Annotated in this window: 35 protein-coding genes, 1 other RNA gene and 1 other annotated feature; of the genes, 17 read left to right on the top strand and 19 right to left on the bottom strand. The window is 54.5% G+C overall.

Annotated features, from left to right (window positions below; translation table 11 throughout):
• The 3 genes from GTGU_RS12185 to GTGU_RS12175 form a co-directional block, all read left to right on the top strand.
• The coding region (locus GTGU_RS12185) for a gluconate:H+ symporter (RefSeq protein ID WP_038157344.1) at nt 1-1,261 on the top strand (1,261 nt) is incomplete at its 5' end.
• A gap of 79 nt (nt 1,262-1,340) precedes the next feature.
• Nucleotides 1,341-2,339 (top strand): DNA-binding transcriptional regulator IdnR, encoded by a 999-nt coding sequence (gene idnR / locus GTGU_RS12180; RefSeq protein ID WP_038157342.1) that lies wholly within the window; start codon nt 1,341-1,343, stop codon nt 2,337-2,339.
• Nucleotides 2,340-2,763: 424 nt separating this feature from the next.
• Nucleotides 2,764-4,389 (top strand): GMC family oxidoreductase, encoded by a 1,626-nt coding sequence (locus GTGU_RS12175; RefSeq protein ID WP_084222783.1) that lies wholly within the window; start codon nt 2,764-2,766, stop codon nt 4,387-4,389.
• Nucleotides 4,390-4,561: 172 nt separating this feature from the next.
• Here GTGU_RS12175 and GTGU_RS12170 read toward each other — a convergent pair whose 3' ends face one another.
• The gene (locus GTGU_RS12170) at nt 4,562-5,305 is read right to left on the bottom strand and encodes a GntR family transcriptional regulator (protein ID WP_038157339.1); all 744 of its coding nucleotides are present in this window, start codon (nt 5,303-5,305) and stop codon (nt 4,562-4,564) included.
• 268 nt (nt 5,306-5,573) lie between these two features.
• On the opposite strand from GTGU_RS12170, the gene GTGU_RS12165 reads away from it, so the two are divergent.
• Complete coding sequence (locus tag GTGU_RS12165) at nt 5,574-6,503, top strand: DUF7916 family protein (protein WP_038157336.1); 930 nt, start codon at nt 5,574-5,576, stop codon at nt 6,501-6,503.
• 408 nt (nt 6,504-6,911) lie between these two features.
• On the opposite strand, the gene ssrA is transcribed toward GTGU_RS12165, so the two are convergent.
• From ssrA to smpB, 6 genes are all read right to left on the bottom strand, one after another.
• Nucleotides 6,912-7,275: a transfer-messenger RNA gene (gene ssrA / locus GTGU_RS24630) on the bottom strand.
• A 60-nt stretch (nt 7,276-7,335) separates the two neighbouring features.
• Entirely contained in the window at nt 7,336-8,499 is a 1,164-nt protein-coding gene (locus GTGU_RS12160; RefSeq protein WP_156964136.1) for an HlyD family type I secretion periplasmic adaptor subunit, read from the bottom strand.
• A gap of 7 nt (nt 8,500-8,506) precedes the next feature.
• Nucleotides 8,507-10,693 carry a type I secretion system permease/ATPase gene (locus tag GTGU_RS12155; RefSeq protein ID WP_038157332.1) on the bottom strand — a complete coding sequence of 729 codons (2,187 nt, stop codon included), beginning with the start codon at nt 10,691-10,693 and terminating at the stop codon, nt 8,507-8,509.
• Nucleotides 10,690-12,090, bottom strand: a complete 1,401-nt coding sequence (locus GTGU_RS12150) for a TolC family outer membrane protein (RefSeq protein ID WP_038157330.1) — start codon at nt 12,088-12,090, stop codon at nt 10,690-10,692. Before GTGU_RS12150 ends, GTGU_RS12155 begins: the two co-directional genes overlap by 4 nt.
• Before the next feature lie 78 nt (nt 12,091-12,168).
• Nucleotides 12,169-21,624, bottom strand: coding sequence for a BapA/Bap/LapF family large adhesin (locus GTGU_RS12145; RefSeq protein WP_038157328.1), 9,456 nt, complete (start codon nt 21,622-21,624; stop codon nt 12,169-12,171).
• A gap of 709 nt (nt 21,625-22,333) precedes the next feature.
• The gene (gene smpB / locus GTGU_RS12140; protein ID WP_038157326.1) at nt 22,334-22,816 is read right to left on the bottom strand and encodes an SsrA-binding protein SmpB; all 483 of its coding nucleotides are present in this window, start codon (nt 22,814-22,816) and stop codon (nt 22,334-22,336) included.
• Nucleotides 22,817-22,968: 152 nt separating this feature from the next.
• On the opposite strand from smpB, the gene GTGU_RS12135 reads away from it, so the two are divergent.
• Together GTGU_RS12135 and GTGU_RS12130 are read left to right on the top strand one after the other, a co-directional pair.
• A complete protein-coding gene (locus GTGU_RS12135; RefSeq protein WP_200906033.1) occupies nt 22,969-23,406 on the top strand; it encodes a type II toxin-antitoxin system RatA family toxin in 438 nt (145 codons plus the stop codon).
• Nucleotides 23,396-23,683, top strand: coding sequence for an RnfH family protein (locus GTGU_RS12130; RefSeq protein ID WP_038157324.1), 288 nt, complete (start codon nt 23,396-23,398; stop codon nt 23,681-23,683). The genes GTGU_RS12135 and GTGU_RS12130 overlap by 11 nt, the downstream gene beginning before the upstream one ends.
• A gap of 62 nt (nt 23,684-23,745) precedes the next feature.
• Here GTGU_RS12130 and bamE read toward each other — a convergent pair whose 3' ends face one another.
• The 3 genes from bamE to nadK form a co-directional block, all read right to left on the bottom strand.
• Complete coding sequence (gene bamE, locus GTGU_RS12125; RefSeq protein WP_038157321.1) at nt 23,746-24,087, bottom strand: outer membrane protein assembly factor BamE; 342 nt, start codon at nt 24,085-24,087, stop codon at nt 23,746-23,748.
• Between the two features lie 148 nt (nt 24,088-24,235).
• Complete coding sequence (recN, locus tag GTGU_RS12120; protein ID WP_038157318.1) at nt 24,236-25,897, bottom strand: DNA repair protein RecN; 1,662 nt, start codon at nt 25,895-25,897, stop codon at nt 24,236-24,238.
• An 85-nt stretch (nt 25,898-25,982) separates the two neighbouring features.
• Nucleotides 25,983-26,861, bottom strand: a complete 879-nt coding sequence (gene nadK, locus GTGU_RS12115) for an NAD(+) kinase (RefSeq protein WP_038157349.1) — start codon at nt 26,859-26,861, stop codon at nt 25,983-25,985.
• A gap of 121 nt (nt 26,862-26,982) precedes the next feature.
• On the opposite strand from nadK, the gene grpE reads away from it, so the two are divergent.
• Nucleotides 26,983-27,576 (top strand): nucleotide exchange factor GrpE, encoded by a 594-nt coding sequence (grpE, locus tag GTGU_RS12110; protein ID WP_038157315.1) that lies wholly within the window; start codon nt 26,983-26,985, stop codon nt 27,574-27,576.
• A 61-nt stretch (nt 27,577-27,637) separates the two neighbouring features.
• Here the strand turns inward: grpE and GTGU_RS12105 are convergent, their stop codons facing one another.
• Entirely contained in the window at nt 27,638-28,924 is a 1,287-nt protein-coding gene (locus GTGU_RS12105; RefSeq protein ID WP_038157313.1) for an HlyC/CorC family transporter, read from the bottom strand.
• 19 nt (nt 28,925-28,943) lie between these two features.
• Nucleotides 28,944-29,735: a cytochrome C assembly family protein gene (locus tag GTGU_RS12100; RefSeq protein ID WP_038157347.1), complete on the bottom strand. Its 792-nt coding sequence runs from the start codon at nt 29,733-29,735 to the stop codon at nt 28,944-28,946.
• Between the two features lie 166 nt (nt 29,736-29,901).
• Between GTGU_RS12100 and ffh the strand changes: the two genes are divergently transcribed.
• From ffh to rplS, 5 genes are all read left to right on the top strand, one after another.
• On the top strand, nt 29,902-31,263 hold the full coding sequence (gene ffh, locus GTGU_RS12095) for a signal recognition particle protein (RefSeq protein WP_038157311.1): 1,362 nt from the start codon (nt 29,902-29,904) through the stop codon (nt 31,261-31,263).
• 153 nt (nt 31,264-31,416) lie between these two features.
• Nucleotides 31,417-31,665, top strand: a complete 249-nt coding sequence (gene rpsP, locus GTGU_RS12090; protein WP_038157309.1) for a 30S ribosomal protein S16 — start codon at nt 31,417-31,419, stop codon at nt 31,663-31,665.
• Between the two features lie 18 nt (nt 31,666-31,683).
• Entirely contained in the window at nt 31,684-32,232 is a 549-nt protein-coding gene (gene rimM, locus GTGU_RS12085; protein WP_038157307.1) for a ribosome maturation factor RimM, read from the top strand.
• A gap of 30 nt (nt 32,233-32,262) precedes the next feature.
• Nucleotides 32,263-33,030 carry a tRNA (guanosine(37)-N1)-methyltransferase TrmD gene (gene trmD / locus GTGU_RS12080; RefSeq protein ID WP_038157306.1) on the top strand — a complete coding sequence of 256 codons (768 nt, stop codon included), beginning with the start codon at nt 32,263-32,265 and terminating at the stop codon, nt 33,028-33,030.
• A 41-nt stretch (nt 33,031-33,071) separates the two neighbouring features.
• Entirely contained in the window at nt 33,072-33,419 is a 348-nt protein-coding gene (gene rplS, locus GTGU_RS12075) for a 50S ribosomal protein L19 (protein WP_002437770.1), read from the top strand.
• 65 nt (nt 33,420-33,484) lie between these two features.
• Here rplS and GTGU_RS12070 read toward each other — a convergent pair whose 3' ends face one another.
• Genes GTGU_RS12070 through yfiR form a run of 3 tightly spaced genes read right to left on the bottom strand, consistent with a single transcriptional unit; the run spans nt 33,485 to nt 35,809 of the window.
• Nucleotides 33,485-33,967, bottom strand: coding sequence for an OmpA family protein (locus tag GTGU_RS12070; protein ID WP_038157302.1), 483 nt, complete (start codon nt 33,965-33,967; stop codon nt 33,485-33,487).
• A 17-nt stretch (nt 33,968-33,984) separates the two neighbouring features.
• A complete protein-coding gene (gene dgcN / locus GTGU_RS12065; RefSeq protein ID WP_038157301.1) occupies nt 33,985-35,205 on the bottom strand; it encodes a diguanylate cyclase DgcN/YfiN in 1,221 nt (406 codons plus the stop codon).
• The gene (yfiR, locus tag GTGU_RS12060; RefSeq protein WP_038157298.1) at nt 35,198-35,809 is read right to left on the bottom strand and encodes a regulatory sequestration protein YfiR; all 612 of its coding nucleotides are present in this window, start codon (nt 35,807-35,809) and stop codon (nt 35,198-35,200) included. The genes dgcN and yfiR overlap by 8 nt, the downstream gene beginning before the upstream one ends.
• A 292-nt stretch (nt 35,810-36,101) precedes the next feature.
• Between yfiR and aroF the strand changes: the two genes are divergently transcribed.
• Together aroF and tyrA are read left to right on the top strand one after the other, a co-directional pair.
• The gene (gene aroF, locus GTGU_RS12055; protein ID WP_038157296.1) at nt 36,102-37,172 is read left to right on the top strand and encodes a 3-deoxy-7-phosphoheptulonate synthase AroF; all 1,071 of its coding nucleotides are present in this window, start codon (nt 36,102-36,104) and stop codon (nt 37,170-37,172) included.
• Nucleotides 37,173-37,182: 10 nt separating this feature from the next.
• Nucleotides 37,183-38,304, top strand: coding sequence for a bifunctional chorismate mutase/prephenate dehydrogenase (tyrA, locus tag GTGU_RS12050; RefSeq protein ID WP_038157294.1), 1,122 nt, complete (start codon nt 37,183-37,185; stop codon nt 38,302-38,304).
• A gap of 55 nt (nt 38,305-38,359) precedes the next feature.
• On the opposite strand, the gene pheA is transcribed toward tyrA, so the two are convergent.
• The 4 genes from pheA to bamD form a co-directional block, all read right to left on the bottom strand.
• A complete protein-coding gene (pheA, locus tag GTGU_RS12045; protein WP_038157292.1) occupies nt 38,360-39,520 on the bottom strand; it encodes a bifunctional chorismate mutase/prephenate dehydratase in 1,161 nt (386 codons plus the stop codon).
• A 22-nt stretch (nt 39,521-39,542) separates the two neighbouring features.
• Nucleotides 39,543-39,669: a sequence feature (Phe leader region), on the bottom strand.
• On the bottom strand, nt 39,597-39,668 hold the full coding sequence (gene pheL / locus GTGU_RS26360) for a pheA operon leader peptide PheL (protein ID WP_211252867.1): 72 nt from the start codon (nt 39,666-39,668) through the stop codon (nt 39,597-39,599). It overlaps the preceding feature by 72 nt.
• 106 nt (nt 39,670-39,775) lie before the next feature.
• Nucleotides 39,776-40,108 carry a ribosome-associated translation inhibitor RaiA gene (gene raiA, locus GTGU_RS12040; RefSeq protein WP_038157291.1) on the bottom strand — a complete coding sequence of 111 codons (333 nt, stop codon included), beginning with the start codon at nt 40,106-40,108 and terminating at the stop codon, nt 39,776-39,778.
• 270 nt (nt 40,109-40,378) lie between these two features.
• Nucleotides 40,379-41,116: an outer membrane protein assembly factor BamD gene (gene bamD, locus GTGU_RS12035; protein WP_038157288.1), complete on the bottom strand. Its 738-nt coding sequence runs from the start codon at nt 41,114-41,116 to the stop codon at nt 40,379-40,381.
• A gap of 132 nt (nt 41,117-41,248) precedes the next feature.
• Here bamD and rluD point away from each other — a divergent pair, with 132 nt between their 5' ends.
• The 3 genes from rluD to clpB all read left to right on the top strand — a co-directional run bounded on the left by rluD (nt 41,249) and on the right by clpB (nt 45,659).
• A complete protein-coding gene (gene rluD / locus GTGU_RS12030; RefSeq protein ID WP_038157285.1) occupies nt 41,249-42,229 on the top strand; it encodes a 23S rRNA pseudouridine(1911/1915/1917) synthase RluD in 981 nt (326 codons plus the stop codon).
• A complete protein-coding gene (yfiH, locus tag GTGU_RS12025) occupies nt 42,226-42,957 on the top strand; it encodes a purine nucleoside phosphorylase YfiH (RefSeq protein WP_038157282.1) in 732 nt (243 codons plus the stop codon). The genes rluD and yfiH overlap by 4 nt, the downstream gene beginning before the upstream one ends.
• A gap of 128 nt (nt 42,958-43,085) precedes the next feature.
• On the top strand, nt 43,086-45,659 hold the full coding sequence (clpB, locus tag GTGU_RS12020; RefSeq protein WP_038157278.1) for an ATP-dependent chaperone ClpB: 2,574 nt from the start codon (nt 43,086-43,088) through the stop codon (nt 45,657-45,659).
• Nucleotides 45,660-45,727 lie beyond the last annotated feature (68 nt).

Below are 45,727 nucleotides of genomic sequence, written 5' to 3'. Positions count from 1 at the left end.
TAAGGTCAACGGCTTTATCGCCCTTGTCCTGGTTGCCGCCGTAGTGGGCTTTGCGGAAGGGATGGATGCACAGGCAGTTCTGCATTCCATTCAGGGAGGGATCGGCGGAACGCTGGGCGGGCTGGCGATGATCCTCGGTTTTGGCGCGATGCTCGGGCGGATGATCTCCGACACCGGCGCTGCGCAGCGTATCGCCACCACGCTGATTGCTACGTTCGGTAAAAAACGTGTGCAGTGGGCGCTGATGATCACCGGTCTGGTGGTTGGTCTGGCAATGTTCTTTGAAGTCGGTTTCGTTCTGCTGTTACCGCTGGTATTCACTGTGGTGGCGTCAGCCGGGCTGCCGATGCTGTATGTTGGTGTGCCGATGGTGGCCGCGCTGTCAGTGACTCACTGTTTTCTGCCGCCGCACCCCGGCCCGACCGCGATCGCTACGATTTTTGAAGCCAACCTCGGCACCACGTTGCTGTATGGCCTGATCATCACCATTCCGACGGTGATCGTCGCCGGTCCACTGTTTTCCAAACTGCTGACCCGCTTTGAAAGAACGCCGCCGGAAGGCTTGTTTAACCCGCGGATCTTCAGTGAAGAGGAGATGCCGGGTTTCTGGAACAGTATTTTTGCCGCTGTGATGCCGGTGATCCTGATGGCTATCGCGGCGGTGTGTGAAATCACGATGCCGAAAGGCGACAGCGTCCGCGTGTTCTTTGAGTTCATCGGTAACCCGGCAGTGGCGCTGTTTATTGCTATCGTGATCGCGATTTTCACCCTTGGGCTGCGCAACGGGCGTACCCTTGAAAAAGTGATGGATATGGCGGCGGATTCGATTGGCGCTATCGCGATGATCGTTTTTATCATCGCTGGCGGCGGCGCGTTCAAGCAGGTGCTGGTGGACAGCGGTGTCGGGCAGTATATTTCGCAACTGATGACCGGCACGTCGTTGTCGCCATTGCTGATGTGCTGGACCGTGGCTGCGGTGCTGCGTATCGCGCTGGGTTCAGCGACCGTGGCGGCGATCACTACCGCTGGCGTGGTGTTACCGATCATCAACGTCACCCATGCCGATCCGGCGCTGATGGTGCTGGCGACCGGGGCAGGGAGCGTGATTGCTTCACACGTCAACGATCCGGGATTCTGGCTGTTTAAGGGTTATTTTAACCTCAGCGTGGGCGAAACGCTGCGCACATGGACGGTGATGGAAACGCTGATTTCATTCATGGGCTTAATCGGTGTTCTGACCCTGAACGCTGTTTTGCATTAACCATTTGGTGTACAACTGAGGGAAAGGGCGCCGCTTTCCCTCAGCGCCAGCCGGGACAGGCGTCGAGTCCGGAGAGATGATGAGAAACCACAGGATATCATTACAGGATATCGCCACCCTGGCGGGCGTCACCAAAATGACCGTCAGCCGCTATCTCCGTTCCCCGAAAAAGGTATCGAAAGAGACCAGGGAGCGTATCGCCAGAATCATGGAGGAGATCAACTACGTCCCCAACCGCGCGCCGGGTATTTTGCTGAACGCGCAAAGCTATACCATTGGCGTATTAATCCCTTCTTTTCAGAATCAGCTGTTCGCCGACATTCTGGCTGGCATCGAGTCTGTGACGTCCGGGCATAACTATCAGACCCTGATCGCCAACTATAACTATGACCGTGAATCGGAAGAGGAATCGGTCATTAATCTGCTCTCTTATAATATTGACGGGATTATTCTGTCGGAGAAATTCCATACGCTGCGGACGGTAAAATTCCTGCGTTCCGCCAAAATTCCCATTGTTGAACTGATGGATTTACAGGGCGAACGGCTCGACATGGAAGTGGGGTTCGACAACCGCCAGGCGGCGTTCGACATGGTGACCACCATGCTTGATAAGCGCCAGCGTCGCAAAATTATCTATCTGGGTTCGAAGGACGATATTCGCGATGAACTGCGTTTTCGCGGCTATTGCGACGCGATGACCGGGCGCGGCCTGGAGGCGCATCGCATCAACCCTCGCGCCAGCTCGTCGATTAACCTCGGCATGCAACTGATGAATGAAGCCTTAACCCGTTTCCCTGATACTGACGGTGTGTTTTGTACTAACGACGATATTGCCATGGGTGCGCTGTTATTGTGTTTCGAGCGGGGAATGGCGATCCCGGAACAGATCTCCATCGCCGGGTTCCACGGTCTGGAGATGGGCAAGCAGATGATCCCAAGCCTGGCGAGCGTTATCACCCCCCGCTTTGACATTGGCCGGATGGCCGCGCAGATGCTGCTCGATAAACTCAAAAATGACGATTTTAACCATGACACGGTGGATCTCGGCTACCAGATCTATCACGGTAATACGTTGTAATTCCCTTTCCGCGCCGCACGCCTCTAAGAATTATCCTGCTTTTTATTTCGCTTCCTGCCTTTACCCCACGTCCTGTGGGCTTATAAGAAAACGATCTGAATTGTTCATAATAGCGACTATTTACTTTGTTTATTATCGCGGCATATTACTTGTCACAAGTTTTTAACAAGTTTGTCTTAGGGTGAAACATTGTTCTGCTTTCGCTGGGGGGTATTTCTGGAGACCCCTTAAAACCTGGCGAGAGCGTGGAGAATTGCTTTTCATGCTTCCCTAATACTGCCGCGTTTGCTGGCACGGACCGGGTAGTTAACAGAGGTACGATCCTTCTCAGCACAGGTATGCAGTTAAGAGATGTTCAGGGAGCACGATCGCAATAGCTGTGGTTGTAAAGAACTCTTACTGTGAATATCTATGAGGATTTAAAATGAGCGTTGATTCTATCAGCAAGATCGGTGCTGCGGACGAGCACGGTTCGCTTACCTTTGGGCTTAAGTCGAACTATGACTTTATTGTTTGTGGTGCTGGTTCAGCCGGGTGTGTCGTTGCCGCACGTTTATCCGAGCTGCCGGGAGTACAAGTCTTGCTACTTGAAGCGGGCGATGATGATGTCAGCCCAACCATTTCCGACCCTGGCAGTTGGCCGTTGAACCTGGGTTCTAAATACGACTGGAATTTCGTTGGCGAACCTAATCCGCATCTGAATGGTCGGCGGCTGCCCTTAAATATGGGAAAGGGGCTGGGTGGTGGTTCAAGCATTAATGTCATGGTCTGGTCGCGCGGCCATAAAACCGACTGGGATTTCTTTGCGTCGGAGTCGGGTGATTCCGGCTGGGAATATGAGTCCATCCTCGGCTATTACCGACGAATTGAAAACTGGCAGGGTGCGCCTGATCAACGACGTCGCGGTAGTGGCGGACCAGTCTATGTTGCCCCGGCAACTGAACCGCAGCCGCTGGTGCATGCCACGTTACAGGCCGCCAGTGCCTTCGGTATTCCGCGTTTTGACAGCCCGAACGGTGAGATGATGGAAGGTCCGGGCGGGGTGGCGATTGCCGATTTACGTATTCGCGATGGCCGACGTCAGTCGCTCTACCGTTCTTATGTTTACCCGCGTATGTATCAGCCCAACCTGACGGTGGTGACCCATGCACTGGTGACGCGTCTGCTGTTTGAAGGCAAACAGGTGATTGGCGTGGAGGCAGTGATCAACGGCAAGCTCTGCCGTATTGGCGCGCTGTGTGAAGTGATCCTGTCAATGGGGGCTATCCAGACTCCGAAAGTGCTGATGCAGTCGGGGATTGGCCCCCAGCACGAGCTTCGCAGGCACGGTATCGACGTGGTCGAGCATCATCCTGGTGTGGGGCAAAACCATCAGGATCATATTGCTTTCGGCTGCACGTGGGAGTATCGCACGCCCCAGCCGATCAACGCGGGCGGTTGTGAGTCGACGCTGTACTGGAAGAGCGATTCGCGGCTTAATGCGCCGGATCTCCTGCAGTGTCAGCTTGAATTCGCCGTACCGTCGCCGCCGGAAGTGGGGATCGATCCCCCCGAGCATGGCTGGACCATGTTTGCCGGGCTGGCGCGTCCGAAAAGCCGTGGTAGCGTGAGTCTGACCGGCCCGAATCCTGACGATCCGCTGTTGATTGATCCTAACGTGCTCAGTGAGCCGGAGGATTTGGAAGCGGCTTTCGCTACCGTGGAACTGTGCCGGGCGATTGGCAACCATCCCCGATTTGATAACCTCATCAAACGCGAAGTGACGCCGCTGTACCGCGAGCGCCGCGAGATGGAGCAGTTCCTGCGCAACTCAGCGGTGACCTTCTGGCATCAGTGCGGTACGGCAAAAATGGGGCGCGATGCGATGTCGGTGGTCGACGGGCAACTGCGGGTGTACGGCATTAAGAATCTACGCGTCGCCGATGCGTCAGTGATGCCGAGGATCCCCGTTGGCAACATCATGGCACCTTGTGTGGTGATCGGTGAACGTGCCGCTGATCTCATCAAAGCAGCGCATGGGTTGCAGACGATGGGATCGCATTATTTCTGAGAGGTAGTGGTGATCAGAGCGCTCATAGAGGTGTGTGAGCGCTCTTTTTGTTTGGTTTATATGGTCTTTTTCTTGAGACTTGTTTAATTTCAGCGCCAGATTGGGCAATGACAATGAATTTCGCACAGTAGTGTTGGCCTTGATGTTGATCCGGGAGCAATCCAGTCTGGGACTACTTGCGATGCAGTTCGATCGTGAAATCGTAATACTCATTAATACACCATGTGCGCGTATGTTCGACGGGACGATCGTTATGAGTAAAGCCGGTGCGGGTGACCAGCAATACCGGCTCATTCCTGCCGATGCTGAGACGCTTAACAAGCTCTTCATCTGCAATCGCCGCGCTGAAATGCTGGACGGCTCGTATCACGGGAGCGCCCTTTTTCTCGAGGTACACATAAAGTGATTCTTCGACTTCTCCGATCGTTTCCAGTAGATCAGCAGGAATAACCGCCGTCTGAAGGGAAACGGCAATACCGTTGATTTTTCGTAGCCGGGTCAGTTCGACCACCTCTGTACGGGGATCAATCAGATGAAGAATATGTTGCTCATCATGCGTAGCCGAACGGCGTACAAATGCCACCAGTTCACTTGTCGCTTTGCCCCCTGTGGCCTCAGCCATTTCACTGAAACTTTCAAGAAAAGGTAACGACTGGCGCACGTGGGGAGCAACAAACGTGCCCGACCCCTGATTACGCACGAGGATGCCTTCCTCTAAAAGATACTGCAGTGCTTTCCTGGCGGTTCCACGCGCAATCCCAAGCTGTTCCACTAAAATGCGCTCTGACGGGAGTATATCTCCCGGCTGCAGGCGACCATCGTTAACGGCCGACTTAATGGCACCCGTCAGCTGAAGATAAATCGGCATTGTGCTGGTTTCATCGATTTTTATATTAAGCTGTTGGGCGGCTTTCATATTTCCCCTGACACGCACTGTTGTAGCTGATTCCACTGACATCACATTCCCTTTCAGAAAACATCGGGCACCGAACCTTATACGCCTTCAAATTAAAGACATGGCGATCACAAAACAAGCGTAAAGAGATTCAAAAAGGATAAACGGTTCTATATGGTACACTAGTGGTACATAAGTGGTTCATTTTGGTTTAAGGCGATAACGGCTTTCAGATCATTTTCAGCCTGCAGACCGAATCAAACAGTTTTTAAACAAAGAAGGAGTGAACATGACAAATAAGCGATTACTCGACTGCTGCAACTCTGATTTTCAGACGATGGACAGGGCTGCTCTTTTATATGCAGTTCGTGCAAGCGAAGGACGGGTAATGGTGAGCGAATCAATTGCCATTACGCAGCCGCTGCTTAACAGCGTGACCAATGCAGAGTTAGCAGCCTCCCAGGGAGCAGATATCATCCTGGTAAACATGTTCGATAGCGAAAATCCGTGCATCATGGGTATGCCAGCAGGCACGCCTCCGGAACAGACACTGCATGAACTCCAGCGCCTGACCGGCAGGATCATCGGCGTTAATCTTGAAGCCGTTGATCCGAATTTTGCGACTGAACATGACGACCTGTGGAAAATGAAATCGGGCCGGGCCGCCACGCCTGAAAATGCCCGTCGGCTTATCAACATGGGAGCGAAAATACTTGTCCTTACAGGAAACCCCAATAACGGTGTCAGCAACCAGGCATTAGGTGAGGCCGTTAAATCAATCAGAGAGGCAACAGGAGAAAGCGCTGTTATTATCAGCGGTAAGATGCATGGCGCAGGTATTGTCAGCGAAAGCGGTAGCAGTATCATCAGCGAAGAGGATGTAAGATGGTTTGCGACGCAGGGAGCGGATGTCATTTTGCTCCCGGCGCCAGGTACCGTACCCGGAATGAGTCTGGAACGTGTATCGCGTCTGGTTGATACCGCACATCGTCATGGCGCGCTGGCGATGACGGCAATTGGGACCTCTCAGGAAGGCGCTGATATCAGCACGATCCGCCAGATAGCGCTCTGGAGTAAAATGGCGGGGGCAGATTTACATCATATAGGTGATACCGGATATATGGGTATGGCGCTTCCTGAAAATATCCTGGCATACAGTATAGCTATACGTGGTGTCAGACATACATATAACCGCATTGCCCGCTCTGTTAACCGCTGAAGATAGCGGCAACGCTATCCTTATTTCACGCAGGCTTTTATCGCGTTTGCGTGGGCATCGCATTACTCCAGCCAGATCATGCTTCTCAGCACGGTATGCCAGTGGCTGCGAGACCAGTTCCTCAGGTCGGCAAACTGATCTCATGTTCGGTGAATCGGTCTTTCCCCATGACGATCGCCTCCGGGGACATGATCAGTATGTCGGAATATCTCTAAAAGTGAATGGTTCGATTTACAGGGATGCTTACATTATGAGGTGCCTAATAAGGTGCCTAAAAGGTTCGGTTTTAATTAGTTGGCATCAGACTTCGCTGGACAAATTGAGGGCACAAAAAAGCCCGCAGGGATTGCGCCGTGCGGGCTCTTAGGACTTCATCGGATGACTCTGGTAATCACCGATGGAGAATTTTGGTGGAGCTGGCGGGAGTTGAACCCGCGTCCGAAATTCCTACATCCTCGGTACTACATGCTTAGTCCAGTCTTTACATTCGCTTGCCAGCTGCGAACGGACACGCCACTAACAAACTAGCCTGATTAGTTTTAACGCTTCAACCCCAGGCAGGGCATCCACGCGATCTCTTTTAGGTTTGACCTCTCTTGATCCCCGTCCTAAGAGCGGAGGCTAGGGAGAGAGGGCTCTGAGCAGGTTATTAAGCTGCTAAAGCGTAGTTTTCGTCGTTTGCGACTATTTTTTTGCGGCTTTTTACGAGGCCAACCGCCCCTCGGCATGCACCTTGGGTTTCGCGAATCCCGTCGAATCCAGAATCAGCCCCAATGTGTTCTGTCGATTATAACAGATTTGTGAAGCCCTTTGCCAGCCAGGTTCTGCTCACTTATCGCTCACGTAGCGCTTCTTTTGCGCGATTGAACGGTTTGATCAGGTAATCGATGATCGATTTTTCACCGGTTTTGATATCCACGCTGGCAATCATCCCCGGCACGATGGAGAAGTGGCGTCCCGCTTTGTTGACCAGATAATCCTGATGCGTACGGATAAACACCCGGTAATAGACGATCTCCGGTTTCACTTTATCCTGAATGGTGTCCGGCGAAATAGTTTCAACTTCACCTTCCAGCCCGCCGTAGATGGCGTAATCGTAAGCGGTGATTTTCACCAGCGCACGCTGACCGGGGTGGATGAAGGCGATATCGCGCGGGGAAAGCCGCGCTTCAATCAGCAAACGATCATCAACCGGGACGATTTCCATCATCTCGCCGTTAGGCGGGATCACACCGCCGATGGTGGTGACCTGGATGTTTTTCACAATCCCGCGGACAGGCGAACGGATGGTCAGCCGCGTCACTGAATCCTCACGCCCTTTAATGATGGCGGAGAGCATATCCACTTCGGCATTGGCTTTTGACAGTGCCTCCCGCGCCTGCACGTAATACTGCGAACGCAGATCGGTAATTTTCAGGCCTAAATCGCTCTTTTGCCGTTGCAGCCGCAGCACTTCCACATGACTGGCGGCACCGCTTTTTTCCAGCCGTTCGGTGATCGCCAGTTCTTTATTGACCGAGACCAGTGCGGTGCGCAGTTCCGTCTCCGAGTCTTTCAGTTGCGCGCGGCGGGAGTTGAACAGCCGCGTCTCGGAGGCGATCAATTCCGGCCAGGCATTGAGCGATGCCGGGAAGGTGAGGGGAAGATCATTCACCTCCGCATACAGGCGCGCACTGGAGGCTAATGACGCGCGATAGCGTGCGGCGCTTTCGCCAACGTTAGACTCAGAACGGGTCGGATCGAGCCGAGCGACGATCTCTCCCGCCTGTACCTGATCCCCTTCGCGCACGGTCAGTTCGGCGAGTATCCCGCCGTCGAGTGACTGCAAAATCTGCTCGCGGGAGCTGGGCACCACTTTGCCGGTACCGGTTGAGACCTCATCCAGAATGCCGAACCATGCCCAGACGCCCGCCACCACAAACAGCAGTGTGCTGAGCAGAATAATACGACTCGATCCGGCGTGCTCGTGGTGATGGCGCACGTCGGGGGTGTCCATCGCAGCGTCATGCAGACTGGTTTTCATTTTTCCACTCCCGTGCACTGGACTGCGCCGCCATCCGGCTGTTGCTCATCGCCTGCGCTTTTGGCGCATCCATCACCACCTGGCCTTCGTTCAGCACCACCACACGTTCGACCAGGTCTAATATCGGCACACGATGGGTGGCGACAATCAGCGTACGATTGCCCAGCCACGGGGTGATGCGCTGGATAAATTCCCGTTCGGTGTGGTCGTCGAGTGACGCCGTAGGTTCATCAAGCAGAACAATATTTGGCGAGCGCAACAGCATGCGGGCGAGCAGAATCGACTGCCGTTGCCCGCCGGATAATCCCGCGCCGCCCTCCATAATCGGGTGGTCGAGTCCTTTCTCCAGGCGTTTGACAAAGTTGTCGGCACCGCTGATTTCCAGCACCTCAAAAATCGCCTCATCGCTGGCGTGCGGCGCGCCGAGTGTCAGGTTCTCGCGTAGCGTGCCGTAAAACAGCCGCGCGTTCTGGCTGAGCAGGCCGATGTTACGCCGCAGATCGGCGGTGTCGATGTGCCCCATGCTGAGGTTATCCAGCCGCACGTCGCCGCTGACGATCTCCATGCCGCCCGCCAGCGCCTGCAACAGCGTTGATTTTCCTGCGCCGTTGCGCCCGAGTAGCGCAATGCGTTCGCCGGGGAGGATCTCAAGGCGCGAAATCCGCAGCGGAATGCGCTGCTCTTCGCTGTGATAGCGAAACTGCGCGTTTTCAAACTGGTAATGGCCGTGAAAAATCGCCTGATGGACGAGATTTTCATCACGTCCGGTCTCTGTCGGAAGTTGCATGATGCTGTCCAGCCCCTGTTTGGCCGCTTTCACCTGTTGCCAGCGGGCCAGCACACCGCAGAGGTTGGCCATCGGCGCGATCATGCGTGACGCCAGCATCGAGGCGGCCACTACTGAACCGGTAGTGAGATCGCCGTCGATCACCATTGGCGCGCCGAAGAGGATCACCGCGGTATAAACCAGACTCTGAATGGTCATCCCCCAACTGATCAGCCCCTGCGTCAGCTCGCGGGTGCGCAGACCGGATTCCGCAGTGATGCGAATGTAGCTGTTCCACTGTTGCAGAAAGCGGTTTTCCGCCTGCATCAGTTTGATGTCTTCCAGTCCCTGCACGCTCTCCACCAGCACGGCATTGCGCAGCGACGCTTCGTGGGCAGACTGGTTCGCCAGCAGCGCCAGCCGTTTTTGCAACAGCAGGCCGGGAAGCACCATCAGGATCGCCGCAACAGGGGCAATCCATGCCAGCGGCGGCGCGATGATCGCCAGCACGACGATAAACAGAAAAAAGAAGGGCAGATCGACAAGCGTCGACAGGGTCGAGGAGGTGATCATTTCGCGGATCTGCTCCAGATCGCGTAGCTGCGAAATAAAGCTGCCGGTCGATCGCGGAATGGCACTGTTGCGCAGCCGCAGCGCATGGCCGAATACGCGATCAGAAATCCGCATGTCCGCCTGTTTGCCGATCACATCCATAATGTGGCTGCGCGCCACTTTCAGCAGAAAACCAAAAATCACCGCCACCAGCACGCCCGTCGCCAGCACATACAGCGTGGGGTACGACTGTGCCGGGATCACCCGGTCATAGACCTGCATCGAAAACAGGATCCCGGAGAGCGACAGCACGTTTACCAGAAACGCCGCCAGCATCACCGGACCGTACGGGCGCCAGTCGGCCAGCACCAGGGTTTTCAACCAGTCAGGGCTGAAGCGGGTCACGTAGGTGTCCACGCGACTGTCCCGTAAAGCCGAGAGCGGGCGCAATACGGCGATAAAGCGAATCTCCGCCAGCAGCGTGTTGAGCGGCAGACGGTTAGTGCGCCGTTCATGGTCGATGAGGCAGATATCCACGGTCTCCTGGCCGTCAAAATGCTCAATGACCACCAGTTGCCCGTCATTCAGTGAAGCCACTACCGGCAGCCGCCAGTGGGAAATCGCTTCAGCTGACGGCGTTAACTGGTGGAACGACAGACCCGCCTGGCGCGACAGTTGCGTCAGTGCGGAATACATGCCTTTATCTTTAAACCACGGCGCATTGGCCTGTAATGTGCCGGGCGAACAGGCCACGCGGTAATGGGCGGCGACATGACTTATCGCCAGCGCCCAGTGGCTGAGTGCACGCTCGGTCAGCAATTCTTCAACGGGAGGGGAGGTGTGGGTCATGGCTGGATCTCCACAGACTGAATGCTGCGGTTCTCTAAACCGAAGGCACTGCGCAACTTGCCGCTGTTGTAGAGGCAGTTAAGCTGCAACTGATGGAGCTGGCTGAGCGTCTGCTGCTGCGCGAAACGCGCCTGAAAAACTTCCTGTTCAGCGTTGAGCACGTCGAGCAGCGGGCGTGAGCCGAGGTCGAGATACTGCTGTTGATACAGTTCGCGGGTGCGCTCGCTGAGCCTCTCCTGGCGCTGCAACACCTGCAACGCGCCAAGCAAATTCAGTGCTTCGCTGCGGGATTCCATCAGCTTTTGCCGTACGTCGAGGCGAGTGCGCTTGATGCCGGACTGCGCTGCTTCCAGTGCGTGGGTGGCGGCGTTGCGCCGTGCCGTGAGACCGCCGCCCTGGTAAATGGGCATTTCGACTTTAACCCAGGTGGAATACTGAGTGCGATCGAGCGCGTCGTGGCTGGGGTATTTATCGTTGAGGTAATGCTGTACCTGCGGCTCCAGCGAAATGGTGGGGGTCATTTGCGCTGTGGCGTAATCGAGATTGGCTTTTGCGACGTTGGCCTGCGCCCAGGCGGCAAGCACCGAGGGTACTAAGCGGTCGTCCGGCTGGGAGATATCGCAGCTTTTGCCGAGTTTTTGCGGAAATTCGTCGCTGATGGCGTTGAGATTATCCCAACCGAGCCAGCTCATGAGTGTCGCCTGTGTGCTCTCCAGACTGGCCTGATATTGAATCAACTGAGAACGGGCCGACGCGATGCGGGCATCGGTTTGCACGACGTCCGAGAGCGAGGTGGCGCCTTCGTCATTGCGCTGCTGTGTCAGTTTGCCGATGGCATTCAGTGCTGCCAGTTGTTCTTCAGCGATAGCCACCATCTGCTGCCAGGTCTGCACCTGCACCATCGCGACAGCAGTGTCGTGGCCGACGCTGTCAATGCTGACCAGCACGTTGGCTTGCTGCTGTGCAACGCCAGCGCTCTCCGCACGGACCTGGCTGTCGACCTTGCCGAAGTCGTAAAGCATCTGGGACAGTGACAATACCAGCGACGGGCTGAAGCCATGATCGAGATAGGTGTTGGAGTAGCCGTTATTCATCCCGGCGCTGATCTGCGGGTAGTATTTCGCTTTCGCGACATTCACTTGTTCCGTCTGCGCCCACAGTTTACCAATCGCTTCGTTGATTGACGGGTGCCAGTTAACCGCACGGTTTACCGCCTCATTGAGCGTGAGTGTTCCCGGCGGCGCGGCATCCAGCTTTAGCGTGGAGGAGCCATCCAGCGCGGGGAGTTCTTGCCCGGCCAGCCCTTGCGTCGTAATACGCTGCGGTTCGTCATCGGCAAAGGCTGCCACGCACAGACAGCTCGCCAGCCAGCAGGTTGCAGGCAGTATTTTTCCCATACATTATCCCTAAGAAAGCGAAAGACATTATTTTCTGCGCCCCGGACGTACATGCGTCCGGGGCTGCTGTCGGTCTTATCAGGTCACAATATGGTTCTGTTGGATCAGCTCATCGAGCGTGGTGTGAACATTCTCCAGCGTCACGAGGTTAGTGGAGTGGTACGTCGAGCCGGTACCGTCGCGGTCGATGGATATCACCGTGTTGTTGCCGCTGGCGGAGACCGTCAGGTAGTTGCCGAGTGAGGCGTTCTGCCCGTTCCAGCCTACCAACAGGTCGCCAATGTCTACCTTGTCGCCCTGCGCCAGCGAGAAATTGCTCCAGCTGTCGGTGGTGCCATTACCGCCAGTGGCGTCGTTGCTGCTGAGCAGGTGATAAATCAGCGTGTCGCCGTAGATACTCCCGACGACTCTGTCGGCCTGGGCAGTGCTTACCGTCTGCGGGTTCATGTCGATGGTCAGCGTGGCGCTGTCGGTATGACCATTTTGATCGTTGAGCGTATAGGTGAATGTCTCCTTCTGGGTGATGGTCGAAATGGCAACGCCGTTGTTGAGCGTATAGGTGTAATGGCCGTCAACGCCGACGGTCAGCCTGCCGTAGAGGCCATTAATGGTGGCTTCTGCATTGCTGTTGGTCAGCGGATCGAGCGTAGCGGTGCTGCCGCCTGCGCCGTTGACCGTCAGCAGGGTATGAACGCTGGCGAGCTGATCAGCCGCACCTGTCGAACCGCTGCCATCAAAGATGTTGCCGGTAACGGCACTGGTACCCGAACTCTCGAAGTTATCGAGATCGATGGTGGTGCCTCTGACGTCCGGGGTGATAGTGATATTGCCGATGGACAGCGCGCCGACGTTGCCGGTATAGGTCAGCGTGTAGCTGCCAGAGTGCAATTCCAGACCTGGCACCGCGACATCAATCGCGCCGCCCAACAACGAACCACCGCTGAAGTTGCCGCTGGCGACGATGGTACTGCCGTCTTTGATTGTCCAGTTGACCGTCAGCCCGCCGAGCGCCAGTGTTGAGGCAATCTGGAAATGCAGGATCACATCTTTCACCGCAGATCCGGCGGCAATATCAATAGTACCGTTGCCAGTGGCGGTGGTGGGGTTAAACAGTGATGAGGTCCATGTTACCGTTCCGACGCTACTGTCGGTAAACGGCTGAGATGTGTCCTGCAATGTGGTGACTGTCATCAGGCTACTGGTGTCGTTGACTGCATCCACACCGTGCGGCGTCGGGGTGATATTCAGCGTCGCGGTGCTGGTATCGCCGTTGGCGCCGGTGATCTTGTAGACAAAGCTGTCCGGCGTTTTGATACTGTCGGCACCGACGCCGCTTTTCAGCGTGTAAGTGTAGTTGCCTGCGGCATCGATCGTCAGCGTACCGTACAGCCCGTCGATAGTCGTGGTGCCAGTGGCGGAGACAAGATGCCCGTTCACCTCGGTGACTGTGACGGCACCGCTATGGGCGTCGTTGGTCAGCACGTTCCCCGACGTCGTCGCACTGACACTGTCGACGTTGTAGGTGTGGTCCGCAAGTACATCCAGCGTGTAGCCTGTCAGCACCGAAATACCGCTGGCCGTATCGAGCAGGAACAGGTACTTCCCGCCCGGCAGCGTGAGCGTGAGTGGATCGGACTGACCGCCAAGCAGCGGCGCGTTCAGCCAGTTATCCACTACCCGGTACTGTTCATACTGCTGTGTGGCGTCGTTGAAGCGATAGATCAGCAGATCCCACGACGAAGCGATCGCCACGCCGCCGACACTGGACTGTAGCGTCATGGTGCGGGTGGAACCTTCTTCAACGTCGAAGATGATCGGGTTACTGAGATCGTCCAGCACGTTAGCACTCAGTACGTTGCCCAGGTTGACGCCGACGACGGTAAAGCCGTCCTGTGACGAAGCGCCGTTATTTACCGCTGACACGTCGGTATCAAAGACCAACGATGTGTTGTCATCTGCCGCCGTCACGCTGCTGGCCGTCGCGCCCGCGCCGAGAGTCACAATGAGGTTTGCCGACGCACTGCTGCCGTTCTGGGTAATGGTGTAAGTGAAACTCTCCGTTCTGCCGAGCACCGTCGCCGAGGTGTCGGTCAGGGTGTAGGTGTAACTGCCATCCTGATTGATATGCAGCGTCCCGTAGTTCCCCTGCACATCAATGCCGCCTGACGGCACCGTGATCGTGGCGCCACTGGCATCGGTGATGGAGGTCACCACCGTCCCGGTCGGGGCGTTATCCTGCCCGCTGTTCGGATCGATATCGGTGATTACATTGCCGGTTTCGCTGGTGCCGCCAGTGATCGTTCCGGCACTGGTCTGGTTCACTGTAACGTCGAGGCTGGTGTAAGAGCCGGTGGCCAGCAGATCCGTGTTATAGCTCAGCACGCGATAGCTACCGCCAGGCAAGCCTTCGAGATTCAGCGTGACGCCAGAGGCACCAAGCGTCAGCAGATTGAGGAAGCGTGGATCGGTGGAGTCGGCGTAGGTGGTCCACATTTGCAGGTTAGTGTCGTACACCTGCACCAGGATCTCCATGGAGCTTAACAATGACAGCACCACGCCAGTGCCTGCGGCGTTGATAGTGACATTGCCGCTACCACCGTCAGCGATGGTGAATTCCACATGTGCCGTGTCATTCCCTAGTACCGAAGCCACGTTGCCCAGCGCGCCGACCAGCAGGACACCGTAATCATCGTAATGCTGCGTGGTGACTTCGGCCTCGGTGACCAGCGGCAGGTTGACGACATTGTCATTTGCCGCCAGCGGCAGGTCGGGCGCGGTAGCCGTGTACGGCGGCGAGACGTTACCTGCACCATCGGTTGCTGTAACAGTGATATTTTCCCCGTCAATCTGACGGGTCGGTAACGTCGCTGTCCAGTTGCCGTTACTGTCGGTAGTTGCGGTGATAGTGGCGCCGCCAGGCAGGGTCACCGTCACCGTACTGTTGGCTTCCGCGGTACCACTGATTGAACTGCCGTCCGCGCTGACCGTCGCAGCTGGCGCGTCGGGAGCGACGGTATCCACGTTGATACCAAACGTCTGAGAGGGCGCGCTGGTACCGTTCACGTTAGTAGCAGTGACAGTGAAACTGTGCACGCCGTTATCCAGCGCGGTTGACGGCGTAAAGCTCCAGTTGCCTTGTGCATCAGCAGTAGTACTGCCGAGCAACGCTCCGTTGTCATACAGAGTGACGATAACCCCTGGCTGCGCGGTTCCGTGGAGTTCAGGCAGGGTATCGTTGGTGCTCTGGCCTCGTGCCACACTGCCTGCTTCTGGCGTGACATCATCCAGCACGCTGGAGATGATCGGTGTGGCCGGGAGCCCGGTTGACGGTGCGGTAAAGCTGGTGGAGTCGCCGGCATTGCCTGCCCGGTCAGTTGCCGTGGCAGACAACATTTCACTGTTAGTCTGCGCCGGGGTAATCGTTGCTGTGAAGGCGCCCGTTCCGTCAGCGGTGGCAGTGCCCAACACGGTGCCATCGGCGGCGGTGATGGTCACCGTACTGCCGGCTTCCGCCGTCCCGGTCACCTGCGTACCGGTATCGTTTACCGCCAGCACGACCGGCGCAGCAGGCCCGGTGGTGTCAATGGCGATGGTAGTAATAGCGGAAGGCACACTGGTATTGCCTGCGATGTCGGTGGCCGATGCGGTGAACGCGTGGTTACCTTCACCGAGGGCGGCGCCCGGCGTGAAGGTCCAGTTGCCGTTAGCATCCGCCTGCACCTGACCAATCTGCGTGCCGCCATCGAAAATTGTGACGGTGGCGTTGGCTTCCGCTGTCCCGTTCAGCGTCGGGGTGGTGTCGTTGGTCGGCTGTGTGCCGGTGACGGGCCCGGTGACACTGCCGGTGTTATCGACAATGCTGCTGATCACGGGTGCCGCTGGCGCGGTAGTATCAACCCGGACTGTCCAGTCAGCTGACGTTCCGCTGGTGTTACCTGCGGTATCGGTGGCGGTCAGGGTGAAATCATGAGCGCCATTGGTCAGCGCCGTCGGCGGGCGGAACGTCCAGTTGCCGTCACTGCCGACGGTGGTAGAGCCGAGCGCCACGCCGTCGCTGTAAATAATAATGATCGATCCAACATCTCCCGTACCATTCAGTACCGGGCGGGTATCATTCGTCGTACCGCCGTCGGCTATCGTGCCTGTGTGTGGCGTGGTGTTGTCCGTCACGCCGGAAATCATCGGCACTGCTGGCGCGGTAACATCCACGACAACGGTAAAGGGACTGGATGGCCCGCTGGAATTGCCCGCCGTATCGGTGGCGGTGACGGTAAAGCTGTGGTTGCCGCTCGCCAGTGGGGTGACTGGGGTGAATGTCCAGTTGCCGTCCGGTTGTACGGTGACAGAACCCAGTACCGTGCTGCCGTCCAGAATGGTTAATGTGGCGCCTGCTTCACCGCGGCCACTTAAGGCCGGTTGCGTGTCGTTGGTTACCTGACCGCTGGTCAACGGGCCAGTGACGCCAGGCTGATCGTCCACCACTGATGTAATCGTCGGCGCTACAGGCGCGGTGGTATCCACCACCAGTGTAAAGGTCGGTGAAGTGGCGCTGGTGTTACCCGCTGGATCGGTCACTTTGATGGTAATAGGATGGTTGCCATCAGCAAAGGTGGTGCCACTGTAGCTCCAGTTGCCGCTGCCGTCCGCGGTGGTCGTGCCGATCAGCGTGCCGTTGTCGTAAATCTGTACCGTGGTGTTGGCATCGGTGGTGCCACTGAGCGTCGGGACGGTATCCCGTGTCGGATCGCCCGTTGTCAGCGTCACCGGTGTGGTGCCGGTATCATCCGTGACGGTGGGGAGCGCAGGTGTGCCAGGTGCCGCCGTATCAACGTTAAAATCAAAACTGGTCGATGGGCTGCCGATATTGCCCGCGTCGTCGGTTGCGACCAGCGTGATACTGTGCGGGCCGTCATCGAGCGGCGTGGCCGGCGTGAAGGTCCAGTTACCGCCAGGGCCTACCGTGACGGAACCAATAGCCGTGCCGTTATCGTTAATCGTCAGCACGGATCCCGGTTCTGCTGTTCCCGACAGGGTCGGACGCGCATCGCTGGTGGTGCCACCACTGGCAATCGCCCCGGTGACTGGCAGTTGGTCGTCAATCACCGAATCCAGCGCTGGCGCGGTCGGGGCTGAGGTATCGACTGTAATGGTAACGTCCGGTGATGAGCCGCTGCCAGGCTGACTGACGGCGAAGTGGTGATCGCCTTCGCCCAGCGGAGTGGTGAGCTGATATTCCCAGTTGCCGTTACCATCGGCGGTGACGGAATCCAGTCTGGTGCCATCCAGCCAGATAGTGACGATGGCGTTTGCCACCGCAGTACCGCTAAGGGTTGGCAGTGTATCGTTGGTGCTGTCACCGCTGACAAGCGCCCCGGAAAGCGGGGTGATATCGTCAGTGATGACCAGTGTCGGTGGCAGGACGGTTCCGGGATTGTCGGCAGCGATGAAACCAGTCGGTGGGCTCTGATTGCCGGCCGGATCCTGAGCGGTTGCGTTCAGCGCCTCACCGTTCACCTGCGCGGGGGAGATCGTCACGCTGTAGTTGCCGCTACCATCAGCCACGCCCGTGCCGAGCACGGTTCCGGCGTTGTCTGTGATGATGATGGTGCTGCCTGCGTCGGCGGTTCCGCTCACCAGCGTGCCGTTGGGATCAACCGTACCCACCGTTGGAGATGCGGGGGCCGTAGTGTCTACGGTCAGCATGATGGGGTTTGAAGGCGGCAATGTATTACCGGTGCTGTTTTCCGCACCAAAGCTAAAGGTATGATCACCTTCGCTTAATACCGGACTGCTCCATGTCCAGGTGCCGTCCGGGTGGACCGTAACGCTGCCGACCGGCGTGGTGGTGTCGGTGTCATAGATCAGTACCGTGCTGCCAGGTGTGCCAGTACCGTTGAAAGTGAGTGTATTGTCGTTGGTTGACGCCCCGTCTGTCAGCGCACCAGTCACTGGCGCGGTATCATCCACGACTTCAATAAGCGCCGGAGCCGCAAGCAGTACAGTGTTAACGGTCAGCGTAAAGTCGCCAGAGGTCGCACTGTTGTTTCCGGCAGGGTCACGGGCTACAGCGGTCAGCGTCCAGGTGCCATCCTGTAGCGGAGTCGCGGGGGTAATTGACCAGGTGCCGTTGGTCACAGTCGCTTCACCAATCACCGTTGTGCCGTTATACAGCGTCACGATGGTGCCGTTTTCACCCGTACCGTTTATTGTCGGAGTTGCGTCATCGGTTGTGCCGCCGCTGGCAATCGTCGCGGGTATACCCGCATTGTCATCAGCGCTACTAATGACTGGCGCTGCTGGGGGCGTAGTGTCGATGGTAAAGGTGATGGGGTCTGACGCCACACTGGTATTCCCTGCCGGATCAGTTTCTTTCACCGTCAGGGTATAGCTGTCCTCTGGCAGCGCCGGGGAGGGGGTGAAACTCCAGTTACCGTTGCTGTCGACCTGCGTTGAGCCGATGGCCGTGTTGCCGTTGTAGAGGGTGATCAGATTTCCGGCATCACCGGTGCCACTGATGGTGGGCGTCGTGTCGTTAGTGGCGCCGTTATTGCCCACGTTACCGGTGCCGGGAGCGGCATTATCGGTGATCGTCGGGATTGCCGGTTTGTCCGGCGCGGTCAGATCGACCACCACGGTGTAACTGCCTGAAATGTCTCCGGTATTGCCTGCCGGGTCGGTCGCCGTTGCTGTCAGTACATTGTTCCCTTCCGGCAAATCGCTGGAGGGCTGGAAAGTCCATTGCCCGTCACTGCCGACAGTGGTACTGCCAATCGCGCTGCCGTTGTTGTAAATCGTAATGACAGAATCAACCTCCCCTTCGCCTGAGAGCGTGGGGCGCTGGTCGTTGGTGGCGTTGCCGCTGTTCAGCACCACGCCATTGCCGTCAACCACCACAGTGGCCGAATCGATGAGCGGTGCGTCCGGCGCGGTGCCGTCAACCGTTAAGGTGAAGCTCGCTTCGCCGCTTTCGTTGCCAGCCGGATCGGTCGCGGTGGCGGTCAGGGTATGCGAGCCGTCACCCAGCGGCGTTTGCGGGGTAAAAGTCCATGCGCCATCACCATCGACAATAGTGGTACCGATGGGGGTGCCATTGTCGTAAACGGTGATTGTTGAGCCAGCGACAGCGGTACCGCTCAGTTGCGGTTGCGTTTCATCGGTCAGTTGCGTGTCATTCAGCGTGGTGCCAGCGTCGTCTTTGACCGTATCAATGGCGGGCGTTGCGGGTGCGCCAGTATCGATAGTCACCGTAAACGCTGCTGAGGGGGAGGTGGTGTTACCGTTGCTGTCGCTGGCGGTCACGGTGAACGAGTGTTCGCCATCGTCCAGTGGTGTGGTGACCTGATAGCTCCAGGTGCCTGACGTGCCGACAGTGATGCTGGTGAGTAATGTGTCGCCGTCATAGAGCTTCACTACTGATCCCGGTTCGCCAGAACCGCTGATCATCGGCGTATTATCATTGGTGAGACCGTTATTCGCGACGGTGCCGAGCACCCCGGGCATATCATCCGTCACTCGGGTGATCGTGGGCGTCTGCGGCGGTGTGGTGTCGATAATCACCACGAAAGCGCCTGATGGCGGGCTGGCATTGCCGCTGACATCGGTCGCGGTGACCGTCAGTGAATGCGAACCCTGGCTCAGGCCGGGAGAGGGTGTAAAACTCCAGTTGCCCTGCGCATCTGCGGTGGTCTGCCCGAGCAGTACATTGTTGTCGTAAACCCTGATGACGGCACTGGCTTCGGTGATCCCCGCCAGTGTGGGCGTCGTGTCATTGGTAGTCTGCCCGTTCTGCAGCGGTCCGACCGTATCCGGCGCATCGTCGGTGACAGTGAAACCTGAAGGTGCGCCAGGGGAAAAGGTATCGACAATCAGCGTGAACCCGTTTGTGGGATCACTTTCGCCGAGCGGGTTGGTCGCGGTAACGGTGATTTCATGGTTCCCTTCTGCCAGTGGCGGCTGCGGTGTGAAGTTCCAGGAGCCATTGCTGTCAGCGACCACTGAGCCAATGGCGGTGCCGTTATCGTAAATCTGGATTGTCACCCCCGGTTGCGACGTGCCGCTGAAGGTGGGCGTGTTATCATCAGTGGACTGATTGTCTGTCAACGGGCCGGTGACACTGCCTGCGTTGTCCTGAACCGCGTTCATTGTCGGTGCGGCTGGCGCTGTGGTGTAGACATAGAACGTATCGCCATTGGTTATCGGGCTGGTATTACCCGCTTTATCGGTTTGCGAGACGCCAAACTGATGCGTGCCCTCTGCCACCGCTGTCGCTGGCGTGAAACTCCAGTTTCCCTGGTTGTCGGCTGTGACACTGCCGACAGGCTGACCATTGTCATAAATCGTGATTATGTTGCCCGCTTCACCAGTACCGGAAAGCGTCGGGGTGTTGTCGTCTGTGATGGTATTCGCCGCGATGGTGCCCGTACCGGAACCCGCGTCGTCCGTGAGTGCGGCGATAGCGGGAGCTTCCGGCATGTCGGTATCAACGTTCAATGTAAAACTCTCAGAGGGCTGGCTTTCCCCTTTGATGTTGCTCGCCGTGACGGTAATGGTATGGCTTCCGTCGCTCAGCGGCTCTGACGGTGTAAAGTCCCAGTTGCCGTCAGCGTCTGCCCGGACAGAACCGACTTCGATACCATTATCGTAAATGTGAACGACGGAGAGCGCGGTTGCGGTGCCGTACAGCGCTGGCTGAGCATCGTTCGTAAACTGGTTTTGCGTTAACTCACCCGTTAGTGAGGTGACGTCATCCTGCGCGCCTTCGATGTCCGGCGTCTGCGGGAGAGGAACATTAGGTGCGTTGACGTTGGCGGACGGGCCATCGTTGCCTGCATCATCCGTTGCGGTGGCTGTCAGCTGCTCACCGTTCACATGCGGTTTACTCAGCTCAATAGAGAAACTGCCTTCGTTGTCTGTCCTGCCGCTACCTAATACCTCACCCTCAGCATTTTTAATGACCACCATACTGCCCGGCTCTGCATTACCGGTCACCAACGTTCCTTCGCTGGAGATGCTTATGTTTGTTGGTGCGCCGGGCGGAGTGGTGTCGTTGCCGTCACCAGAACCCGAGGCGCTGCCACCGTTATCGGAACCATTGTCATCTGAATCACCACCGCTACCGCCAGTGGAGGCAGCGGCGGCAATCCCACCCGCTACAGCGACCCCGCCTAGTGCCCAGGGCCAGTACGCACCACCGGCTTCGCTACCAGATTCGGCAACCATCAGGGCATTGATATCGGCAATTGGTTCAAACTGGAGTGCTGTTTCGGGATCCTGTATCCACCAGAGTGCGCCCTGGTTGTCTTCCAGCACCAGCTGGCTCCCCCCGAGTTCTGACGACGCATAAAAATTCCTGATGGTGATTGTTTCGCCAGAGTGCAGGGTAATAATCATGTCCTGATTTGCGCGGACAATCGTGGCGATATCCGAACGTTCAAGCGGGAGTTTAACGATCGAAGACGAATTCAGAGTAACCACTGAGGATTCAACTTGTTGTGAGACGCCGGTGACTTTAGAAATAATAGATACGTTACGCATCGTTATCACTCCAATCTGATGAACGCTGGGTTCTGTTATTGCTGTGTTTTCAGGAGCAAAAGCCCACAAAAACAACACGCGGGATACTCATTTCAATAAGCAAATAGCAATAAGAGAGCGACCACCCTGAAAAGGGCAGATTTTGCTTTTTTGCTAAAGCGATATGTAATGAATAAGTAAGGCTATACGAGTTTCATATGCATAGGGTTTTCTTTTAATAGTGCTGGCTAAAAATGATATAGCCAGAAAATATTGAAAGTGCAAATGAAGCCAGAATTAAATAAGATGGATAATGAGTAAGTAGTTCTGAAATAAGTGAAGTGTACGCCATTTATCAATAAGGATTATTCTTATTGATTATATTTTATGGCTGTTAGGTAATTGATTTTAAAGTATTCTTGTAATCACCCTTTACTGTCATGGTTAATTGTTTCACTCCTCTTTTTTCTTATGTCCTTGTATTTTACATGTGATTAAGGTTGTGAAGTTGATCGAAATAAATAAGTGCTGGAGAAAAATAAATCAGGGAGGTGGAATGGTTACTAACAAATGATATATCGTATATTTATTGGTGCAGTATTATACATTGCTCAGGAGAAAAGGCAGGCATAAAAAACAGCTTAAAAGATAATATGTTATTAATTAATTTTGCTTAAGAGTGGTTGGCTATCCCTTAAAGAGAGATAGCCGGAAAATAAATGTGTTTTTTTTAGCGACCCGCATTTTTCATGATACGGGCTTTATCAACCTGCCATTCACGTTCTTTCACATCTGAACGCTTATCATGCTGTTTTTTACCTTTAGCCACGCCAATTTTGACTTTGCACCAGGCATTTTTCCAGTACAGAGACAGTGCCACGACGGTATAGCCTTCACGGTTAACACGGCCATAGAGCGTATCCAGCTCACGCTGATTCAGCAGCAGCTTGCGGGTGCGCGTTGGGTCACAGACGTAGTGGCTGGAGGCGACTGCCAGCGGCGTAAAGTTAGCGCCAAACAGGTAGGCTTCACCTTCTTTAAGAAGCACATAGCTGTCGCCAATGTTCGCTTTACCCGCACGCAGGGATTTCACTTCCCAGCCCTGTAGTGCGAGTCCTGCTTCGAATTCATCCTCGATAAAGTATTCGTGACGGGCGCGTTTATTCAGCGCAATGGTGGCTGATCCAGGTTTGTGGGTTTTTTTCTTGGTCATAATGTCCTGAAGTCATCGCTATTCTGATACAGATTTACCCCGATCTTTCCTGCGAGGTGTGATGCGCTATCTTAGCACGAGTTAAGGCCGAACGTGTTTTTAACAAGGGATAAATGCTACAATTTGTCCGGTGTTTGATCATGGAAAATGCTATGCCTCAGATTAGCCGGACTGCGCTGGTGCCTTACAGCGCGGAACAAATGTATCAGCTTGTGAATGATGTGAAATCCTATCCTGCGTTCTTACCGGGTTGCACCGGCAGTCGCGTGCTGGAATCGGGCCCGACGCAAATGACGGCGGCGGTGGATGTTTCTAAGGCCGGGATCAGCAAAACATTTACGACCCGCAATACGCTGACTAACAATCAAAGCATTTTGATGCATCTCGTCGATGGCCCGTTTAAGTCATTGATGGGGGGCTGGAAGTTTACGCCGTTAAGTCAGGAAGCCTGCAAAATTGAGTTTCATCTTGATTTTGAATTCACCAATAAGCTCATTGAGCTGGCGTTTGGCCGCATCTTCAAAGAGCTGGCCGCCAACATGGTGCAGGCATTCACTGTACGTGCGAAAGAGGTTTACAGTGCCGGGTAAGATTACGGTTGAAGTCGCTTATGCGTTGCCGGAAAAACAGTACCTGCAGCGCGTCACGATGGAGGAAGGGTCGACTGTCGAACAGGCGATTATCGCCAGCGGGCTCCTTGAACTGCGCACGGATATCGATCTCAATAAAAACAAGACCGGTATTTTTAGTCGACCGGTTAGGCTGCATGACGAAGTTCATGACGGAGACCGTGTGGAAATCTACCGCCCGCTGATTGCTGATCCAAAAGAGCTGCGCCGCCAGCGGGCAGAGAAATCGGGCGGGTAGTGATTCCGGCTTTATCAGCCATAAAAAAAGCGCTCAGTGAGCGCTTTTTGCATTTCTGAATATTACTGGCTGGTCAGGGCCGGTTTGTTATCGATGTTCGTTAACACGCCAGCGCTACTGAAGGTCAGGGTCAGCGTCTGCTGCGTCGGGTTTTCATGACCTGGCTGCTGGCGGAATACGTAGAACCAGGTATTTGTCCCAAACGGGTCAGACATCATTGGTGTACCGAGAGCATAAGCAACCTGCTGTTGTGTCATACCGACACGAATTTTTGAGACGTCGTTTGGTGCCAGATAGTTACCCTGGTTGATGTCAGGACGGTAAACCACTCGCTCCAGAGTGGAACAGCCTGCGGTCATCATCAGAAGAACCGCTGCGGCAGCAGTCAGCATTTTACAGCGCATAGTGATTTGATTCCTTTTCGGGCCCGAGCAGCGCGCGGCTCATATGTAATATGCCGATGATAATAGACCTTTAGTCAGTTTAAAACCTCTGCCGGCAGGTCTAACGGCGTTTTTATTGTGAACTCAGACTCTGAGAAGCAAAAAAAGTTTACGCTGCCAGCAACTCTTTCGCATTTGCCAGGGTGTTGCGGGTGACTTCGCTGCCGCCGAGCAGACGCGCCAGCTCCTGCAAACGCGCGCGTTTATCGAGCGGCAGCATATGTGTTTCCGTCATTTCGCCGTCGGTTTCTTTGCTGACGTAAAAATGGTGATGGCCGCAACCGGCTACCTGCGGCAGATGGGTGACGCACATCACCTGAGTGGACTCGCCCAACTGGCGCAGCAGTTTTCCGACGACGGCGGCGGTCGGGCCGCTGATGCCCACATCGACTTCATCGAAAATCAGCGCCGGGGTTTCCATTTTACGGGCAGTGATCACCTGAATGGCCAGCGCAATGCGCGACAGCTCACCACCGGAGGCCACTTTGGCAATCGGCTGTAACGGTTGACCCGGGTTGGTGGTGACGCGGAATTCTATGCGATCAGCACCTTCTGCCGTGAGGTGTTTTTCATCAAACTCAACATCAATGGTGAACAGGCCGTGCGGCATTGACAGTGAGTGCATGCTTTCGGTGATCAGTTGCGCCAGCTCCTGCGCGTTGTTGTGACGCAACGTATGCAGTTGTTTCGCAGCTTCCAGCGCCTGCTGGTGGTGCAGAGCAACGGCGTGGCTCAGGGTTTCTTGCGAATCGGCCTGATCGTCAAGCTGCTGCTGTTCATCCAGCAGTGACTGGTGAAATGTGGGCAGCTCTTCCGGGCTGATATTGTGTTTGCGCGCCAGAGAGATCTGACGGGAGATCCTCTGCTCAAGTTCGAACAGACGGTTTGGGTCAAGATCCAGACGGTCACAGTAGTGGCGCAGTTCGTCACTGGCTTCGCTGAGCTGAATAGACGCCTCTTCGAGCATATCCAGCAGACTGGAGAGTTTGCTGTCCATGCCGACCAGTTCGCTGACCAGTTGTTTTGCCGCGTAGAGCTGGCTGTTAAGGTTCACCTCTTCGCCATCGGCCAGGATCGCCAGCGCATGCTGGCTGGTAGTCAGCAACTGGCCGCTATTCGCCAGACGTTTGTACTCTTCGTCGATCTGTTCGAATTCGCCCGGCTGCGGGTGAAATTCATTGAGCTCTTTCAACTGGTATTGCAGCAGTTCTGCGCGGGCGAGGCGTTCCTGGCTCTGTTGCTGATGTTGCGCCAGATTGCGGCAGCTCTGATGCCACTGGTGATAGCGGTCGCTCATTTGCTGCGTAAGCGTGGCCTCGCCGGCATAGCCGTCAAGCAGCGCTTTCTGATGCTCCGGTTTGACGAGCAACTGGTGCGCATGCTGACCATGAATTTGAATCAGCAACTGTCCCAGTTCCCGCAACTGCGACAGGGGAACGGCTGTGCCGTTAATGAATCCACGTGAACGCCCGTCAGCGCTGATGACGCGGCGAAGTAAACACTCACGTCCGTCGTCGAGCTGATTCTCTTCGAGCCAGCGCAGGGCTGCAGGGGTATCTTTTAAGGAGAAGCGTGCGCAGAGGTCGGCACGACTGGCACCAGCACGGACCATATCCGCTTCGGCGCGCCCACCCAGGCATAACCCCAGGGCATCAATTGCAATGGATTTACCTGCACCGGTCTCGCCGGTGATTGCCGTCATACCGCTTTGAAAATCGATTTCAAGCTCACGCACGATAGCGAAATTACTGATGGTCAGTTGTGCCAGCATTGTTGTTTTCCTGTATGAAAAACCATAACTGTGTTTTCATACAGTATAAACAGGTTTTTTATACAGTAAAGACCCTTGTTCAAAATCAGAACAATTTTTTTGACCAGCCCAGTTTGGTGCTTAATGTGTTGAAATAGCTGTAATCTTTGGGATGGATCAGGTTGAGGTGATAGTCGCAACGGCGGATCAGCACGTCTTCGCCTTCCTGAATCGGCAGGGCAATCTGGCTGTCGCAGCTGATTTCAAGGTCGCTGCGACGGTGGGAAAAGCGCAGGCGAATGGTACTGCTGCTGTTGATGACCAGCGGCCGTGCCGACAGCGTATGCGGGAACATCGGCACCAGCGTAATGGCGTCAAGCTGCGGGGTCAGGATGGGCCCCCCCGCCGAAAGCGAATAGGCTGTAGAGCCGGTCGGCGTCGAGATGATCAGACCGTCGGAGCGCTGCGAGAACGCAAAGGTCTCATCGATATACACTTCGAACTCGATCATATGCGCCACTTTACCCGGGTGAAGTACCACTTCATTGATGGCAGTACTGATGCGTTTCTGGCAGTCCTGCTGGCACACCTGCGCTTCCAGCAAAAAACGCTTTTCGCTGATGTAATGCCCTTCAAGCACATCGGCGAGTTGCTGATGGGCGTTGTCCGGGTCGAGATCCGTCAGAAAACCGAGATTGCCGCGGTTGATACCGATCACTTTAATGTCGTAACGTGCGAGGGTACGGGCCGCGCCCAACATATTGCCATCGCCGCCGACCACCACAGCCAGATCAGCCTGCTGTCCGATTTCCGCCAGTGTACCGGTCCGGACATCTTTCAGTTGCAGCTCGCGAGCGATTTGTTGCTCGATGATGACGTCATACCCTTTAGTACTGAGCCAGCGGTACAGCATTTCATGTGTCGTCAACGCAGTAGGGTGACGCGGATGTCCTACAATCCCAATACACTTGAAATGATTGTTCATTTTCTCGAGTCCTTGTACCAAATGTATGATGACAATGTGTCTGCTTCCCTTGAATCCCGGAAACTGATCCCCATAATAAGCGATGTTAGCGAGACGAATACGAAAAAACGCGGAGAAATTCATGAGTAGTAAAGAACAGAAAACGCCTGACGGGCAAGCCCCGGAAGAAATTATCAAGGAACAGCACGATGAGGTTGAGGCTGTAGAGCCTGATGCATCGGCTGAGCAGGTGGATCCGCGCGATGAACAAATTGCGAATCTGGAAGCTCAGCTTGCTGAAGCGCAGAATCGTGAACGTGACGCGCTGTTGCGTGCCAAAGCAGAGATGGAAAACCTGCGTCGTCGTACCGAACTGGACGTTGAGAAGGCGCATAAGTTCGCGCTGGAGAAATTCGTCAACGAGCTGCTGCCGGTCATCGACAGCCTGGATCGCGCGCTGGAAGTGGCCGACAGGGCTAACCCGGAGATGTCCGCGATGGTGGAAGGTATTGAGCTGACGCTGAAATCAATGCTGGATGTGGTACGCAAATTTGGCGTTGACGTCATCGCGGAAACGAACGTACCGCTGGATCCAAACGTGCATCAGGCGATTGCGATGGTGGAATCAGACGACGTTACCCCGGGCAACGTGCTTGGCGTGATGCAGAAAGGTTACACCCTTAACGGTCGTACGATCCGCGCGGCGATGGTGACCGTCGCGAAGGCGAAAGGTTAATTCGCCCCGTAGTGCCGGGTGGCGGTTTCACGTTGCCCGGCCTACAACATGCATTCCGCCGCTATTCCGCCACGCTCTCCCGAATCGACTTCACCGGCACCACTTTTACCTGCTTAATCATGTTGTCCTGTACGTCGAGAATATCGATATCGTACTGATGAATGCGCACGCGGGTGCCGACCGCCGGGATCTCTTCAAGCGCTTCCAGAATCATGCCGTTAACGGTGCGGGCTTCGTCTTCCGGCATATGCCAGTTGAAAGCTTTGTTGAGTTCGCGCACGTTGGCGCTGCCGTCAATAATCACCGAACCATCATTCTGCGGCGTGACTTCTTCCGCCAGCGACGGTGACATTGAGGTGGTGAAATCACCAACGATCTCTTCCAGAATGTCTTCCACGGTCACCAGCCCCTGAATATCGCCATATTCATCTACGACCAGTCCTACTTTCTTTTTATTCCGCTGAAATTTTACCAGCTGTGTGCTGAGTGGAGTGCCCTCCGGCACATAGTAGATTTCATCCGCCGCACGAAGCATTACCTCTTTGGTGAACTCTTTTTTCTCCGTCATCAGCCGGTAGGCTTCACGTACACGTAGCATACTGATGGTGTCGTCCAGGGAATCGCGGTAGAGCACAATGCGCCCGTGCGGGGAATGGGTGAGCTGGCGGATGATGGATTTCCAGTCGTCGTTGATGTCGATGCCGACAATCTCATTGCGTGGCACCATGATGTCGTTGACGCTGACTTTTTCCAGATCCAGCACCGAAAGCAGCATGTCCTGATTACGGCGGGAGATTTGCGAGCGTGACTCATTCACGATAGTTCGCAGCTCGTCTTTACTTAGCGCTCCGCTAATCACGGTATCGGCTTTGATTCCCATCAGGCGCATCAGCATGCGGGTGATGGTATTCAGCAGCCAGACCAGCGGCATCATGAAGACCTGCAGCGGCGCTAACAGAAAGCTGCTGGGGAAAGCGACCTTTTCCGGATACAGCGCGGCGATGGTTTTTGGTAGTACTTCGGCGAACACCAGCACCACAAACGTTAATACCCCGGTGGCGATCGCCACACCCGCATCGCCATACAGGCGCATTCCGACGATGGTGCCGAGCGCTGAAGCCAGAATGTTCACCAGGTTATTACCAATCAACACCAGGCTTATCAGGCGATCAGGTTTGCGCAGCAGTTTTTCTACGCGTTTCGCCGGGCGGTTACCTTGCCTGGCCAGATGACGCAACCGGTAACGGTTCAGCGTCATCATGCCGGTTTCAGAACCAGAGAAATAGGCGGAAATGACCACCATGATGATCAGCGTGATGATCAGCGCAGTGGTTGAGATATGTTCCAAAACGGAATTCCTTTATCGCTTAACCCGCGAATTGTTGGATAAGACGGCTGCCAAAATAGGCCAGTGTCAGCAATCCGGCACCCGCTACGTTAAACCAGACGACGCGACGTCCGCGCCAGCCTTCATGATAGTGGCCCCACAACAATACGATATAGACAAACCATGCGATGATGGAAAGGACCGCTTTATCGAGATTTTCGATACTGAAGAGATTCTGCATATAAAACAGGCCAGTGCAGAGCGTGAGCGTGAGCAATACGACGCCGACCTGAGTGATGTGAAACATTTTTCGCTCAATGCTCATCAGCGGCGGCATGTCGTTGCTGAATGCCAGCTTTTTGTTTTTCAGCTGATAGTCTATCCAGGCGAGCTGCAGGGCATACAGTGCGGCGATGATGAGCGTTGCATAGGCGAAAAGCGACAGACCGATGTGGATCATCATGCCCGGTGTGGCTTCAAGATGGGTGATGAACTCATTGGGCATGAATGTGGCTAACGCCAGGTTGATCAGCGCAAAAGCATAGACAATCGGCAGCAGTAGCCAGCCGCGATTGCGCGAGGCGACGATGGTCATTACGGCGCAGATCAACAGACTCACCAGCGACCCGACGTTCAGAATGCTCAGGTTCTGCCCACTTTCACCGCCAGGGAAAATACGCGCCTGCAATGCAAAAGCGTGGCTGATAAGCGCAACAACGGCGGAAAGAATCGCCATGCGCCGCCAGCCGCTGTTTTTTTGCAGCAAACCGGGAATGATCAACGCGAGGCTGACAGAGTAAGCGACCAGAGCTAACAGGGCAAAAACAGGCATATAGGTGTCAACGGTTTGCTGGATAAGAAAGAGAATCAGTATACCGTCAGGAGACGCCCGCTCCAACCGTTGCATCACATCTCAGGTTGTGTCGTGTTATACTGCGGCAAATTTGTGACTTTTTGTCGCACCAGCGACTGAACGTTTCCACCTCAGGCGAGAGACAATGTTTGATAATTTAACCGATCGTTTGTCGCGTACGCTGCGTAATATCAGCGGTCGCGGACGCCTTACTGAAGACAATATTAAAGAGACCCTGCGCGAAGTGCGCATGGCGCTGCTGGAAGCAGACGTTGCGCTGCCGGTCGTGCGTGATTTTATCAATCGCGTGAAAGAAAAAGCAGTGGGTCACGAGGTCAACAAAAGCCTGACGCCGGGTCAGGAGTTCGTCAAAATCGTTCGTGACGAGCTGGTTGCGGCGATGGGTGAGGAAAACCAGAGCCTGAACCTCGCAGCGCAGCCGCCGGCAGTCGTGCTGATGGCGGGTCTGCAGGGGGCCGGTAAAACGACCAGTGTTGCGAAACTGGGTAAATTCCTCCACGAAAAGCATAAAAAGAAAGTGCTGGTGGTTTCTGCGGACGTCTATCGCCCGGCGGCGATCAAGCAACTGGAAACCCTGGCACAGCAGGTCAGCGTCGATTTCTTCCCCTCTGACGTGGGGCAAAAACCGGTTGATATCGTTAACGCGGCGCTGAAAGAGGCGAAGCTGAAATTCTACGACGTGCTGCTGGTGGATACCGCCGGTCGTCTGCACGTCGATGAAGCGATGATGGATGAAATCAAGCAGGTTCATGCGTCGATCAACCCGGTTGAAACGCTGTTCGTGGTTGATGCCATGACCGGTCAGGATGCTGCAAATACAGCGAAGGCGTTTAATGAAGCGTTGCCGCTGACTGGTGTCGTGTTGACCAAAGTCGACGGCGACGCCCGTGGCGGTGCGGCGCTGTCTATTCGTCATATCACCGGTAAGCCGATCAAATTCCTCGGTGTGGGCGAGAAAAACGAAGCGCTGGAGCCATTCCACCCGGATCGTATCGCCTCCCGTATTCTCGGCATGGGCGACGTGCTGTCGCTGATCGAAGATATCGAGAGCAAAGTCGACCGCGCGCAGGCAGAGAAGCTGGCGAGTAAGCTGAAAAAAGGCGACGGCTTTGATCTGACCGATTTCCTTGAGCAACTGCGTCAGATGAAAAACATGGGCGGCATGGCGAGTCTGATGGGCAAACTGCCTGGCATGGGGCAGATCCCTGACAACGTAAAAGCGCAGATGGATGACAAAGTGTTGGTACGGATGGAGGCGATCATTAACTCCATGACGCTGAAAGAGCGCGCTAAACCCGAAATCATCAAAGGTTCCCGTAAGCGCCGTATCGCTGCCGGTTGCGGTATGCAGGTGCAGGACGTTAACCGCCTTCTGAAACAGTTCGACGACATGCAGCGCATGATGAAGAAAATGAAGAAAGGCGGGATGGCGAAGATGATGCGGAATATGAAAGGGATGATGCCTCCCGGCTTCCCTGGACGTTAACAGGCCTGCACCGCCGACGGCCCTTGAGATCACGGTTTATTAACTGCTGATTGCAATTTTCCCAAAAATCAGTAAAATTTTCGGGCTTTTAATATGACACCGGGCTCCGTTCCTCGATGGGGCCCGGTTGTTTTATTCACACAAGAGGATGTTATGGTAACTATTCGTTTAGCACGTCACGGCGCTAAAAAGCGTCCGTTCTACCAGGTTGTTGTCACCGACAGCCGTAATGCACGCAACGGTCGCTTCATTGAGCGCGTTGGTTTCTTCAACCCGATCGCCGCTGGCGCGGAAGAAGGAACTCGTCTGGATCTGGATCGTATCGCTCACTGGGTTGGCCAGGGCGCTACTGTTTCCGATCGCGTTGCAACGCTTATCAAAGCAGCAAACAAAGCAGCTTAATCTGTCACGGTGGTCATGATGAGCAAGCAACACACCGCACAAGCACCCGTCGAACCGATCGTATTGGGGAAAATGGGGTCTTCATACGGTATTCGTGGTTGGCTCAGAGTGTTTTCCTCCACCGAAGACGCCGAAAGCATTTTTGACTATCAGCCCTGGTTTATCCAGAAGGCGGGTCAGTGGCAAGAAGTCGAGCTGGAAAGCTGGCGTCACCACAATCAGGATATCGTCATCAAGCTGAAAGGCGTTGATGATCGCGATGCCGCGAATCTGCTGACCAATTGTGAAATTGTCGTAGATTCCTCGCAGTTGCCGCCGCTGGAAGAGGGTGACTACTACTGGAAAGACCTGATGGGCTGCCAGGTAGTGACCACTGAAGGTTACGACCTCGGTAAAGTCATCGATATGATGGAAACCGGGTCGAATGACGTTCTCGTCATTAAGGCAAACCTGAAAGATGCGTTTGGTATCAAGGAGCGGTTGGTTCCGTTCCTCGATGGGCAGGTTATCAAGAAAGTCGATCTCACTACTCAAACGATTGAAGTAGATTGGGATCCTGGTTTTTAAACCTCCGGATTACCGGTAAAAGACGGCGCTATGTGGATTGGCATAATTAGCCTGTTTCCTGAAATGTTCCGCGCGATTACCGACTACGGGGTAACTGGCCGGGCAGTAAAAAATGGCCTGCTGAGCATCCAGAGCTGGAGTCCTCGTGACTTCACGCACGACCGGCACCGTACCGTGGACGATCGTCCTTACGGCGGCGGACCGGGGATGTTAATGATGGTGCAACCTTTGCGGGATGCCATTCATGCAGCAAAAGCCGCGGCAGGTGAAGGCGCAAAGGTGATTTATCTGTCACCTCAGGGACGCAAGCTTGATCAAGCTGGCGTCAGCGAACTGGCCACGAATCAAAAGCTGATTCTGGTATGTGGTCGCTACGAAGGGATAGATGAGCGTGTAATCCAAACCGAGATTGACGAAGAATGGTCTATCGGCGATTACGTTCTCAGTGGTGGTGAGTTACCAGCAATGACGCTGATTGACTCGGTTTCCCGGTTCATTCCGGGGGTACTGGGGCATGAAGCTTCAGCAACGGAAGATTCCTTTGCTGATGGATTACTGGACTGTCCACACTATACTCGTCCTGAAGTGTTAGAAGGCATGGAGGTCCCGGCAGTGTTACTGTCAGGCAACCACGCTGAGATTCGTCGCTGGCGTTTGAAACAGTCGCTGGGCCGTACCTGGCTTAGAAGACCTGAACTTCTGGAAAACCTGGCTCTGACTGAAGAGCAAGCAAAGTTGCTGGCGGAGTTCAAAACGGAACACGCGCAACAGCAACATAAACATGATGGGTTGGCATAATGCCCCCGAATATCAGTTTACCCAGGATAAGAGATTAAATTATGAGCAACATTATTAAGCAAATTGAACAAGAGCAGATGAAGCAGGACGTACCTTCCTTCCGCCCGGGTGATACCGTGGAAGTGAAAGTATGGGTTGTTGAAGGTTCCAAAAAACGTCTGCAGGCATTCGAGGGCGTGGTTATCGCTATTCGTAACCGCGGTCTGCACTCTGCATTCACTGTTCGTAAGATTTCCAACGGCGAAGGTGTTGAGCGTGTCTTCCAGACTCACTCACCGGTAGTTGACAGCATTGCTGTTAAACGTCGTGGTGCCGTTCGTAAAGCTAAACTGTACTACCTGCGTGAGCGTACTGGTAAGGCTGCTCGTATCAAAGAGCGCCTTAACTAAGATTCGCTCAGGCGACATCCTGTTTAAAAAGGGCTGGCCGCAAGGCTGGCCCTTTTTTTGTCTCTTTATGGCTCGCTGATGACAATGGCGACGCGGCGGTTTTCGGCGCGGCCCTGTGCAGTTTTGTTGCTGCTGACCGGGAACTGTTTACCGAGCCCGCGAGTCGTCAGATTGCTACGCGGAATGCGAGCACCTTCTGCCCACGCATCGGCCACGATGTTGGCGCGTTTGAGGGAGAGTGCTTCGTTATAACTGTCTTCGCCGTAATTATCGGTGTGACCATCCATGCGCGCATGGGTAATGCCGGTGGCGGCAAGACGTGACGCCATGCCTTCGATTTGCTGTTTGCTGCTGTCGTTCAGCGTGTAGTCGTTTTTACCGAACAGAATTTTATCTGAAAGCCCGAGTGACCAGTCGCCGTTAAGCTCGTTAAAGCCATATGATTTCATGGCGGCGACCTGTTCAGGCGAAAACTTTCCTTGCGGCGTCTGACAGCCTGTCAGGAACAGTGTTGCCAGCAAAGCCGGTGCGAGGTATCGACCGAGCATATTTCTTTCCTTATATTTTATGATGACGTCTTAGCACGTTGATTCTTCATTAAATACATATTTCTGTCCGCCAGCTCCTGCAGACTTTCAACCGAAGTATGCTCCCACGTCAGCGCATAACCGACGCTCAGTGAGAACGGCGTGTAAAGCCCGTTGTGGAGATCGAACGGACGAACAAAATGCTGTGACAGCGCCGTGCAAATGCGCTGCACTTCATTTTCACTGTGAACGCCATACAGGATCATGGCGAACTCGTCGCCGCCAAGCCGGTAAGCGATATGACGTTTGCCGCCGAAGTCGCTCAGCCGTTTTGCTACTTCCATCAGAACGCAATCGCCGGCGGCGTGTCCCCAGGTATCATTAATAAATTTGAAGTTATCGCCGTCGAGAAACAGCAGTGCAGAGCTGGTTTTGGCGTGGCTGTCATTCATCAACGCGGCGATAGAACTGTGAAATGAGGCACGGTTCGCCAGTCCGGTGAGCGGGTCATGCAGTGCGGTGCGCAGCAACTGGGCATTTTTGGCCTGTAGTTTCAACTGCCATTCCTCCATTTCATCAAGCAGGCTGTTGAAGTCCTGGGCAAAATGGTGGAATTCTTCGATCGGTTCTTCAGGCACGCGGCGGGAAAAATTACGGTTAGTGCGTACGTCATGAACGACATCGGTAATATTTTGCAACGCTGTTACTACATCAGAATGCAGGTGCCGGGTGACCAGCAGTGCCACTATCGCGGCCAGCAGAATACAGGCGGTGAGTACCACCAGTGACATCCAGATAAAATGGCTAATTAGACTGGCGCGGGCCGTTAAATGAATGACGCCGACCATCTGCTCGTTATGCCAGACCGGTTGCGATACCGGCACGGGAAACAGCCAGCGGCTGACCAGACTGTTCAGAGTGTCCTGTTTTTCACCAGGAATGTATGACCAGTATGCGAAACGCTGGAGGTTGCGATCCATCACTTCGGCTACGGCGAATTGCCCCTGTTTGCCGAGGGTGTTGAGCATCTCTGTGGCGGCAGTGCTGTCACCAAACACCAGCGATGCCTCGAGGCTGTGGCTCATGGTGGCGCCGGTCAGTTCGAGGTTTTTTTGCGCATATTGTTTCAGTGTCAGGACGGACGCGATGCTTAAGAGCAGCCAGACCAGCATCATCGTAATCACGACGCTAATCACGCTGATTCGCCGTAAGGTACGTTTAAACGTCGGGCGCTGAAGAGGGATAATATCCTTATTCATGCTCTTTAGTCCGTGCAAGCATTAATACCTCAGGATTCACTCTGACGCCGCTGCGGGTAAGTACGTCAAGGTTTACGGAAAATTTCACCGTCGCTGAATGAAATATCAGGCAAAAGGCGCTGCCCGCGGCGCATTCGGGATTTTGCTCGGCAATGGAGAGTACTGGCCGGGGCTGAAGTTTTCCCGTCAGGGCTATTTGCTGTGAAGGAGATTCATTACCGAAATAAAGCGCGTTACAGCCGGCAGCGAGCGCTTCATGATCGTTTTTTACGACGACAGGTTGGTAGGGCAGCGGCGCTGAGGCTCCATTACTTAAGGCCTGCATAAAACGGGAAGAAGAAAAAATACACAGGCGAGGCGCTCCGGTAAGATCTGGCCAGCGTGTATAACTGACAATACCAGAGACGATAGCGCGTACTGAGCGATCAGTGGCAGGTGTGGTTGCTGCGAAGAGTGGTTTACCTGCAAAAATAAGCGCCAGTACCCACAAGAGCTGGCAAGAAATTTTCCAACGCGGGTTGCTCACCAAAAACCGCCGTACAGCCTGTAATAAAACATGAATAAATGTGTTTTTAAGGATATCACTATTAACTGAGGCAGTCATTACGCCCTGTAATTGATTATCTGTTCTTAAGTTGAATCTCAATAAGAATATCGAAGCAGGTAGCGTTAGTACTGGTCAATCCCACTACGCGCTGTCTGGTATTGCTACTTAGGCATGAATTGAATGTGTAAATATATGATTACAGTTAACGTGGCGAAAAAGTGGCTTAAAATTAGCTGATGTAAATTAATGTTTACGATATGTGGCTTGTATTCTTTACTGTTTATGATATCGTGATGTCTCCTCAGGTGAGGAAACTACTATCGCAAACGAGCTATACAGGATCGCCATCATGCAAAAAGACGCGCTGAACAACGTACATATCTCCGACGAACAAATACTGATCACCCCAGAGCAATTAAAAGTCGAATTTCCGCTGAGTGCGGAACAGGAAGCTCAGGTTGAGCACTCTCGCCAGACCATTTCTGACATCATTGCTGGTCGCGATCCTCGCCTGCTGGTGGTGTGTGGACCCTGCTCGATTCACGATCCGGAAACCGCGATTGAATATGCTCGTCGATTTAAAGCACTTGCCGCAGAGGTCAGCGATAGCCTCTATCTGGTGATGCGCGTCTATTTTGAAAAACCCCGTACCACTGTCGGCTGGAAGGGGCTGATTAACGATCCGCACATGGATGGCTCGTTTGATGTTGAATCCGGTCTGAAAATTGCGCGTCGTTTGCTGCTCGAACTGGTGAATATGGGGCTGCCGCTGGCAACCGAAGCGCTGGATCCGAACAGCCCGCAATACCTGGGTGATCTTTTTAGCTGGTCGGCGATTGGCGCACGCACAACTGAATCGCAGACTCATCGTGAAATGGCCTCTGGTCTTTCCATGCCGGTCGGCTTTAAAAATGGCACGGATGGTAGCCTCGCCACGGCGATTAATGCCATGCGTGCCGCCGCAATGCCGCACCGTTTTGTCGGCATTAACCAGGCCGGGCAGGTTTGCCTGTTGCAGACGCAGGGTAACCCGGACGGACATGTGATTTTACGTGGCGGCAAAGCGCCGAACTACAGCCCGTCAGATGTCGCGCAGTGTGAAAAAGAGATGGAACAAGCAGGACTCAAACCCGCGCTGATGGTAGATTGCAGCCATGGTAACTCGAATAAAGATTATCGTCGCCAGCCCGCCGTGGCGGAGTCAGTTGTGGCGCAGATCAAAGACGGAAACCGTTCTATCATTGGCCTGATGATTGAAAGTAATATTCATGAGGGCAATCAGTCGTCCGAACAACCGCGCAGTGAGATGAAATACGGCGTGTCGGTCACCGATGCCTGCATTAGCTGGGAAACAACGGACGCGTTGCTGCGTGAAATTGATAAAGATCTGCGTGGCCAGTTGAAGGTACGTCTGGGGTAAGAGGAACGTTATGGTTGCTGAACTGACCGCGCTGCGCGATCAAATTGATGAAGTCGATAAGGCGCTGCTGGGGCTGCTGGCGCGCCGTCTTGAACTGGTCGCGGAAGTCGGCGAGGTAAAAAATAAATACGGCCTGCCGATTTATGTGCCGGAACGCGAAGCCTCAATGCTGGCGTCGCGCCGCGCAGAGGCGGAATCGCTCGGCGTTCCCCCGGATCTTATCGAGGATGTCCTGCGTCGGGTGATGCGAGAATCTTACTCCAGTGAGAATGACAAAGGTTTTAAAACGCTGCGCCCGGATTTGCGTCCGGTGGTGATAGTAGGCGGTGGCGGGCAGATGGGGCGTCTGTTTGAGAAGATGCTGACGCTGTCCGGCTATCAGGTGCGCATCCTCGAAAAAGAGGACTGGGCGCGGGCGGAAGAGATCGTTTCTGACGCCGGAATGGTGATCGTCAGCGTGCCCATCCACGTCACAGAGCAAATCATCGCAAAACTGCCGACGTTGCCTGCAGACTGTATTCTTGTCGATCTTGCATCGGTGAAAGCGGGGCCGCTACAGGCGATGCTCACCGCTCATAACGGACCTGTTCTGGGGCTGCATCCGATGTTTGGGCCAGACAGCGGGAGCCTGGCGAAGCAGGTGGTGGTTTACTGCGATGGTCGTCAGCCGGAGGCATATCAGTGGTTCTTGGAGCAGATTCAGGTATGGGGGGCGAGACTGCACCGTATCAGCGCTATCGAGCACGACCAGAATATGGCCTTTATTCAGGCGCTGCGCCACTTCGCCACCTTCGCTTATGGCCTGCATCTGGCGGAAGAGAACGTTCAGCTTGAACAGTTGCTGGCGCTTTCGTCGCCAATCTATCGTCTTGAACTGGCGATGGTCGGGCGCTTGTTTGCCCAGGATCCGCAGCTTTACGCCGATATCATAATGTCGTCGCAGAGCAACCTGCGGTTAATCAAGCGCTACTATCAACGTTTTGGCGAAGCCATTGGTTTACTGGAACAGGGTGACAAACAGGCATTTATCGACAGCTTCCGCAAGGTAGAGCACTGGTTTGGCGATTACGCGATACGCTTTCAGAACGAAAGCCGGGGGTTGTTACGTCAGGCGAACGACAGCCGCCAGTAGCTTTCCGGAAAACAGAAAAGCCAGTGGGAAACCCGCTGGCTTTTTTTATCCCGCTTTACTCAGGCGAGACAGGCACCACGTTTTCGCTGGGGTAGCAGCCAAGCACTTTCATCGAACGGGTAATATTACCCAACTCTTTCAGCGCTTTTTGCATCGCTTCTGACTCGATATTGGCCTGGATATCGAGGTAGAACATCTCTTCCCACGGATTGCCGAAAATCGGGCGCGATTCCAGTTTGGTCATGATCAGATTGTGGTTACGCAGCACCAGCAGCGCTTCTACCAGCGCGCCCGCCTGTTGACCGGTGGCGATAAGCAAAGTGGATTTCGCCGGTACCTGGCTGGAAACGTCGATCGCTTTTCGTGCCAGCACCACAAAGCGAGTGATGTTCTGCGTCTGATTGGCCAGGTTACGCTCTAATACCTGCAGGCCATACAGCGCGCCACCGGCTTCGCTGCCGAGTGCGGCCACGTTCGGCGAATTCGCCTGCGCCACTTTTTCCATGGCGGCGGACGAACTCTCGGTATATTCGATTTTCCAGTGTGGATAGCGGTTCAGGAACTGACTGCACTGCTGGAACGGTTGTGGATGGCTGTAAACCGTCTCAATGCTGTTAAGATCGGTCGAGCCAGACACCAGTACACAGTGATCAATAGGGATTGTCATTTCACCCACGATGGACAGACTGGTGTGCTGTAACAGGTCGTAGACGTCGTTAATTGCCCCCGAACTGGTGTTTTCAATCGGCACGACTGCGTAATCGGCCTGTCCGGTTTCGACCTGATTAAAGATGTCGGCGAATTTTGAGCAGCCGCTTTCGATAAATTGTTCGAAATGACGGGCTGCATACTGGCGTGCAGCAAGGTGAGAATAAGAGCCTTTTGGTCCCAGAAAAGCGATACGCGCCGAATGTGGATTAATCTTGTTGAGGTGTTGCTGGAGCAGGGCTTGCTGAGTCAGAACAGAGTCTTCGATGATGAGCTGGAAAAGACGCGTGATGTAATGGGCATCCAGATGATGGTCTTTCCCCAGCGCGATCAGCCGCTCCAGCAAATCGCGCTCGCGATCGATATCACGTACAGGACGATGAGACGCGAGTTTCGCTTTACCGACCTCTACGGCCAGCCCACGGCGTTCGGCCAGCAAAGCCAGTAACTTTTCATCCAGCGCGCTGATTTTATCGCGCAAAGCCAGTAACGGGTTTTCCGATGTCATAAAGTCGCCTTAGTCGTTAGCAATAAAAAAGGCCTCCCGGTTTGGGAGGCCTTATTGTTCGTCTTCGCATTCTTTCTTATACGACGAAACGCCTCCCGGTCAGGGGGAAGGTAAAAAAGAATGCGAAGAAGAACGGTGTACGCTGCATGGAGGATTCCTTATGTCTGCTCAGGTAACAGTACCCGGACTGTTTTCATGCTGTCAACAAAAAACGCGCCCGAAGGCGCGTTGGCGATACACTCAATTGTGAAGGTTTTACTCTTGTTCAACGAAGTTAACGTCTTTCACCGATGCATTGGCGCGACGCGCTTCTCCTTTGTGTTGCACTTTATTGAGCTGCCGTTCCAGCTTGTTGATCAAATCGTTAATAGCGGTATACATATCTTCGTGCTTAGCGCTGGCAACCAGGTGCCCGTTTGGTGTGTTAATCGTCGCATCAGCAATAAAGCCCTGAGGCTCTTTCGAAAGAATGATATGCGGGTTAATCAGATGAGTTTGCCACTTATCCAGTTTGGCGAGACGGTCGGCGACATGTTGGCGGATTGCCGGGGTGATTTCCATTTGTTTGCTGGTAATGTTCATTGTCATAAATTTACCTCTTGTCTTTCCCGTCTAAGTGATTTCAGCATACCGTTCCTGATGTCAAAATGTGTGATACAGATCACGTTATTTTGTCACTTTTTGTCAACGAAATCTTTTTGTGAGGCAGGACAGGAACAAGTGATTTTCTCCTTGAAGAGGTGAAGAAAGAAAGCCATAGTTGATGAGTTGCGTTGGCGAGATTTTCTTTAAGAACCCGCAAAAACGAATAAAAAAACGGCAGCCCATGGGCTGCCGTTTTACGTATCAGAAACGGGATCAGGTATTGCTGCTGTTGGCGGCAATAATTTTCGCGACCTTATCCGCCTGTGCGTTCATCTGCAGCTCGCGATAGGCGTTTTCCATCTTCGGCAGCGCATCACGCGTCGCCTGGGCATCTGGATAATTACGCAGCATGCCTTCTACACGGTTAACGACAGCCACCCATGCGCCACGGTCAGTGTAGTAATCCACAACAGACAGCTCATATTTCGCCAGACGATCTTTCAGGAACACCATCCGTTTGTAGGCATCTGAAGCGTACTGGCTGTTAGGGTAGCCACGAACCAGTTTGGAAAAGTCACTGAAAGCGTCACGAGCGTGCTGGGGATCGCGGTCAGAGCGATCAACGCCAAAGAAGCCCTGCAATGCGCTGTCATCCAGGGCCATATTGGTCAGGCCACGCATGTAGATGACATAATCGATATTCGGATGCGTTGGATTCAGGCGCATAAAGCGGTCGATCGCCGCCTGAGCCAGCGGTAAATCGGCATTTTTATAATACGCGTAGATCAGATCCAACTGCACCTGCTGAGAGTAAGGACCAAACGGATAACGGTTATCCAACGCTTCCAGTTGCGTTATTGCCTGTTTCCAGTTACCGTCCTGCAGCTTTTGCTGAGCGGTAGCATAGATCTCATTCGGCGGGTTATCGGGCACCTCTTCCTTTGAACCAGAGCAACCCACCAAAGCCAGGCTCAAGGTGGCTGCTGCCACCAGATATTTCATGCGCGTCATGACGTTTTGACATTCCTCAAAATGTGTATACGGGAGATTCTCTGTTCCTGCTCCCGATTAAGACCAGCTACAATAGCACACTATATTAAACGGCGAAGCCGTAAAACCCAACGTTAAACGAAGAAGCTGTATATGGCACAACGAGTACAACTCACCGCAACGGTGTCCGAAAATCAACTCGGTCAACGCTTAGATCAAGCTTTGGCCGAATTGTTCCCGGATTATTCGCGTTCGCGCATAAAAGAATGGATCCTCGACCAGCGCGTGTTGGTCAACGGCAACGTCGTCGACAAGCCAAAAGAGAAAGTCCTGGGTGGCGAAAACATCGCTGTCGATGTTGAAATCGAAGAAGAAGTTCGCTTTGAGCCTCAGGATATCCCCCTCACTATCGTCTATGAAGATGATGATATCATCGTCATCAACAAGCCGCGTGATTTAGTCGTGCATCCTGGCGCGGGTAATCCGGACGGCACCGTTCTTAACGCCTTATTGCATTATTATCCGCCCATCGCAGATGTGCCGCGCGCCGGCATTGTCCATCGTCTCGATAAAGACACGACAGGCCTGATGGTGGTGGCGAAAACCATTCCGGCGCAGACGCGACTGGTCGAGTCGCTGCAACTGCGTGAGATCACCCGTGAGTACGAAGCGGTGGCGATTGGTCATATGACCTCGGGCGGCACGGTTGAAGAACCGATTAGCCGCCACCCCACCAAACGTACCCATATGTCGGTTCACCCGATGGGTAAACCCGCAGTGACGCACTATCGCATCATGGAACACTTCCGTGTGCACACGCGTTTGCGTTTGCGTCTGGAAACCGGGCGTACACACCAAATCCGCGTGCATATGGCACACATTACGCATCCGCTGGTGGGTGATCAGCTGTACGGTGGCCGCCCGCGTCCGCCGAAGCATTCCTCCGACGCGTTTATTTCCGCACTGCGTAAATTCGACCGTCAGGCGCTGCACGCGACTATGCTGCGTCTTTATCACCCGATCACCGGCATCGAAATGGAGTGGCATGCGCCAATTCCACAGGACATGGTGGATCTCATCGATGCGATGCGCGCTGATTTCGAAGCCCACAAAGATGAAGTTGACTGGTTATGACGACGATAATCGTTCCACAGTGGCCCGTTCCGCAAGGCGTTGCAGCCTGTAGCTCCACACGTGTCGGCGGCGTCAGCCTGCCGCCGTATGATTCACTGAATCTGGGTGCCCACTGTGGCGATGATCTTGCACATGTCGAAGAAAACCGAGCGCGGATGTTTGCGGCAGGTGGTCTGCCGTCGAAACCTGTCTGGCTTGAGCAGGTGCATGGTAAAGAAGTACTGACTTTAACCGGTGGATCTTACGACTCGAAACGGGCAGACGCCGCTTACAGTAATATCCCGGGGCAGGTGTGCGCAGTGATGACAGCAGACTGTTTGCCGGTTCTGTTTTGCAACCACGCGGGTACCGAAGTGGCGGCGGCGCATGCCGGATGGCGTGGTTTGTGCGAAGGCGTGCTGGAAGATACGGTCGCCTGTTTTACCGACCAGCCGGAGAACATTATGGCCTGGCTTGGCCCTGCCATCGGCCCGGACGCGTTTGAAGTTGGGCCTGAGGTGCGTGACGCGTTCATGGCAAAAGACGCTAATGCTGACAAGGCTTTCCGCCCGGCAGGTGAAAAATATTATGCCGATATTTACCAGCTGGCGCGTCAGCGTCTGGCGAATGTCGGGGTGGACCAGGTTTACGGCGGAGACCGTTGTACCTTCAGCCAAAAGGATGATTTTTTCTCTTATCGCCGCGACAAGATCACTGGTCGTATGGCAAGTTTCATTTGGCTGATATAACCTATAGAATCAAGACGATCCAGAATGCTGATTTATTTTTCGCATAGTTCAGGTCTTTAACCTTGAATAATTGAGGGATGACCTCATTTAATCTCCAGTAGCAAATTTGACCTGTTATGGGAGGAGTTATGCGTCTGGATCGTCTTACCAACAAATTCCAGCTTGCTCTCGCCGATGCCCAGTCCCTTGCACTGGGGCACGACAACCAGTTTATCGAACCTCTTCATTTAATGAGCGCCTTGCTGAATCAGGAAGGGGGATCGATTCGTCCATTATTAACCACTGCTGGCGTCAACGCCGGCCAGTTGCGCACCGCCATTGAACAGGCGCTGAGCCGTTTACCGCAGGTGGAAGGCACCGGCGGCGACGTACAGCCGTCGCAGGATCTGGTTCGCGTACTGAACCTGTGCGATAAGCTGGCGCAGAAACGTGGGGACAACTTTATTTCGTCAGAACTCTTCGTTCTGGCAGCGCTTGAATCGCGCGGTACGCTGACCGATCTGCTGAAAACTGCCGGAGCAACAACCGCCAATGTGAATCAGGCGATTGAACAAATGCGCGGAGGTGAAAGCGTGAACGATCAGGGAGCCGAAGACCAGCGTCAGGCATTGAAGAAATTTACCGTCGATCTGACCGAGCGTGCCGAGCAGGGCAAACTCGATCCGGTGATCGGCCGTGATGAAGAGATTCGCCGTACTATCCAGGTACTGCAGCGCCGTACCAAAAATAACCCGGTGCTGATCGGTGAGCCTGGTGTCGGTAAAACCGCTATCGTCGAAGGGCTGGCGCAGCGAATCGTCAATGGCGAAGTGCCGGAAGGGCTGAAAGGCCGTCGGGTGCTGGCGCTGGATATGGGCGCGCTGGTGGCCGGGGCGAAATATCGTGGTGAATTCGAAGAGCGTCTGAAAGGCGTGCTGAACGATCTCGCCAAACAGGAAGGCAACGTTATCCTGTTTATCGATGAGCTGCACACTATGGTGGGCGCCGGCAAAGCCGACGGTGCGATGGATGCCGGGAACATGCTGAAACCTGCGCTGGCGCGTGGTGAGCTGCATTGCGTCGGGGCAACCACGCTTGATGAATATCGCCAGTACATCGAAAAAGATGCGGCGCTGGAACGTCGTTTCCAGAAAGTGTTTGTCGCTGAGCCGACGGTAGAAGACACCATCGCGATCCTGCGTGGTCTGAAAGAGCGTTATGAACTGCACCACCACGTGCAGATCACAGACCCGGCGATTGTGGCCGCTGCAACGCTGTCGCATCGTTATATTTCTGACCGTCAGTTGCCGGATAAAGCCATTGACCTGATCGATGAAGCTGCGTCCAGTATTCGTATTCAGATCGACTCCAAACCGGAAGAGCTGGACAGGCTCGACAGACGTATCATCCAGCTGAAGCTGGAACAGCAGGCGCTGAAGAAAGAGTCTGACGAAGCCAGCCGTAAGCGCCTGGATATGCTTAACGAGGAACTGGACGACAAAGAACGTCAGTATTCTGAGCTGGAAGAAGAGTGGAAGGCGGAGAAAGCCTCGCTGTCCGGCACGCAGACCATCAAAGCCGAGCTGGAACAGGCGAAAATCGCCATTGAGCAGGCGCGCCGTGTGGGTGATCTGGCCCGAATGTCTGAGCTGCAGTACGGCAAAATTCCGGAGCTGGAAAAACAACTGGAAGCGGCCACGCAGTCAGAGGGCAAAACTATGCGCTTGCTGCGTAACAAAGTCACCGATGCGGAAATCGCCGAAGTGCTGGCGCGCTGGACCGGTATCCCAGTCTCCCGGATGATGGAAAGTGAGCGCGATAAACTGCTGCGTATGGAGCAGGATCTGCATCAGCGCGTTATTGGCCAGGATGAAGCGGTTGAAGCAGTATCGAACGCGATTCGCCGTAGCCGTGCCGGGTTGTCTGATCCGAATCGCCCGATTGGTTCGTTCCTGTTCCTCGGGCCGACCGGGGTCGGTAAAACGGAGCTGTGTAAGTCACTAGCTAACTTCATGTTCGACAGCGACGATGCGATGGTACGTATCGATATGTCCGAGTTTATGGAGAAACACGCCGTGTCTCGCTTGGTCGGGGCACCTCCGGGCTATGTCGGCTATGAAGAGGGCGGTTATCTCACTGAAGCGGTGCGCCGTCGTCCTTACTCCGTCATCTTGTTAGACGAAGTGGAAAAAGCACATCCGGATGTTTTCAACATTCTGCTGCAGGTGCTGGATGACGGGCGTTTGACGGACGGGCAGGGGAGAACGGTCGACTTCCGTAATACGGTTGTCATTATGACCTCTAACCTCGGTTCCGATTTGATTCAGGAACGCTTTGGCGAGCTGGATTACAGCCACATGAAAGAACTGGTGTTAGGGGTGGTCAGCCACAGCTTCCGTCCGGAATTCATCAACCGTATCGATGAAGTTGTTGTGTTCCATCCGCTGGGTGAAAAACACATCGCCTCTATCGCGCAGATCCAGTTGCAGCGTCTGTACAAACGTCTGGAAGAACGTGGCTATGAAGTCCGGATGTCTGATGAGGCACTGAAACTGCTAAGCGAAAACGGCTACGATCCGGTATATGGCGCACGTCCGTTGAAACGTGCTATCCAGCAGCAGATCGAAAACCCGCTGGCGCAGCAGATCCTTTCCGGGGAACTGGTGCCTGGTAAAACGGTACGTCTGGAAGTGAAAGACGACCATATCGTCGCTGTGCAATAAATCTAAAACGGGTCGCAAGGCCCGTTTTTGCTCTAAAACCAGGCGAATTACGGCTTCTGATTACAGAA

This window comes from Trabulsiella guamensis ATCC 49490 (assembly GCF_000734965.1).
In the GTDB taxonomy this organism is placed as follows: Bacteria; Pseudomonadota; Gammaproteobacteria; order Enterobacterales; family Enterobacteriaceae; genus Trabulsiella; species Trabulsiella guamensis.
This window is presented reverse-complemented; position numbering and strand designations above follow the sequence as displayed.

What these genes read in the sequence shown, in the direction of transcription:
- dgcN (WP_038157301.1), bottom strand. Translation starts at nt 35,205, where the DNA reads ATGAATAAGGATATTATCCCTCTTCAGCGCCCGACGTTTAAACGTACC.
- rplS (WP_002437770.1), top strand. Translation starts at nt 33,072, where the DNA reads ATGAGCAACATTATTAAGCAAATTGAACAAGAGCAGATGAAGCAGGAC.
- rluD (WP_038157285.1), top strand. Translation starts at nt 41,249, where the DNA reads ATGGCACAACGAGTACAACTCACCGCAACGGTGTCCGAAAATCAACTC.
- GTGU_RS12165 (WP_038157336.1), top strand. Translation starts at nt 5,574, where the DNA reads ATGACAAATAAGCGATTACTCGACTGCTGCAACTCTGATTTTCAGACG.
- GTGU_RS12150 (WP_038157330.1), bottom strand. Translation starts at nt 12,090, where the DNA reads ATGGGAAAAATACTGCCTGCAACCTGCTGGCTGGCGAGCTGTCTGTGC.
- GTGU_RS12175 (WP_084222783.1), top strand. Translation starts at nt 2,764, where the DNA reads ATGAGCGTTGATTCTATCAGCAAGATCGGTGCTGCGGACGAGCACGGT.
- bamE (WP_038157321.1), bottom strand. Translation starts at nt 24,087, where the DNA reads ATGCGCTGTAAAATGCTGACTGCTGCCGCAGCGGTTCTTCTGATGATG.
- nadK (WP_038157349.1), bottom strand. Translation starts at nt 26,861, where the DNA reads ATGAACAATCATTTCAAGTGTATTGGGATTGTAGGACATCCGCGTCAC.
- trmD (WP_038157306.1), top strand. Translation starts at nt 32,263, where the DNA reads ATGTGGATTGGCATAATTAGCCTGTTTCCTGAAATGTTCCGCGCGATT.
- GTGU_RS12145 (WP_038157328.1), bottom strand. Translation starts at nt 21,624, where the DNA reads ATGCGTAACGTATCTATTATTTCTAAAGTCACCGGCGTCTCACAACAA.
- clpB (WP_038157278.1), top strand. Translation starts at nt 43,086, where the DNA reads ATGCGTCTGGATCGTCTTACCAACAAATTCCAGCTTGCTCTCGCCGAT.
- GTGU_RS12070 (WP_038157302.1), bottom strand. Translation starts at nt 33,967, where the DNA reads ATGCTCGGTCGATACCTCGCACCGGCTTTGCTGGCAACACTGTTCCTG.
- GTGU_RS12160 (WP_156964136.1), bottom strand. Translation starts at nt 8,499, where the DNA reads ATGGACACCCCCGACGTGCGCCATCACCACGAGCACGCCGGATCGAGT.
- idnR (WP_038157342.1), top strand. Translation starts at nt 1,341, where the DNA reads ATGAGAAACCACAGGATATCATTACAGGATATCGCCACCCTGGCGGGC.
- yfiR (WP_038157298.1), bottom strand. Translation starts at nt 35,809, where the DNA reads ATGACTGCCTCAGTTAATAGTGATATCCTTAAAAACACATTTATTCAT.
- pheA (WP_038157292.1), bottom strand. Translation starts at nt 39,520, where the DNA reads ATGACATCGGAAAACCCGTTACTGGCTTTGCGCGATAAAATCAGCGCG.
- grpE (WP_038157315.1), top strand. Translation starts at nt 26,983, where the DNA reads ATGAGTAGTAAAGAACAGAAAACGCCTGACGGGCAAGCCCCGGAAGAA.
- GTGU_RS12170 (WP_038157339.1), bottom strand. Translation starts at nt 5,305, where the DNA reads ATGAAAGCCGCCCAACAGCTTAATATAAAAATCGATGAAACCAGCACA.
- smpB (WP_038157326.1), bottom strand. Translation starts at nt 22,816, where the DNA reads ATGACCAAGAAAAAAACCCACAAACCTGGATCAGCCACCATTGCGCTG.
- raiA (WP_038157291.1), bottom strand. Translation starts at nt 40,108, where the DNA reads ATGACAATGAACATTACCAGCAAACAAATGGAAATCACCCCGGCAATC.
- bamD (WP_038157288.1), bottom strand. Translation starts at nt 41,116, where the DNA reads ATGACGCGCATGAAATATCTGGTGGCAGCAGCCACCTTGAGCCTGGCT.
- GTGU_RS12135 (WP_200906033.1), top strand. Translation starts at nt 22,969, where the DNA reads ATGCCTCAGATTAGCCGGACTGCGCTGGTGCCTTACAGCGCGGAACAA.
- rpsP (WP_038157309.1), top strand. Translation starts at nt 31,417, where the DNA reads ATGGTAACTATTCGTTTAGCACGTCACGGCGCTAAAAAGCGTCCGTTC.
- aroF (WP_038157296.1), top strand. Translation starts at nt 36,102, where the DNA reads ATGCAAAAAGACGCGCTGAACAACGTACATATCTCCGACGAACAAATA.
- recN (WP_038157318.1), bottom strand. Translation starts at nt 25,897, where the DNA reads ATGCTGGCACAACTGACCATCAGTAATTTCGCTATCGTGCGTGAGCTT.
- GTGU_RS12155 (WP_038157332.1), bottom strand. Translation starts at nt 10,693, where the DNA reads ATGACCCACACCTCCCCTCCCGTTGAAGAATTGCTGACCGAGCGTGCA.
- rimM (WP_038157307.1), top strand. Translation starts at nt 31,684, where the DNA reads ATGAGCAAGCAACACACCGCACAAGCACCCGTCGAACCGATCGTATTG.
- ffh (WP_038157311.1), top strand. Translation starts at nt 29,902, where the DNA reads ATGTTTGATAATTTAACCGATCGTTTGTCGCGTACGCTGCGTAATATC.
- yfiH (WP_038157282.1), top strand. Translation starts at nt 42,226, where the DNA reads ATGACGACGATAATCGTTCCACAGTGGCCCGTTCCGCAAGGCGTTGCA.
- tyrA (WP_038157294.1), top strand. Translation starts at nt 37,183, where the DNA reads ATGGTTGCTGAACTGACCGCGCTGCGCGATCAAATTGATGAAGTCGAT.
- GTGU_RS12100 (WP_038157347.1), bottom strand. Translation starts at nt 29,735, where the DNA reads ATGCCTGTTTTTGCCCTGTTAGCTCTGGTCGCTTACTCTGTCAGCCTC.